Here is a 57671-nt window from a genome sequence, read left to right on the forward strand (position 1 = left end):
TTGTACCACTGGCGCACCTGGGCCATGTCGGCGCCTTGCAGGTGGGCGGCGAAGGTGGTTTCGAGGTCGTGCTGGGTGTAGCCGCACAGGGTGGCGTAGGTCGGATTGAGGCTGATGTCTTCCAGATTGTTCAGGCCGCTGAATACCGACACCTTGCTGAATTTGCTGACGCCGGTGAGAAAGGCGAATTTGACGTGTTCGTCGCTGTCCTTGATGGTGGTGTACAGATCGCGCAGCACCTCGCGGCCCTGGCTGGCAACACCGGGCTGATCAAGGTTGTCGACAATAAGCTTGTCGTATTCGTCGACTAAAATGACGACCTTCTGGCCGTATTTGCGGGCCGCATGGCGAATCAGATATTTGAAACAGCTGCCGGCGTCATCCTCTGGCGGGCATGAAATGCCGAGGCGTTCCTGATTCTCGCGCAGGATGGCGGCGACATCCTGCTTCATGTCGGCCAGGTCACGCGCCACGCCACCGAAGCTGATCTTGATGACGGGGTAGCGGCTAGTCCAGTCCCACGCGGGTTCGATGGCCAGGCCGCTGAACAGTTCCTTGCGGCCTTCAAACAGCGCCTGCAGGGTGGATACCAGCAGGCTCTTGCCGAAACGGCGCGGCCGGGCGAGAAAGTAGTATTTGCCCTGCTCGACCAGCTGGCGCACCTGGGGGGTTTTATCGACGTAGAGGTAGCCTTCCTGGCGGATCTCGCTGAAGGTCTGAATGCCGATGGGCAGTTTTTTCAGGGCGGTCATGGCGGTTCTCCTTGGGGCGGGTGCTCCGTTGTGCTGTCAGCGCGAGTCGCCATGATAGCAGATGTGCCGACGGCTTGCAGCCGCGATGGCTGATGCAAGGGAGGGGCGCGGTTGCACAGCGTTGCCACAAGGGGGTGGGCAGCGGGGGGTGCCCGATCTCTCTCAGGATTGCAAGTCCTGGGTCACGATGTTGAGTGACATGCAAGTTTCCTTATTGATCGGTCTTTATTTTTTTCAGTGATATCAACCAGTTGCTTGTTTGTTTCGGTCTGGTACGTTTTTAGCAAAAAAGATGACAGGCAGATTGACAGCCGGAGAACAATCTCCCGAAGAGACGGCTATCGGAGAGGTTTCTGCTCAACATTAATCCCCCATGGAAAAGGAAATGAATCGATGTTTGCTGATCTGAGTCTGGCAAAAAAACTCACCTGTGGTTTTGGTCTTGTGCTGCTTCTGGCCTGTGTTGTCGGCGCTATCTCCTACAGGACACTACATAAGAGCTCGGATGGTTTCGATGTCTACCGGGATATGGCGCGACAGACGAATCTGGTTGGTCGTGTCCAGGCAAACCTGCTGATGATGCGGATGCATGTAAAAGACTACATTCTCACTGGCAGCAGACAGCATCTGGAAACTTACCAGGACAGCCGGGAGAAAACCGAGTCTTTCATGGATGAGGCCCACCGGGAGATTCGTCAGCCGAAACAGGCGCGGTTGATTGAGGAAATAGACGAGCAACTGAAGCTTTACGATGCCGCATTCAGAGAAGTGGGGAATCTGATGGAGCAGCGTAATCGGCTGGTGCATGAGGTGCTTGACCGGGTTGGCCCCGAGACGGAAAAACAGTTGAGTGAGGTTCTGGATACGGCCCGTGAGGATGACGCCATGCTGGTGGCTTACTGGGCAGCCCTGGCGAACCGCCGATTGTTGCTGTTGCGGTTGTCGGCGGCGAAATTTCTCGATACCAATGACCCTGCTGCCGTGGAACAGGTAACAGCGCAGGGGAGTGCCCTGCGGGAGATCCTTGCAACCCTTGATCAGGAGGTGCGCAGTCCGGCCCGGCGGGCGCTGTTGTCGCACACGGTGCAGGGGGTTGCAACCTACCTGGACACCTTCGGAGAGCTGGCGCAGGTGATCGAAAAGCGTAACGCCATTGTTCATGGACAGCTCGATGCCATTGGTCCGCTGGTTGCCGGGAAAATCGAAGCCGTGAAACTGCAGATCAAGGAAGAGCAGGATACGCTGGGACCTGAGCTGCAGGCGCAAAATCACCGGGCTGTTGCCCTGATCCTGGGTCTGGTTGCCCTGTCGGTAGTGGGAGGGATTCTCGCGACCCTCGTTATCGTGCGGGGCATCACCCGCCCGATCAACGAAGGGCTGGCTCTGGCCCGCGAGATAGCTCTGGGAGATTTCAGCCATCGCCTGACCGCTCGTGGTCGCGATGAGGTCGGTCTTTTGACGCTGGCGCTTAATCGCATGGCGGAAAGCCTGGCCCGTAATGCGGCGGCGGCGCAGGAAATTGCCGAAGGGAATCTTGATGTCGAGGTAAGCCTTGCCTCGGAAAAAGATCAGCTTGGCAATGCTTTGCAACGGATGGTGGGTGGTCTTAATGACAGCCTGGGACAGGTGCAGATCGCCAGCCAGCAGATTGCTACTGCTGCCGATGAGATTTCCGATGCCAGCCAGGCGTTGTCCCAGGGGGCGACAGAATCGGCCAGTTCGCTGGAGCAGATTTCTTCGTCATTGGATCAATTGGCTTCGCAGACAGCGTTCAATGCGGAGAATGCGGTTCAGGCCAACGTGCTGGCCGGCAGAGCGGCGGAATTCGCCGTCAATGGGAACCGGCACATGCAAAACATGGTTGTGGCGATGGCGGAAATCAATGCTTCGAGTCAGAATATTTCAAAAATCATCAAGACAATTGATGAAATAGCCTTTCAGACCAATTTGCTGGCGCTCAATGCCGCCGTGGAGGCCGCGCGGGCCGGTCAGCATGGCAAAGGCTTTGCCGTGGTGGCCGAGGAGGTGCGCAATCTGGCGGCGCGCAGCGCCCGTGCCGCCGAGGAAACCTCGCAGCTGATCGAAGGTTCCGTGAAAAAAACCAGCAATGGCAGCCTGATAGCGACCCAAACGGCCGAAGCGCTGCAGGAAATCGTTACGGGTATTGGCAAGGTAACGGATCTGGTCGGTGAAATTTCCGTTGCAAGCAAGGAGCAGGCAGATGGTGTCAAACAGATCTCTGTCGGTGTCTCTCAGATCGATCAGGTGACCCAGCAGAACACCGCCAGCGCCGAGGAAACGGCTGCCGCCTCGGAAGAACTCTCCGGGCAGGCGCTTCAGCTGCAGGAAATGGTCGGACAATTCAAACTCAAAAAACGGCAGACGACGCAAGCCCTTCTGGTTTAACAGGCCGTTTGTTTCCGGTGGAATTGCATTTTGAGGCAATTGAAGGAGGGGGAAGTCATTCATGATTGAGACACCGGCGGCCGTGCGTGTTTCCCGGATTCTTTTTGTCGATGATGAACAGGCCGTGCTTTCGAGCCTGCGGCGGCTGCTGCGCAATGTTGCCGAACCCTGGTGCTGCCACTATGCCACCAGCGCCGACAGCGCGCTGGAAATGATCGCAAGTCAGCCGATGGACGTTGTTGTGTCCGACGTCAACATGCCGGGGAAAACAGGATTTGATCTGTTGTGTGAACTGCGGCAGTTGCCGGAAACGCAGGATACCCCGGTTCTGATTATTACCGGCGGGCAGGACGAAGACAACAAACGTCGCGCCCTTGATCTTGGCGCGACGGATTTGCTGGTGAAGCCCGTCAGCCTGAACACGCTGCTGGCGCGCATCCGCAATATGCTCAAGCTCAAAGAATACCAGGACGAGATCAAGAAGCGGAACCAGCACCTGGATACCCTGGTGAAAATCCGCACCAGAGAACTGGAGCTCTCCCGTCTTGACCTGATCTGGCGCCTTGGAAAAACCGCTGAAAAGCGTGACAGCAATACCGGCTATCATATTTTTCGGGTTGCACATTATTGCCGGATTCTGGCCGTCGCCTTGGGAATGAGCGAAAAGTTCTGCGACCAGATTTTTCAGACCAGCCCCCTGCATGACATTGGGAAGATCGGTATTCCCGATAAAATCCTGCTCAAACCAGGTGGTTTCGATGAGGGTGAACGTCGTGCCATGGAGGCCCACTGTTTGATCGGAGCCGAAATCCTGAGCCAGGAGATTGTGCCGCCGTTACTTGGTCAGCCGGGCGCTGTTGCCTCACCCGAGGTTGACTTGTCATCGGAAAACCATTTTCTCAACATGGCAGCTGACATTGCGCTCTGTCACCATGAACACTGGGATGGTAGCGGCTATCCGCGGGGCATTGCCGGTGAGGCGATTCCCCTGGCGGCGCGTATTTGCGCTCTGGCAGATGTTTTCGATGCTCTTGCATCCGCGCGGCCCTATAAGGAACCCCTGCCGTTGGAACAGGTTCTTGAGATGATGCGGGCCGGTCGTGGGACGCAGTTTGATCCTGTTGTATTTCAATGTTTTGAAGAGAACCTGACGCAGTTTGTAGCGGTGCGTAATCGCCTGGCGGATGGGGACAATTCGTTTCCACCGGCTTGATCATCGTGCGGTTCTGTAACGGTGGTCTCTCAAGGATGACAGATTCTTTCGTCGCTTCAGTCAATCTGTTGAGAGTGACGTCTTTGTAGCAGGGCCTTCCGTCTGTTGAATCAGAAATTATTCTTCTTTATTTTCGGCAGGATAGCCGCGTCTTATATCTTTCTGAAATTTTTGGTGTTTATCTTGCTGTTGTTCAGGGCCGAGAGCAGACCTCGGGCTGGGTCATGCATGGCGCTGTGTCATTGCCTGTGCTGAGATGGGTGTTTTTCAGGAAATGGAGGACTGGGATGGCAATTCTGATCGTTGATGATTCTGCCATTGCGCGGGAGATTCTCAAAAAGTGCCTGGTCATGATCGGATTCAGCGAAGATCGGATTCTGGAAGCGAAAAATGGTGTTGAAGCCCTTGCCATCGCAAGAACCACAGCGGTCAGATTTATTGTTACCGATCTGTACATGCCTCAGATGGATGGGGAGGGTCTGATCAAATGGATCAAGGCGAACCCGCGCCTGAATCATATTCCGATCTTTGTTGTCAGCAGCGCGGGGAACGACGCCAAGGCGTCCAGACTCTACGAGCTGGGGGTCGAAGGGACCACGGGTAAACCGATCCAGCCAAAGGTGCTCAAGGCATTGCTGGCAGATTATACGGAGTCTGACAACGGCTATGCTTCCTGAGATGAAATTCGATAAGGAGTTCAATCCGGTTGCATGAATCGAATGTTTATCGCGAGGGTTGCATGAGCCGATCTCTGTGACGCAAGACCGCCAAAGCGGGCTGTGGATAATGCCGTTAAGCGAACGGCCTGTAACGGGCGGTCAATAACGGGCATGAGCGACAAAAACGTTGGGGCTTTCTCTCTAAATAAAGGAGTCCGAGGATATGAAAAAAAATCATGTTTTGCTGTTTGCTTGCCTGGCCACTGTGCTGCTGTTTTCCCCCGGTCATTGCAGAACCCTCGATGAAATCCGGCAGGAGGGTGTTCTGCGGCACCTGGGAGTGCCGTATGCCAATTTTGTCACCGGTCAGGGCGATGGACTGAGCGTCGAGCTGATCCGGCGTTTTGCCTATTCTCTGGGAGTGCGTTATGAATTTGTGCCGACCAGCTGGAGCAATGTCATCAGCGATCTGACCGGTCAGCAGGTGAAGCCTGACGGGGATCAGGCGATTGTCGGTGCCGTGGTGCCGGTGCGGGGTGATTTGATCGCCAACGGATTGACCGTTCTGCCATGGCGGCAGCAGGTGCTCGACTTTTCCGATCCAATCTTCCCAACCCAGGTGTGGTTGGTTGCGGGTGCAAATTCCGCCCTGCAGCCGATCAGGCCGCAGAATGAGGGGGTCGATATCGCGGCGACTCGCCGGTTGCTCGCAGGTGTCAACCTGCTGGGCAAGCAGAATACCTGTCTTGACCCGGCGCTGTATCCGTTTGCGCGGGATAATTTCAGGACGGTCTATTTCGGTGGCAATCTCAACGAATTGTTCCCGGCGGTGCTGCAGGGGGAGGCGGATTGTACCCTGCTGGATGTCCCCGATGCCCTGGTGGCGATCAGTCGTTGGCCGGGGCAGGTCAAGATTCTGGGGCCGCTGTCACAGCAGCAGAATATGGCGGTCGGCTTTCGCAAGGACAATCCGCAGTTGCGCCAGGCTTTCAATGATTTTTATGCGGAGCTGCGCCGCAGCGGCGTCTATCGGGAACTGGTCCGGAAGTACTATCCCGCTGTTTTTGATTATTATCCCGATTTCTTTTGATTTCTGAACAGGTTCTGCGCTGATGCCGGTGAATCCGCATAAAAAACAACTCCCCGTTGTTATTGCCCTGCTTGTTCTCGTGGGGTTGATGGGAATCCTGCTGACCATGAACTATCGTGTCCAGATTGAGCTGCAGGAGCGTATCCGGCAGAGAATCCAGGATGAGGTGACGACCAGCGGGGAGCGGCTGAATTTTATTGTGCAGCGGTTTCTGGCGGAAACGGCGCAGCTGGCGGAAAGCCCTGAAGTCGATGCTTTTTTTAAAAATCGCGCACTGGGCATGTCAATGAAGTATGGTCTCAGCGCCAGTCTGAACATCGTCAGTAATCTGTTTGCTCATCGAGCTGCCAATCCAGGGTTCGAGGGCACGGGAACTCTGCCGGAAAAAAGTATTTACACGGCATTTTTTCTGCTCGATGAAAACCTGCAGGCGCTGACGGCCTGGCCTGCTGAAAATGCCGCACCGTTACCGCCGGCCGTGATTGACGAACTGGATGCCAGGCGCTCCCTCCTGTCACAGGACAACAGGCTCTACCTGGTCAACCCGATTGTGAATGAGCGAAACACGGTCGGCTTTGTGGTTGCGGTTATTCCGTATTCGGTTCTTTACCGTTACTTGCAACCCGGATTGGAGGAAAATCAGACCACCTATCTGATCCGCCATGAAAACCGGATCGTTTTTCCGGCTGTTGCGCCAGAGCAACAACGGGAATTGCTGGAATTGGAAGAGCGTTTGGGGCGGGCGCCGGATCGGGGCGCATTTCCGTTGGAGAAAGGCCTGCCTCTGGCCGGCCTGTTGCAGCGCAGGTTTTCGGATGACGTGGTTTTTTTTCAGACGACGCTGCCGAAATTTTCTTTAACCATCTATCAGGCGGAGGATGCCGCCAGCCTGTATGATCGGCGTCAGCCTCTGCTGTTGCTGGTGGTGATGCTGTTGTTCTCAACTTCTTTGATTCTTTTTTCTCTGCGGCTGGTCCGTTCCAGCAGCCGCAATCAGGCCTTGAGCGAGAATCTGGCGGAACTGCAACTGCGCGAGACGGCCCTGAGTGACAAAAACCGCGAGCTTGAGCTTATTATCAGCGGTGCTGCGCTGGGAACCTGGTTGTGGGATGCGCCTTCGGGCCGTATCGTCATCAACGATCAGTGGGCGCGGATGCTGGGATATGAACCGTCGGACATCGATCTGCATCTTGATAGCTGGATTCGTATGGTGCATCCGCAGGACTGGGAACAGGTCAAGACCAGGCTCGATGCCCATCTGGCGGGTGAAACGCCCATCTATTCGGCGGATCACCGGTTGCGCCACAAGTCCGGCAAATGGATCTGGGTGCGGGATATCGGTCAGGTGTTCAGTCGTGCTGCAGATGGCAGGCCGCTTCTTGTGCGCGGCATTCATATGGACATCACCGAGATCAAAGAGGCGCTTGAGCAGGCCGAAGCGTTTCGCCGGGAGGCGGATTCGGTTATCACCAACTTTCTGGATAGTCTGTTGGTGGTCGATCAGGAATTGCGGGTATCCCGCGCCAACAAGGAAACCTGTCAGCTGTTGGGTTATCGCAGCGAGCAGCTGCTGGATTTGCCGGTGAGTGAACTCTTTGTCGAACCTGCCGACGAGATCAACCGTATTTTCAACTTCCCTCGTGAAGATAAAACCTGTGATCTGGAAGAACTGCGCAACATCGAGCTGACGTTCAGGACAAGAGCGGGTGGTGAACTTCTGCCGGTGTCGGTCAACCTGGTCCGCTTGCGGGATGAAAAGGGTGCCACCATTGGCGTTGTCGCCGGTGCCAGGGATGTCAGCAAGCTGAATCAGGCTTTGCAGCGCACGGAAGAGCAGAAACGGGTTATTGAAAAAATTCTCAATGTTGTTCCTGGTGGGCTGCTGGTTGTCGGTCAGGATTGCCTTGTTCTGCAGCAGAATCAGACCTTTCAGCAGCTGCTGCAGGACTGGTGCCGCCAATATGGTTTCATGGATCGTGATCTTCAGCGGGAAATTCTGCGGGCACTGGCGGATGCGCTTGTCCAGGGACTTTCCGGAGAATTCAGTTTGGCGGGCGAACGGAGTGAGTTGAGCCTCGAATACCACGCTTCGGGAGACATCCTGGAGGATGCCGGTTTCAATCGTGTGATCTTTTTGCATGACGTGACCAGCCGGCGCAAGGCTGAATCCATTCGGAAACTGCACTCGACGGTATTGGAGCAGACGTCGGAAGGCGTTCTGATTACAGATACCGATGGCATGATTCTTTTCACCAACCTGGCGGCACAGAAACTGTCTGGTTACAGCGGTGATGAGATGCAGGGTAAAAAAACCTCGCTTTTTAAGAGTGGGGTACAGAATTCCGCGTTTTACAGCAACCTGTGGCACAGGATTCAGGCTGGGATGGTATGGAAGGGTTCCATTACCAATCGCAGCCGCAGCGGTGACCTGTTTGAGATCGAGGCGACCATCTCGCCGGTGCGGGCGCATAAGGACGGCCGTATCAGTCACTATGTTTCCTTGTGGCGCGATGTCAGCCAGGAGCGTGCCTTGCAGCAGCAGTTGCTGCAGGCGCAGAAGCTTGAGGCTGTTGGTCAGCTGGCGGCGGGGGTTGCCCATGAAATCAATACGCCGATACAGTACATCCAGAACAATCTGTCTTTTTTGCAGGGCGCCTTCGCCGATATCGACAAGCTGATATTGGAGGTGCAACGCTGCGGCGGGAGTTCGCAGGACAATGTTTCCGTCACGCCGTGCGTGGCGTTACCGGAAATGGTGGATCATAGCGAGCTGGAGTTCTTACGCGAAGAAATCCCCCAGGGCATCCGGGAGGCGCTTGATGGCGTTGACCATGTGGCGAAGATTGTCAGTGCAATGAAGGAATTCAGTCATCCGGGGAAAAATGATCATGTGATCAGCGATCTGAACCGCATTATCCAGAACGCTGTGCTCGTCACCCGCAACGAATGGAAGTACACCGCCGATCTCGTAACCGACCTTGCGCCGGATTTGCCGTTATTCTGCTGCGACCCGGGAGGCTGGAGCCAGGTTCTGCTCAATCTGATCGTCAACAGTTCCGATGCCATCAAGGAGCGGGGCGCACAGCCCTGGGGTCTGATCCGGATTGCCACCCGCAGCCTTGACAAGCAGATTGAGCTGACAGTGACAGACAATGGCGCCGGTATTCCGCAGGAGGTTCTCAGCCACATATTTGAGCCTTTTTTCACCACGAAGATGGTGGGCAAGGGCACCGGACAGGGCCTGGCGATTGTTTACGATATTGTTGTGAACAAGCATCATGGCACCATCCATTGCGATAGCCGGGTTGGCGATGGAACAACGATGCGGTTGTGTGTTCCGGCTGCGATGACGGAGGAAAGCGGATCATGAACAGCGTTCTGTTTGTCGATGACAATCTTCATTTGCTGCAGGGGCTCAAGCGCGGTTTGCGGTCCCTGCGCGCACAGTGGGAGATGCATTTTGTCGCCAGTGGGCAGGCGGCGCTGGATTTTCTGGCGCAGCGCCCTGTCGATGTGGTGATCACCGACTACCGGATGCCGGGCATGTCCGGTTTTGAGCTGCTGAGCAGGATTCAGAAAGACTATCCGGCGACAGTCCGTATTGTCCTGACCGGGCAACCGGATCGGGAGACCTATGGCGTGGCCATCGGCGTCTGCCATTATTTTCTCTGGAAACCCCTGGATATTGACAGGTTGAAACCCTTACTGGACCGACTGGCCGAATTGAATGGTCTGCTGGAAAACCCGGAATTGACACGCCATCTGCGCGGCTTGACAACCTTGCCGACCTTTCCGGAGGTGTACAACCAGCTTACGCAGCTGCTCGACAACCCCGAGGCCGACCGGCAGAAGCTCCTTCGGCTGATCAGTCATGATATCTCCCTCACGATGCAGATTCTGAAGATGGTCAATTCGGCATTTATCGGCCTTGTGCGCGAGATCAGCACGCTGGATGAAGCCATTCAGTACCTGGGGCTCAATACGATCCGCAGCCTGGTTCTGGCGCATCATGTTTTCAATGTCAGCGTGGTTGACGCTGTCGAAGATGAATTACGGCAACTGTGGGAGCACAGCTGCACCACGGCCTGGCTGGCGGAAGCGCTGGTTCGTGACAAGGGCGATGGCTGCCTGCAGGCCTATACCGCGTTTGCCGGCCTTCTACACGATCTTGGGAAACTGGTGCTGATTCATTGTCTGCCCGAGGTTCATCAGCAGGTCAACCGGCTGATGGCCGGGCAGGGCCTTTCCCGCACCCAGGCGGAACTGGAAATTCTTGGCTGCAGCCATGCGGCCATAGGTGCCTATCTTGCCCAGCTCTGGGGCTTGCCCCACTCTGTGGTTGAGGCGATTTACCTGCATCATCTGCCGGAAATCACCTCCGGCCAGAGCCTGTCAGAGATTGCCGAGGCAACCTGGCATGCCAACCGGATCAGCCGGGGAGATCACAGCCTGTCCCAGCGTGAATACCAGATGCTGCACCACTATCCCGAAGTGAAAAAACGGCTGGAGACTCTGAGCCGAGACTGAATCACCCGGCTGCCGCCCGTTGTCGGCGGATTCTGCCGTAAAACAACACAGGCGACATAAAGGAGCGTGAAGAATGAAAACAGCGATTGTAACCGACAAGGCGCCGGCCTGTGTCGAGGTGGTCGGTCTGCCGAAGGGTGCTCTGATTGAAATCGAGTGGCTTGCCTGTCTGAACTGATGGCCTGCGCTGACGGTTCTTTTGTGCGTGGCTCTGCCGCGGCCGCCGCAAACCGCTGTCAGGCTGTTGGAAAACATTTCTTTTGCAGCGGTTTTACCGGCCGGTCACCTGCCTGACAGGCCGTTTTTTTTCAGTTTGCGGTACAGGGTCGCCTCGCTGATGCCGAGCAGGGCGGCGGCGGCGCGGCGGTTGCCATTGGTGCGGCGCAGGGCGTCCTGCAGGGCGGCGCGTTCGTTGGCCAGCAGCAGATTGTCGGTCGCTGCTGGCGTTTCTTCGCCGTACTGCAGCGGTGGCAGGTCCTTGCAGCGGATCACACCGTCAGACTGCAGGGCCAGGGCGTGGCTGAGCACGTTTTCCAGTTCGCGCACGTTGCCGGGCCAGTTGTAGCGCTGCAGGCAGGGCAGCACCGCCGCATCCAGCCGCACCGGCAGGCCACCGGCCAGTCGTGGCAGGAGCGCCTGACAGAGTTGCGGCAGATCTTCCAGCCGTTGCCGCAGCGGCGGCACCTGCAGCACGATGGCCGACAGCCGATAGTACAGGTCGTCACGGAAGCGGCCGTGGCGCACCTCGGCGGCCAGATCCTTGTTGGTGGCGGCGATGAGGCGGATGTCCACCGCCTCGGCCTGGCTGCTGCCCACCGGCCGCACCTGCCGCTGCTGCAGGCTGCGTAGCAGCTTGGCCTGCAATTCCAGCGGAAACTCACCCACCTCGTCGAGGAACAGACTGCCACCATTGGCGGCGCGGAACAGTCCCTGCTGGGCGCGGATGGCGCCGGTGAAGGCGCCCTGACTGTGACCGAACAGCTCGCTTTCGATGATCTGGCTGCTCAGCGTGGCGCAGTCCACCGGCACGAACGGCCCCTGCCGGCGGCGGCTGTGGGCATGCAGCGCCTGGGCCACCAGCTCCTTGCCGCTGCCGGTTTCACCGTGAATCAGTATGGTGGCATCGCTTTGCGCCACCCGCGCGATGCGCTCCTTCAAGTCCTGCATGGCCGGCGCCTGGCCGATCAGGGGGGGGAAGTCGAAGCCCGGCGCGGCCGGCGCCTGGTCGGCCTGTGGTGGCCGGTCGCGATAGAAGGGTTGCAGCTTGGCCAGCAGCTGCTGGGGAGCACAGGGTTTTTCCAGGAAATCGCGCGCCCCGCGCTGCATGGCCGCCACCGCCTCGCTGACGCCGCCATGGCCGGTCAGCATGATGACGGGCAGCCCCGGATGAAAGGCCTGAATCTGTTCCAGCAGGCGCAGGCCATCGAGACCAGGCATGCACAGGTCGAGCAGCACCAGATCGACCTGCTGGCGCGCCAGCAGATCCAGCACCTGGGTAGGATCGGCACAGGTCAGCAGCTGCAACGGTTCCTTGCGCAGGATGCGTTCGAGAGATTTGAGCAGGACAGCGTCATCGTCGACGGCCAGCAGGCGAAAGGGGATGTGGGGCACAGCAGCTCCTTGATGAAACGATGAACGCATCTGGCAGGATGGTGAAAATGTGCCATCCGGGGCTTTTGCAACGACGCAAGCCGAAAATGCGCTTTTTCGTCTTGCTCATAAAATCAATCATCGCTCCGTAATGAATTGATTCTTGTTTCTCAGCCCTGGGCTCTGGCGGCTGTTTTTGAACCGCCTGCCAGCGGTGCTGGTCAGCGCTGTCGAAGCCGGCCGCCGCACCAGTCGCGCTGGCGGCAGTCGGGGCAGACACTGTGAATAACCTGCAATGGCGCTGCTGCCGGCGGGACCACGTCCGCCGGTTCCAGCCACTGATTGCTGCCGGGTGGCCGCAGCCGGTTGCAGACGCTGCAGCGCACAAAAGGCTTTGCCGTAGCAGCGGCCGCCGTAGTCTGAAGGCGCAATGGGTGGGGCAGGGGGCGCAGTTCGAGCAGGCGATGGCGCATTTCCACCCGCCGGCGGTCGAGCCGGCGCAGCCACATGCGCATGTGGCGTTCGCACTCGGGGGTGTCGCAGCGGTAATCGCGCTGCAAGGGCGTGTCGGTCAGGCGGCAGAGCTTGAGCAGGGCCTCGTGGTACATGCGGGTGGCGTCGCCGGAGATGAAGCGGGTCAGCGGCTGGCCGATGAGGCTGTCGGGCCGCAGAGCGGTTTCAGCGCCACCGGCGGCGGCCGCTTCCTGCCAGCTGCCGCCGATGGTTTCGATGCGGTCGAGAACATCGATGACGATCAGGATGTCGTTGGCTTGTTCAGATACCGAGGTCATGGGATTTGAGCTCCTTGAGCAGGGTCTGGCCATCGCAGGGGCGGTTGAACAGATAGCCCTGCAGGGCATCGACACCGGCAGCCCGCAGCCAGTCGGCCTGATGGGGCTGTTCCACCCCTTCGGCCACCACGCCCAGCTGCATGGCCCGGCTCATGGCCAGCATGGCCTCGATGACCACTTCGCTGGCGCGGTCTTTGCCGATGCCGGCGACAAAGGATTTGTCGAGCTTGATCAGATCAATGGGCAGATCGCGCAGCTGCAGCAGCGAGGCATAGCCGGTGCCGAAATCGTCGAGCAGAATCCGGCAGCCGCAATCGCGCAGCTGGCCCAGGCTGTCGCGCATGCGCGCCATGTTGTCCATGGCGGCGGTTTCGGTAATTTCAAAATAACAGCGCTCGAATTGGACGCCTTGCTGGCGGGCGATCTGCTGCAGGCGCTCGACCATCTGGGCGTTCTGTATTTGCTGGGCCGACAGGTTGACGCACAGGGGCAGATCGATGTCCGCATCGTCAAGTTGACGGGCAAAGAGGCAGATGGCGGCGAAGATGGCTTCACCCAAAGGCTCCATCAGGTGGTTTTTTTCCACCGCCAGAATGAAATCCTGCGTGTTGATGCCTTCCTGTTGCTGCTGGTGCAGGCGCAGCAGGGCTTCGAGGGCAAACAGCCGCTGTGCGTCGCGGCCACAGCGAATATGCTGAAAATGCATGTGGATGAAACGTTCCGGTTCTTCCAACACCCGCCAGACGAATTTCTTGTGATCATCGAGCAGCAGAAAGTGCGATTCCTCAGCCGGGTCGAACAGGCGCCAGCGGTTGCGGCCGGCTTCCTTGGCGCGGTACATGGCGGCATCGGCCCGGCGCAGCAAATCCTCCTGGGTCTGGCCGTGTTGCGGGTAGAAGGCGGCACCGATGGACGCCCCCAGATGGTGGCGGTGGTCATTGATCTCGAAGGGGTGCTGCAGTGTTTTGAGCAGCTGGCTGGTGACCTTGTTGAGGGGGTCGCGGTTGTGCAGCCGCGGCAGCAGCACGACGAACTCGTCGCCGCCGATACGCGCCACCAGATCGCTGTCACGCACGCAGGCGGTGATGCGCTGGGCCGCTTCCTTCAGCACCAGATCGCCCTCCTGATGACCAAAGCGGTCGTTGACCTCCTTGAACCGGTCCAGATCGATAAACAGCAGGCAGAAGCCGCTGGCGTCCTGGCTGCTGGCGCGGGCCAGCTGGTTACGCAGCGCCTGCTCCAGAAAACAGCGGTTCGGCAGCCCCGTCAGCGGATCATAGTACGCCAGCCGGTCAAGGGTTTGCTGCTGCTGCTTGCGGTCGCTGATGTCGCTGAAGGTGCCGACGTAGAACAGCTGCCGGGTCAGGGGTTCCTCAATCCGGCAGATCTGCAGCCATTGGGGATAGATTTCGCCGTTTTTGCGCCGGTTGTACAGCTCTCCGGCCCACCAGCCGTGGTGGCGCAGACTTTGCCACATCTTGTCGTAGAAGCTGCCGTCCTGCCGGCCGGAGTGCAGCAGGGTGGCGCTGTGGCCGCAGACCTCTTCAGCGCGATAGCCGGTGATTTCGCTGAAGGCGTGATTGATCCGCAGAATGATGCCGTTGCGGTCGGTGATCATCACCCCCTCGCGCAGCTGTTCCAGGGCGAATCGGGCCAGTTCGTCCGATTGCTCGGCAATGGCGGTCAGGCTCAGATCCTGAATCAGGGCCAGTAGCAGGTCGCTGTGCGGCAGATAGGCCAGCAGCAGCAGGAAGGGGGTGGCATCCTGTCGTTCCAGCAACAGCTTGATCACGGTGGCGGGGTTGTGGGGCGACTCGTTGAGTTGCCGGAGCACCGGCAGCAAGTGGTGCAGGGCCTTGCGCGACAGCAGGCTCTGCAATTTGGTACGCTCCAGCACCTCGGGCTGACGCTGAAAAAAGACGGCGGCTTTCTCGTTGCAGGCAACAATGTGGCCCTGCAGGTCCAGTTGCAGCTGCGCCAGCGGTGCCCGTTGAAAGGCTTCTTCCAGCAGGCGCAGGCGTTGCCGGTCGTTTTGCTGATCGTAGCGCAGGTCCACCAACTCGTCCTCGAGCTGGCCGATCTGACGGTTCTGGCGGGCCAGCTGCTGCTGCAGGGTTTCGATCAGCTGGTTGAGCTGGGCGATCTCGTCCTGTCGCTGGCGTCCTTCGGTTTCCGCCCCCGTCGGTTCCTGGGCCTCGGTGCTGAATTCAGGCATGGAAGCTGACCGTTGCCGGGTTGAACAGGGCGATAAAGCCTGCCTGGCGGATGGCCGATTCCAGCGGGTAGACGCAGACGGCGACCATGAAGCGGCGGTTGTCACGGTGCAGTGCCGTGACCGTGCGCCACTGGCCAATGACATTGCCCTGGCTTTCGCCGCGCAAAAAGGCCTTGAGATAGGTGTCATGCTGGCTGCGGTAGGGCTCGGGCATCAGCCGGTCGATGTTCTGGCCGAGCAGGTCGGGGCGTTCGTAGGCAAACATTTGGCAGAAGCTGTCGTTGACAAAACGGATCAGACCCTGGCTGTCGCAGCTGACCAGGGCATGGGGGCAGTGCTGATTGAAAATCTGCAGCCAGCTGCCCGGATCAGCACAGATGCAGGCGCCTTCCATGGTTTTGCCGGGCGGTTCGAAAAACATCATCACGCCCACCACCGGATCGCCATCGGCCTTGTAGGGCACCAGCCGCAGCTGCAGGGGGGTTGATTCCAGCTGCAGCGGCAGACAGGTCTCGCTCTCCTGTTCGATGACGGCCAGCAGTTCCTGGCGCAGATGGGGAATATCGACGGCATAACCCATGCTGGTGACCGTCTGGCGCAGATCCTCCGGACCAAGCCCGAACAGTTCGGCGGCCTTGCGGGTATAACGCTGCAGGCGCAGGCGGTTATCCAGAAACAGGATGGCGGCGTCAACACTCAGCAGCATTTTTTCCAGATCGTTGTTGACCTGTTCGAGCTCGAAGGACTTGATTTCGAGCTCCTGATTGACGGTGGAGATTTCCTCGTTGGTGGATTGCAGCTCTTCGTTGGCGGTCTGCAACTCCTCGTTGGCCGATTGCAACTCCTCGTTGGCTGACTGCAATTCTTCGTTGGTCGATTGCAACTCCTCGTTGGTGGTTTCCAGATCCTGAATCGAGCTTTGCAGCCGATCGCGGAACATGGCGACTTCCTGGGTCAGCTGTTCATGGCTGAGGGCGGCGCTGTCACCGGCCAGGCTTCCGGCAAGACGCTGCACCTGGCTATCGAGGTCCACATCGATAAACGCCAGCACGAACAGATCGTCATGTTGGGAGCTGTCCAGCTGTTGCACCCGCAGGAACAGCGAGCAGGGTCGTTCCGGCCGCTGATAGAACAGGGCCTGACTGGCGGCGCGGCCCTCGCGCTTGGCCCGTTGCAGCAGCGAGCGCACATCGATTTTCAGATCATCCCGCGCCAGATTGAAGACGCTGGTATCGATGCGGCCCTGGGGAAAGGTCAGATAGTCAGACACCTGACCGCGAATGTGCAGAATGTGGCCCTGGGAATCGACCACCAGCGCCGCCGGCACCATCTTGTCGAGCAGCAACTGCTCCAGCAGCAGTTCCAGCGAAGGCTCGCTTTCATCCGCCAGCAGGGCGGGTTCGGTGCTGTTGAGGCTCTGCATCAGGCGGTTGGCGCTGCTGATATGGTCGGCGCGCTGACTGGCGGCAATGGTGCGGCGGCGGAAGATCTGGCAGTGTTTATCGCGTTGTTCAAACAGTTCGGCCGCGATGTTGCTGGCCGATTCCGATTTGCCCAGAAACAGATGCGACTGGGGCTTGAGGGCAAAGTGAAAGGTTTGCAGAATCTTCTGCTGGGTTTCCAGGTTGAAATAGATCAGCACGTTGCGACAGCTGATCAGGTCGAGATGGGAGAATGGCGGGTCCATGATCAGGTTCTGGCGGGCGAAGACCACCTGGTCGCGGATGCGCTTGCTGATGTGGTACTGGCCATCCTTTTCCTGGAAATAATGTTTGAGAATCTCGCTGTCGACATCCTTGATCTGATTGGTGGAATAGATTCCGCGTCGCGCCAGGCTCAGGGCGTGTTCATCAATATCGGTGGCAAAAAGCTGCAGGTTCAGTTCCTTGCGCGTCCGTGCGGCAGCCTGCTGCAGCAGAATGCAGATGGAATAGGCCTCTTCGCCGTTGGCGCAGCCCGGCACCCAAACGCGCAGGCTGCCGTGGGCTTCGCAGCGATCGACCATTTCGTCGATGATTTCGGCCAGGGCGGCGAAGGCGTCCGGATCGCGGAAGAAGGCGGTTACCGAAATCAGCATGTCCTTGAACAGCTCTTCCACCTCGGTCGATGACGCCATCAGCAGGGTGACATAGTCATCCAGGGTAATCAGTTTGTGAACCGCCATGCGGCGCTGGATACGGCGCTGCACGGTCTTGAGCTTGTAACCGCTGAAGTCGTAGCCGGTCTGATCGAGCAGCCGCTGAAAAATTTTTTCCAGATTGGAACGCATCTTCGGGGTTGACAGGGTTTCCCTGTGCTTGCCGTTGAGGCGGATGAACTGGCGGATTTCACGGGCAATGTCGCGTGGTGACAGCACCAGGTCGACAAAACCGGTTTCACGCGCGGCGCGCGGCATGCCGCTGTATTTGGCGCTGGTTTCGTCCTGCGCCAGGGTGATGCCGCCAGCGGCCTTGATGGCGATCATGCCCTGGGCACCGTCACTGCCGGTACCCGACAGAATGACGCCGATGGCCTTTTCGGCCACGTCACTGGCCATGCTGGTGAACAGGTCGGTGATGGAAGGCTTGGGGCCGACCACGGCCGCCGGGGTCAGGCAGATGCTCTGGTCGCGCACACTGGCGTTATGGCCCGGCGCGATCAGATAGATATTGCCGGGCCGCGGCACGGTGTCCTGCTCCACCAGCGTGATGGGCAGATGGGTGATGCGCGACAGCAGATCCTGCAAAATGGTGGGATGCTTGGGGTCAAGATGCTGGGCGATGATATAGATGGCGTCGTTGGCATCGTTGAGTTCAGCCAGCAGTTCCTTGAGGGCATCGAGGCCGCCAGCCGAGGCGCCGATGCCAATCCAGTAAGGGTCCAGTTCCGCTGGGGAGGGAGAGGTCATCGAGTCAGGCTCCAGAGAGAAAACACCACGGGGGCGAGAAAGGCGGCCAGGGAGAAACGTTCGCCGTGAGTTTAGCCGATGAGGGATAAAAGCCAACGGAAAAGATGCTTTTTAATCCGGTTAAATTTCCGTCCCGGTCAGCGGCAGGCTGAAGAAGAAGCTGGTGCCCCGGCCCTCGTGGCTTTCGACCCAGATGCGGCCCTGATGGCCGGTGACATAACGGTTGACCTCCTGCGCCGCTGAAACAGGCGCAAGCGGCGGGTAACCATTGACCAGGGTTGTTTATTGCCTGCCATCATCCGGTGTTGCCGGCTACGCCTGCGGCTGTAGACCCCACCGGGCTGACAAACGGCGCCGCAGTAAAAAACGGTGCCGTTTGTCGGTTGGGTGATTACGGGCTGTTTTATTGACGTTGGAACAGCCCCCGCACGGCCTGGTCGAGCAGGTTGGCGGGTTGCTGTTCGGCTGGCGGTGGATTTTCTGCTGGCGGGGCTGTGGCATCGCTGGCCGTTGCGGTTGTGTCGCTGGGTTGGGGTGGCAGAAGTTTCTGCAGCAGCTGTTGTTGCAATTGCTGACCTGCCTGCTGGCCGAGGGCGCGGCTGTCCAAGGCAAAACGCGGTGCGCTGTAGCTGCCGGACAGTTTCAGCGGCAGCTGGCCCCAGCCGTCGGCACCGGTCAACAGGCGGCTGAAGCTGCCTTTGCGGTCGAGCTTTTGCATGAGCTCCGGTGCCAGGCTGGCGCCGAGGGTCAGATCGAGGCTGCCGTCCAGGCCGACTTGGCCCTGGGGTTTCATGCGCAGCCGGCTGCTGTCGAAAACACTGTCGATTTTGACCCGGCCACGGTCGAGCTGTATCCGGCCGTCAACCTGCCTGAAAACCAGTTCGCGCAGTTCGTCAAGCTGCAGGAAGGCTGCCAGGTCGCGGGTGAGCTGGTTGCCGCTCAGGCGACCGTCGGCCAGCTTGATGGAGCCGTTGCCTGAGAGATTCTGGCGTAGACTGTCGCTCAGGGTGCCCTGACCGTTGAGATCAAGGTTCAGATCGAGCTGGCCGAACAGGGTGCCGGCGGCAGCGGGCAGCAGGGCGCTCACCAGCGGGTCAGCCTGCAGGCCCTGCAATGTTGTTTTGGTCTGGTAAGCCAGCCCCTTGCGTCTGAGATCGACGCGGCCCTGCTGACTGAAGCTGCCGCCGAGGGTCTGGCCGGTGAGGTTTTCGATCGTCAGCTGGTTGTCGAGCAGGTGGTAGCGCAGTTCGAAATTGCGGATCGTCAGCCCCCTGTAACGGGCTTCGGTGATCTGAACCTGGCCATCAAGTTGCAGAGGAAGATCGAAGGGGCCGAGTTCTTCGGCGACCTTGGCGGGGGCTTTGCCGGTCGGCGTCGGCTGCTTGCCGGCGACTTGGGCCGGGGCGGCACTGGCAGCAAGCAGGGCATCGACATCAAAGCGCTCAGAGGTGATTTTCTGTTGCAGGCGGATGGGTTTGCCGAACAGGTTTTCTCCCTGCAGTTCAATGCGGGCCTGATTGGGGCCGGCCAGTAGGAGCAGTTCCGCTGCGTTGAGACGGTCCCCCTGGATTTGCACCGGACCGCTAAGGCTCGGACGCAGGCTGCCGACATTGGCCTGCACTTGCCGCAGTTCGATACGGGCCTGCTGTAGCAGGCGGGCGCCCTGATCGGCCGTGCCGCTGATTTGGGCCTGCAGGCTGAGGCTGCCGGCCGGATCGACGGTGGTCAGCTGCTGTGCCAGTTCCTGCGGCAGAGCCTTGAGGGCCTGGCGCAGGTCGAGCGGGGCCAGTTGCACCTGCAGATCCAGGCGGGGCTGGCGATTCAGGGCCTCAATCCGGCCAGTGGCGCTGGCGACAATGCCATTGAAATCGATTTCGGCCTGCTCCAGGTCCAGCTGCTGGCCCGGCCGGTTGAACTCAAGGGCGTAGCGCAGTGCCAGTGTGCTGTTGTTAAAGCTCAGTGCTGGCTCGGCGGCAAGACGCAGGCTCAGCGGATCGAGCCGCAGGCTGCCGCTGCTGCGCAGCTGGTCGGGGCTGCCTTCGGCCTGCAGGTCAAGGCTGAGCCGCAGCGCGTTGAGCTGGCCTGGCAACGGGTCTTGCAGGTAGGGCCGCAGCGGCAGCACATCGAATTGATCGAGCTGCAGCCGCAGGCTGATTTGCTGTCGTATCAGGTCGACTTGGCCGTCGAGCTGCAGGGGCGCGCCGCCAAGCCGGGCACGGAATTCGAACGGAAAGGGCCGGGTCAGGTCAATGTCGCTGGCGCCGAGCTGAACCTGGTCGATCCGGTACTGCAGGGGCGTTGTCGGATTGACGGCAGCGTCGAACCACAGCAGTTCGGCATCCTGCAGTTGCAGGCTGGCGATGTTGAGGTTGAGAGGAATGGCCGGTGTGGCGCCGCTGTCTGTGCCCAGGGTTTTTACCGGAGGCTCGGCTGCAGCCTGTTCTTTTGCCGTGGCGGGAGCGGCCAGCAGATCGGAAAAGTTAAACCGGCCGTCAGCCAGGCGCTGCAGGCGGATTTGGGGTTCGACCAGCCGGATTTCGTCGACCTCCAGGCGCAGCTGCAGCAGGGGCCACAACCGGTAACGCAGGCTCGCTTCCTTGGTGCGCACGAAGTCGGTCTGGCCATCCTGCTCCTTGATACGCAGATCCTGCAGCTGGATGCCGGAAAACAGGCGGATATCGATGGCGCCGAGTTCGACCTGCCGGCCGAGGGCCTGTTCGGCCAGCGGCAGCACCCGGGCGCGGATCTGTTCCGGGCTGATCAGCAGCTTGGCCAGCAGTGGCAGGGCGATGACCACGAGCAGCAGCAGGCCGGCGATAATCGCCACGATTTTCACAGAACGGATCATGGGGTTCTCCTTTGGCTCAAGGGCCGCGTTGCCTCCCCCCGAGACCCATCGGGGTTCGATCCCGCAGGGTACAACGGCGATCGGCTTCGCGAAGAGGCAGCAACGCAGCAGTTGGCAGTTTTGTGCGATGCCAGCAAGTATAACGCCCTTGACCCATATTCCCAGCATGCGCGGCCGGTGGTGCTGTTCATTCGTTGCTGGCTACCGTACACTGGCAGAAGGTCTTGATTGACCGCCCGGGATGGATGTCGTTAGCGAGGGAGATGGCCGATGGGAGAGCCGGTTGAGGTGTTGCTGGCTGAATTTGATACCTGGTTTGCCGCTCTGCCCCCGGCGCAACGGGGGCAGCTCAGCCGGTTGTTCTTTTTTCTGATCACCGATCAGGCCGAGGATTTTTTTATCGACGAAGCTCAGGCGCAGCGCCGTTTTGTTTTTTGGCGCCAACAGCCGGATTTCCCGGTGCGCCGACTGGCGCGACTGGCGCATCTGCGCGCGGTGTTTGACCTGATGCTGCAATCCACCACAAGCCTGCAGGGATTTCTTGCTGCCCTGCCGCAGAGCCCATTGCCGGCCGACTGTCTGTCGCTGGAAATGGCCCAGTGGCAGCGAACCCTGAGCGGTTGGCGGCGGCTATGCGACGAACGCTTGACGGCTGGTCGTTTGCAGGACTGCCTGTTGCCGCAATGATGGGAACGGCAACAGAGGCTTGTCGGCCGGACAAAAAAGAGTAAACTGCTGCCTTTGTTTTTTGTCTGTCCTGGCAGGCGTGTTTGTCTGGCCTGTTTTTTTCTGCTGCTGCGGAACTGGTGCATGGATTCTGTGAGCTGTTGCGCAAGCTGTCCCGCGCTTGGTGGCGTTGTCCTGCTGTTGCTGGTACTGCTTGCCGGTTTGTTGTGCTGGCTGGGTTGTCGTCTGCTGTGGTGGCTGGCGCCGCAACTGGGCTGGCTGGATGTGCCGGTGGCGCGCAGTTCCCACCGGTGGCCGACGGCCAAAGGGGCCGGGCTGGCCTTGTTGCTGGCGTTGCTGCTGTGTCAGGCTCTGCTGCAACTGCTGTTGCCGGAGCTGCGTCTTGATGCGCCACTGTTGCTGGCCCTGCTGGCCATGGCCGGTCTGGGTTTTCTGGCCGATCGTACCCGGCTGGCGGCTGGCTGGCGGCTGCTGGGGCATCTGCTGGTGGCGGCCGCTCTGCTCTGGGGCGAAGGCTTTCCCCCTGTTTCCGGCCTGGCGCTGCTGCTGTTTGTGGCTGGCAGCAGCAACTGCTATAACTTCATGGATGGCATCAATGGCCTGGCTGGCCTGACTGGCCTGACGGCCTTTGCTGCCCTGCTGCTGTATGGTCTGACCATCGCCGGCTTGCCGCCAGCGGCGCCGGAGCTGGTTCTGGCCGCCGTGCTGGTGGCGGCCTGTGGCGCTTTTCTGCCCTGGAATCTGCCGCAGGCGCGGCTGTTCCTGGGCGATGTCGGCAGCCTGTTGCTGGGTTTTGCCTTTGCCGCGCTGGTGGTTCGGCTGGCGGACGGTTGGGCCAGCTTTTTGTTGCTGGCGGGTTTTCTACTGCCCTTTTATGCCGATGAAGCCAGCTCCATGGTGCTGCGGCTGCGGCGCGGACAGAGCCTGCTGCGGCCTCATCGCAGCCATCTGTATCAGTTGCTGGCCAACGAGGTCGGTTGGTCGCATGGGCGTGTCAGCCTGCTCTATGTGTTGGTGCAATTGCTGCTGATAAGCCTGTTGCTGTGGCAGCGGCATCATCCGGTGGTTCTTTTGCTGCTTTGGCTGGTGACCTTTGCGGTGTTTGGCGCTCTGTCGGCCTGGTTGCAGCGACGTCTGCCTTTTGTCGGAAACGAGAATCCGTGAATCCTTTTTTACTGTATAACCGTCGCCTGCTGATTGCGCTGGTGCAGGCGTTGCTGATTGCCCTGGCGCTGTGGCTGGCGCTGGCGTTGCGCTACGATGTGCCCCTGCCACCGGCAGTGAACATTCAGTGGCAGCAGCTGGTGCCCGTGGCGCTGGTCCTGAAGATTGTCCTGTTCTATGTCTGCGGTTTGTTTCGCGGCTGGTGGCGCTACATTTCGCTGGATGATTTACTGGTGTTGTTGCGCGGCAACCTGCTGGCCTCGCTGGCCCTGGCGCTGGTGGTCAGGCTGGCGGGAACGCGTCTGGGGCTGTCACCGGCGCTGCCGCTGGCGGTGCTGCTGCTTGATGGTTTGCTGTGCTTTCTGTTGATGACCGCCGTGCGGGTGTTAACGCGCCTGTTTCGCGAGCGCTACTATCCTCACGCCGATGTGGCGTCCCAGCAGCCGGTTCGGTTGCTGTTGGCCGGCGCCGGTCGTGCCGGTCAGGCCATTGCCCGCGAATTGCGTTTCAGCCGTCAGCCCGGCTATCAGCTGGTCGGTTTTGTAGACGATGATGAGGCCAAGCAGAAAACCAGTTTCCAGGGGGTGGCAGTGCTGGGCCGTTGTGACGAATTGCCCCAGTTGTGCCAGCGGTACGACATCACCCAGGTGATCATCGCCATTCCCTCGGCCCAGCGCCAGCAGATCCGCCGGCTGGTGGAGCTGTGCCGCAGCGCGCGGGTTACCAGCAAGATTCTGCCCAGCGTCAGCGAGCTCATTGATGGCAGTGTCAGCGTCAATCTGGTGAAGGATGTGGCGTTGGAGGATCTGCTCGGTCGTCAACCGGTACGGCTCGATACTGCCGGCATCGCCGCCTGTTTGCGTGACCAGGTGGTGTTTGTCAGTGGCGCCGGCGGCAGCATTGGCAGTGAACTCTGTCGTCAGATCGCCCGTTTTGCTCCGGCCCGCCTGATTCTGTTCGAGAATGCTGAAACGCCGCTGTTTGCCATCGAACAGGAACTGGTGCAGCGGTTTCCCCGGGTGCCCATTGTGCCGGTGCTGGGCGATATTCGTTACCGGGCACGGGTTGAAGCCATCTTCGATGAGCAGATGCCGCAGGTGGTGTTTCACGCCGCGGCCTATAAACATGTGCCGATGGTGGAATGCAACCCGGCCGAGGCGGTCAACAACAACATCCGCGGTACCCAGGTGCTGGCGGAAACCTCCAGCCGGTTCGGGGTTGATCGTTTTGTGATGATCTCAACGGACAAGGCGGTCAATCCCACCAGCATCATGGGTGCCACCAAGCGGGTGGCGGAGCAGTTGGTGCAGGCGCTGGCACGGCGCAGCCGTACCTGCTTTGTCACGGTGCGTTTCGGCAATGTGCTGGGCAGCAACGGCAGCGTGGTGCCCATCTTCAAGGAACAGATCGCCCGGGGTGGACCGGTGACCGTGACCCATCCGGAGGTGACCCGTTTCTTCATGACCATTCCTGAGGCTACCCAACTGGTGTTGCAGGCGGCGGCCATGGGCCAGGGCGGCGAAATCTTTTTGCTCGACATGGGCGAACCGATGAAGGTGCTGCATCTGGCCGAGGAACTGATCCGGTTGTCGGGCAAGGTGCCTTACCGCGAGATCGCCATCCAGTATACCGGCCTGCGGCCGGGGGAGAAGCTCTACGAGGAACTGCTGCTGGCGGCCGAGGGGGTCAAGAGCACGCCGCACGAGAAGATCTGTATCGCTGCCGGGGTCTGCGCCCAGGATGAGAACCTGTTGCTGCTCCAGGTCGAACAGCTCTACAGTGCCGCCCGTCGGCTCGACTTGACGGCGGTGGTGGAGGGGCTGCGCCAGCTGGTGCCCGAATTCAAGTCGGAACGGATGGGGCCGTGCCGCCACCGACCACAGCCTGTTCGGCCGATTGACGCCGGCACGGCGGGCGGTGGCATTGAAGGCTGAACGCTGGGGCAGGGGGCGATGGTGATTCTGGTAACCGGCGGTGCCGGCTATATCGGTTCGCACTGCTGTGTCGAATTGCTGCAGGCGGGTCACGAAGTCGTGGTGGTCGATAACCTGAGCAACGCCTCGGCTGAATCCTTGCGCCGAGTCGAGCGGATCACGGGCCGCAGCCTGTGGTTCGAGCAGGCCGATGTGCGTGATGCCACGATCCTGCAGCGGCTGTTTGCCGCCCGGCGGATCGATGCGGTGATGCATTTCGCCGGTCTGAAGGCTGTGGGCGAGAGTGTCGCGCGGCCGCTGGATTATTATGACAACAATGTCCAGGGTACACTGGTGCTGTGCCGGGTGATGGCCGCCGCCGGTTGTCACCGGCTGGTGTTCAGTTCGTCGGCCACCGTCTATGGCGTGACGGCGCGTATGCCCCTTGACGAACAGGCGCCATTGCAGCCCGCCAATCCCTATGGCCGCAGCAAATGGATGGTGGAGCTGCTGCTGCGCGATCTGGCGGCGGCCGATAACCGCTGGCGGGTCGCGCTGCTGCGTTATTTCAATCCCGTCGGCGCCCATGTGTCGGGCCGGATCGGCGAAGATCCGCGCGGTGTGCCCAACAATCTGGTGCCCTACATTGCTCAGGTGGCCATCGGCCGGCGGCCACGGCTGCAGGTGTTCGGTGGCGACTATGCCACGCCTGACGGAACCGGCGTGCGGGATTACATTCATGTGGTCGATCTGGCGCGGGGGCACCTCAGTGCCTTGCAGGCGTTGGAAGGGCCTGCGGGGGTGTTGACGGTGAATCTGGGGACCGGCCGGGGTTATTCGGTGCTGGAGATGGTGCGCGCCTTCGAGCGGGCCAGCGGTCGGCCCGTGCCCTATGACATTGTTGCCCGCCGGCCCGGCGACACGGCCATCTGTTATGCCGATACCCGTCTGGCAGCCGAGCGGCTTGGCTGGCGGGCCGAACTTGACATCGACAGGCTCTGTGAAGATACTTGGCGCTGGCAAAAGCGCAATCCGTGCGGCTATGCCGATGAGATGACGAGCGAAGGTGACAACCAATGAACAGTATGACAGGCTATGGCAAGGGTCGCCAGGCAGGGCCGGACGCGCTTTATGTTGTTGAAATCAAGACAGTCAATCACCGTTATGGTGATATCACGGTCAAGCTGCCGCGTGCCCTGTTGTTTCTTGAAGGTTCGCTGCGTAGTCGGGTGTCGCAGCGGTTGGCGCGCGGCAAGATAGATGTCTACGTCAGCCGCGAACCTCTGGCCGAAGGCGCGGTGGAGCAGCCGGCGCTCAACGTGCCTCTGGCCGATGCCTACATGCGGCTTTATCGCGAGGTGGCGGCGCGTTACGACCTGAAGGCCGAGGTGCCGCTGTCTTTGCTTTGTGGCCAGCGCGATATTGTGCTGTTACAGGAGGCTGCCACCGACGAGGGGCAGGCGAGCGAGCAGCTGTTTGCCGCTCTGGATCAGGCGCTGCAGGCCTTGCAGGCCATGCGGGCGCGTGAGGGCGCGGCGCTGGCGCAGGATATCGGCCAACGGCTGGAGGGGTTGCAGCCGGCGCTGGCGGCCATTGAGGCGCGGGCCGCTCAGGTGGTGGCGGAATGGGGTGAGCGGCTGCGCGAGCGGATCGCGCGTCTGCTGACTGAGGTGCCGGTGGATGAACAGCGGCTGGCCCAGGAAATTGCCCTCTGTGCGGATCGTTGTGATATCAGCGAAGAGGTGGTGCGTTTCAAAAGCCATCTGGCCCAGTTCCGTGAGCTGCTGGCCAGCGACGAGCCGGTCGGCCGGCAGATGGATTTTCTGATTCAGGAACTCAACCGCGAGACCAATACCATGGGTTCGAAATCCAATGACGCCGAGCTGACCCGGCAGGTGGTGGCCATCAAGGCCGAACTGGAGAAGATGCGCGAGCAGGTGCAGAATGTCGAGTGAGAACGCGTCCTGCGCCGCCGGCACGCTCTATGTGGTGTCGGCACCATCCGGCGCCGGCAAGACCACCCTGTGCCGTGGTCTGTTGCAGCAGTTCCCCGATCTGTCCCTGTCGGTCTCCTATACCTCGCGGCCGTCCCGCCCCGGCGAGCGCGATGGGCACGACTACCATTTCGTCAGTGCGGCCTGTTTCGAGAGGATGATTGACGAGGGTGCCTTTGTCGAATGGGCGCGGGTACACGATAACTATTATGGCACCAGTCTGGCGGTGCTGCGTCAGGCCAGTGCCGCCGGCCAGGATCTGCTGCTGGAGATCGATGTGCAGGGCGCCGAGCAGCTGCGGCTGGCCGGTTTGCCGCTGGTGTCCATCTTTATCGCGCCCCCTTCGCTGGCGGAGCTGCGTCGCCGGTTGGAAGGTCGCGCCAGCGACAGCGCCACCGTGGTGGCCCTGCGGCTGGAGAACGCTCGTACGGAAATGGCGGCGGCCGAGCGCTACGATTATCTGATTGTCAACGATACGCTGGCCCAGGCCCAACTGCAGCTGCAGGCCATTGTGCTGGCCCAGCGCTGCCGCAGCCCGCGGGTGCTGGCCCAGTGGCGCAAGCGTTGGCTGCAGGAGTGAGAAGTCTTGCCGAAGTTGGCGCAACGCTGCTAGAATCGCCCGTTTGCTGTGCCGGTTGCCTGCGGCGGTCGGTGCACCACGGATTTTTTCATTCCCCGGGGATTGATGTGAGAATCCCGCGACAGGAGAACCCCAGATGGCACGTGTAACCGTCGAAGACTGTCTTGAACAGATTTCCAATCGTTTTCAGCTGGCCATGGTAGCCGCCAAACGGGCCAAGCAGCTCTATCGTGGCGCGCCGCCGCTGATCGAGAATATCTCCGGCAACAAGAAGGTGGTGCAGGCACTGCGCGAAATCGCCGCCGGCTGTGTGCCTTACGAGGCGCCTGAAAACCGCAATCGCTAGTCTGTCGCTGCCGTGCGAGATCCTCCGGATCTGGGCGCGGCAGTGGTTTTTCTGGCAGCGCCATTATTCATCGTTATTCTTCCCGTTTCCGTACTCTGGCGCGTTGGCGTTGGGTGCGGCCAGCCTTTTTGCGGATTGCCCCTGTGACCTCCCTGGATGATTTTCGTGACGCGGTCAGCGCCTATCTGCCGGACGCTGATCTCGACCTGCTCGGGCGTGCCTACAGTTTCAGTGAGAAGGTGCATCGGGGTTACCGTCGGCCCGGTGGTGAGCCGGCGTTCAGCCACCCCTGTGCCGTGGCGGCCATTCTGGTGCGTCTGCGCATGGATGTGCCGACCATTGCCGCAGCCCTGGTTCACGATGTGCTGGAACGGCAGATGGCGACGGTGGACGAGATCGAGCAGCAGCTCGGTGCGCCCATTGTCCGGCTGGTTGAAGGGCTGACCAAGATCAACAGCCTGATCTATCACAAGGCCGGCGAGCGTCAGAGCGAAAGTTTTCGCAAGATGCTGCTGGCTATCGCCCGCGATGTCCGCATCATTCTGCTGAAGCTGGCCGATCGCTTGCACAACATGCAGACCCTCAGCTGTCTGCCACCCCAGACCCAGCTGGCCCTGGCGCGCGAAACCATGGAGGTTTACGCGCCCATGGCCAACCGCATGGGGATCAGCTGGCTCAAGAGCCAGCTGGAGGATTTGTGCTTCAAGTATCTGTGGCCGCAGGAATACGACGCGCTGCAACGGCAGATTCGCGCATTGCGCAACGATGCCAGCGACCAGTATGTCCAGCATGTCAAAGAGCAGATTCAGCAAAAGCTGCAGGCTCAGGGTATCGAAGGACAGGTTTCCGGCCGCAGCAAGCACCTCTATTCCGTTTATCGCAAGCTGCAACGCCAGAAGGCCGAACTGGATCAGCTTTATGATCTGATCGCATTTCGCATCATCGTGCCGACGGTGCGGGAATGCTATGCCGCCCTGGGGATTGTCCATGCCGCCTGGAAGCCTATTTCCGGCCGCTTCAAGGACTACATCGCCATGCCCAAGGCCAACATGTACCAGTCGTTGCACACCTCGGTGATCGGGCCGTATGGCAAGCGCATGGAGGTGCAGATCCGCACCGAGGAGATGCATCGTATTGCCGAGGAGGGCATCGCCGCCCACTGGCTCTACAAGGAAGGTCGCAGCGGCGCCTCCAGTGAAGAGAAGCGCTTCAGCTGGCTGCGTCAGATGGTCGAATGGCAGCGCGAGTTGCAGGATTCCCAGCAGGTGGCGGCCGAGACCCATATCGACCTGTTTCCGGAAGAGGTTTACGTTTTCACGCCCAAGGGTCATGTACGCGAATTGCCCAAGAACGCCTGCCCCATCGATTTTGCCTACGCCATTCACGGTGATATCGGTCATCGCTGTGTCGGGGCCAAGGTTAATGGCAAGATGGTGTCGCTCAAAACCCCGTTGCGCAATGGCGATGTGGTGGAGGTGCTGACCTCACCGAACCAGACGCCGAGCAAGGACTGGCTGAATTACGTCAAGACCTCCAAGGCCCGCAACCGCATCCGTCACTGGGTCAAGAACCAGGAACGCCAGCAGAGCATTCAGCTGGGGCGCGAGATGCTGGACCGGGAACTGCGCAAATATCGGATCAGCCTTAATCGGGCGTTGACGGAAGCGCCCATGGCTCAAGCGGTTTCTGAGCTGGGTTTTAAGTCGGTCGAAGAATTGCTGGCGGCGGTGGGCTACGGTAAGCTGTCGGCCGGTCAGGTCAGTGGTCGTATTGTGCCGCCGGAACAGCTGCGGGCGGCGCGGCCGAAGTTGCCGGCTCTGGGGCGTGTGCTTGAAAAGGTCCGGCGCAAGCCATCGACCAGCGCCATTCGCCTGCAGGGAATCGACAACGTGCTGGTGCGTTATGCCAAGTGTTGCAACCCGCTGCCGGGTGATCCCATCGTCGGGTTTATCACCCGAGGTCACGGTATCACGGTGCACACGGCCGATTGCCCCCATCTGCTGGAGGCCGATCCGCAGCGGCGGGTCGATGTTGCCTGGGAGCAGGACAGCAAGAGCAGCCGTACGGTGCGCATCCAGGTGTTCTGCCACGATGGCAAGGGTGTGCTGGCCGAGATCACGGCCACCATCAGTCAGTGCGAGGCCGATATCGTCAGTGCACGGGTGCACGCCGAGGGCAATCGGGGCTTCAATGAATTCGAGATCGCCGTTGCCAATGTTGAGCACCTCAATCAGGTGATGCAGGCGCTGCGCAAGCTCAAGGGGGTCTATCGGGTTGAACGGCTGCGCGAGGGCCACGGCCACTGAAGCGGTTGTGCTGCGGCCACTGCCCGGCGGTTGATGCCGAGGGTTCAAACAAAAAGAGGAAGGTTCCGTTGGGAAACCTTCCTCTTTTTGTTTGGTTCGTGGTGCTGTCGCCGGCCGGGCCGGCCGCGAACGTCAGGCCTTGGTGATGGCGCCGGAACGGATGCAGCGGGTGCAGACCTTGACGGTTCTGACGCTGCCTTCCTGCAGGGCACGCACCTTCTGCAGGTTCGGATACCAGACCTTGCGGGTTTTATTATGGGCATGGCTGACGTTGTTGCCGGTGACAGGTTTCTTACCACAGATTTCACATGTTCTGGACATTGCCTTCAACCTCCTGGGAATTTGAAACACGTATAGCTAGCATGATTCGCCGCTGGTCGCAAGAAACTTTTGGCGGCTTTCTGTGTTTTGGCTGCTACTGGCCAGTAGATGCTGGCGCAGAGCGGGCAGTTCGTCTTCGCTGAACAGGGCAACTCCCTGTTGAGCCAGCAGGGCGGCCGTGACGCCCCGCCCGGCACTGCATTCCTGTCCCAGGTAGACCTGATGACTGCCGCACGAGGGGCTGCGCTCCTTGAGCAGGGCACAGCGGCAGCCAGCCAGCCGGGCGATTTCAAGGGCCTGATGGGCGCCGTGGACAAAGGCGGCACTGCGGTCAATGCCGCCACTGTCGCACAGGCGGGCTTCGCCGCGCAGCAGCGCCTCGCCGTCACCGGCGGTGAAGCAGCAGGGTAGCCGCGGCGTCGCCAGACCGCCAAGCTGCTCCGGGCAGATCGGTACCGGAATCAGCGCCAGTTGCTGCAGCAGGGCCTGCACAGACAGACTGCCCTTGCTGGCGCCATCGTAGCGGGTGGTCAGCCCCAGCAGACAGGCGCTGACCAGCAGGGGCCGGGGAGCGGTCATCGGGGCAGGGGCGGCTGGATCAGGGTAGGCTGGGGACCGGCGGCCAACTCGGCGCGGATGCGAACCCGGCGGCCGGCGATTTCCAGGGCGCCGCGGGCGAACAGGTCGATGGCGTAGGGATAGATACGGTGTTCCTGTTCGAGGATGCGGGCCGAGAGGCTCTCTTCCGTGTCGTTATCGAGTACCGGCACCACCGCCTGGACGATGATGGGGCCGGTATCGACGCCGCCATCGACAAAGTGGACGGTACAACCGGCAAAGCGTACCCCATAGTCGAGGGCTTTCTTCTGCACATGCAGGCCGGGAAAGGCCGGTAGCAGTGCCGGATGGATATTCAGAATGCGTTGGGGAAAGGCCTCGATGAAGGCCGGCCCGACGATGCGCATGAAGCCAGCCAGCACCACCAGATCAACCTGATGGTGCTGCAGCCGTGCCACCATGGCAGCATCGAAATCCTGCCGGCAGGAGAACTGCCGGTGATCAAGGCATTCATGGACCAGCCCGGCGCGGGCGGCTCGTTGCAGGGCGCCGGCGTCCGGGTTGTTGCTCAGCACGCAGGCGATGCGCGCAGCAATCTGGTTGGCGGCACAGGCATCAATGATGGACTGCAGGTTGGTGCCACCACCTGACGCGAGCACGCCCAGGCGGATCGGTTGCGGCGCCGGTTGCGACATCAGTCGAGCAGCTCCACGACCGGTTCACTGTTGTGTCCTCGGGCAATATCGCCAATTACCCAGGCGGTTTCGTTAAGGCCCTTCAGTCGCAGCAGCACCTCGTCGGTCTGTTCCTCGTCCACCACCAGCACCATGCCGAGACCGTTGTTGAAGGTACGGTGCATTTCGTTATCGGTAATGTTGCCTCCCTGCGCCAGGATGTCGAAGATGGCCGGGCGCTGCCAGCTGCCGCGCCGGATGCGGGCGACGCACTGGTGCGGCAGTACTCGTGGAATGTTCTCCAGTAAACCACCGCCGGTGATGTGGGCCATGGCCTTGATGGAAAAATCGCGGATCAGGTTGAGAATGGTGCGCACATAGATGCGCGTCGGCGTCAGCAGTTCCAGGCCGAGGGGCTGATCGAGACCATCGAGATGGGCATCGAGGTTCAGTCCCATGCGCTCGAACAGAACCTTGCGGGCCAGGGAGTAGCCGTTGGAGTGCAGGCCGCTGGAGGCGATGCCGATCAGGGTGTCGCCGACGGTGACGGTGGAACCGTCGATGATGCGGTCGTTGTCGACCGCGCCAACGGTGAAGCCGGCCAGATCGTATTCGCCATCGCCGTAGAAGCCCGGCATTTCGGCGGTTTCACCACCGATCAGGGCACAGCCGGCTTGGCGGCAGCCTTCGGCGATGCCGCCGATGATCGCCGCGGCTTTTTCCGGCGCCAGTTTGCCGGTGGCCAGGTAGTCGAGAAAAAACAGGGGCTCGGCGCCCTGCACGATGATGTCATTGACGCACATGGCGACCAGATCAATACCGACGCTGTCGTGCTTGTCGAGATCAAAGGCCAGCTTGAGCTTGGTGCCGACACCATCGGTCGACGAGACCAGAACCGGCTTTTTATATTTGTCGGCGTGAAAGGAAAACAGTCCGCCGAAACCGCCGATATCGGTCAGAACTTCGGGACGGGCGGTAGATTTGACCAGCGGTCGGATCATTTTGACCAGACGGTTGCCGGCATCGATATCCACGCCGGCGTCCTTGTAGGTCATCTGTTGTTTGTCCACGGTGACGGCTCCTTCATGCAAAGTGGCGACAAGTAATAAATCAGTGGCGCGCGCCTTGTCAATGTCAAACGCCTGAGCTGGCCGCTTTGCGGTTTACAGTGCGCCGGGCCTGACATACTATGGCGGGTCCATTGCCCCTTGGGCGCTGTTGGTGTGGCCCCGTTTGTTGGGTGCAGTTTGAGCAGGTTTTAGCGGCGTCTGTCTGCCGCTGCCGTCTTCCGAGTGTAGCCGATGGCCTGCTGTTTGCCAGCCAGGGTGGCTCGCTGAACGTCGTTTTTCGCTGAATTCCCGGAAATCTGTCGTTGCCGACCACAGGTGCTTGCTGGCCGGCCAGGCGCTCAGTTTTTCTGGTCTTTGCCCTGTCCGGGAGGCCCGATGTCTTCTCTGCTTGCCGCCGACTGGCTCGTGCGCCCGCTGGCAACGACGGATCTGCCGCTGGTGCTGGTGATTGAGCAGGCCAGTTATCGCCTGCCCTGGAGTGTCGATCTGTTCGCTACGCTGCTGCAGGCGCCCGATGCCCTGGCCTTGGGTTGTCTGCAACCAACGCCGGAAGGTGCCTTGCTGGCCGGTTATCTCTGCGGCCAGTGGCTGCCTGATGCGGTGGAGATTCACAATGTCGCCAGTCGGCCGGATCTGCGGCGCTGCGGCGTGGCCCGGCGCCTGTTTGCGGTGCTGGAGGCGCAGATGCGACAGCGGGGCTGTGATCAGATGCTGCTGGAGGTGCGGCGGGGCAATCTGGCGGCCCTGAATCTCTATCTTCAGCTTGGCTTCGTCGAGCAGGGCTGCCGCCGGGGCTATTACCGCGATGGCGAGGACGCTCTGCTGCTGGGACGATTGTTGGCGCCGGTGTAGACGGGAGTCCACAGTCGCCGGCTGCCTGGCCGCTACCGTCGTTGCTGCTGCATTTATTTCTTTTGGGTTTTCCGTATCTTCGCTTGCCGGGAGGTGCCATGCGCGATCTGGAAACAACCGTACTCTACAACCGGCCTTTGGCCGGCGAAACCTGGCAGCTGGGTCTGCTGGCGCCGGATTATGACCAGCTGGCCCGGCCGGGGCAGTTTGTCATGCTGCGGCTGACGGCCGGCAGTGATCCGCTGTTGCGCCGGCCCTTCGGTATTTTTCGCTGCCGCACCCTGCCGCCGCTGTGTACCGGCCAGGCGTCGCAACCGGCGGTGGAACTGCTTTACAAGGTGGTTGGCCGTGGCACCCGCCTGCTGAGTTCTTTGCACTCCGGTGACCGGGTGGCCCTGCTGGGGCCGCTGGGCCGCGGTTTTGATCTGACCGACTGCGCCCCGACCGCCCTGCTGGTGGCTGGCGGCATCGGTGTGGCGCCACTTTATCTGCTGGCCGAGCAACTGTTGCGACAGGGCCGGCAGGTGCGGCTGTTGCTGGGGGGGCGCCGCCGCGACGATATTCTGGCGGTTACCGAGTTCGAACGCCTGGGGGTGGAGACCTATGTGGCCACCGATGATGGCAGTCTGGGCGAACAGGGCCTGGTGACCCAGGTGCTGGAGCGCAAGCTGGGCCGTTTCCCCCAGGCCAGCGTGTTCGCCTGTGGGCCGATGGCGATGTTGCGGGCGGTGGAACGCCTGTGCCGCCAGGCCGCTGTGCCCCTGCAGGTTTCGCTCGAAGCCTTGATGGCCTGCGGCGTCGGGGCCTGCCTTGGCTGCGTGGTGCCGGGCCAGGCCCATCAGGAGGATCAGCCCGATTACCGCTGTACCTGCAAACAGGGGCCGGTGTTTGACGCGCAAGAGCTGTTGTGGCCGCAGGAGGATAGCCAATGAACCCGCCCGTATCCTGTCCGCTTGAGCAAACAGAAAACCCGCCCGTGCAGTTGGCTGTCGACCTGGCCGGTCTGCGCTTGCGCAATCCGGTTATGCCGGCATCTGGCACCTTCGGTTATGGTGAGGAATTTGCTCCCTATGTTGATCTGGAGACCCTGGGCGCCATTGTCACCAAGGGCATTTCCCTGCGCCCCAAGGCGGGCAATCCCACGCCGCGGTTGGCTGAAACGGCCTCCGGCATGCTCAATGCCATCGGTTTGCAGAACGTTGGTGTGGAGGCCTTCGCTCGCGACAAGGTGCCTTTTCTGCGCCAACTGCAGACGCCGGTGATCGTCAATTTCTTCGGCAACAGCCTCGACGAATACGAGCAGGTGGCGGCTCGTCTGGCCGAGATCGACCGGGTTGACGCGGTGGAGCTGAACATTTCCTGCCCCAATGTCAAGCAGGGAGGAATCGTTTTCGGGACCGATCCGGCCGCCGCCGCCGAGGTGGTGGGGCGGGTGCGCCGTCATCTGCGGGTGCCGCTGATTGTCAAGTTGACGCCCAACGTCACCGACATCGGTCTGATGGCGCGGGCGGCGGAAGATGCCGGTGCCGATGCCATCAGCTGTATCAATACCCTGACCGGCATGGCGGTCGATCTGCAACGGCGCCGTCTGCATCTGGCCAACAAGACCGGCGGTCTGTCAGGTCCGGCCATCAAGCCGGTGGCCCTGCGGCTGGTCTATCAGGCGGTGCGGGCCGTGTCCATTCCGGTGATCGGCATCGGCGGCATCGCCAGTGCCGAGGACGCGCTGGAATTTCTGCTGGTGGGGGCGCGGGCGGTGCAGGTGGGAACCGCCAATCTGGTCAATCCCGCTGTCATGGGGCAGATTGTCAGCGGAATGGAGGCGTTCTGCCGCGAACGGAACATTGGCGACATCAACGACTGGATTGGTTCCCTCCAGGAGGAATAGCGCGCCTTCGTGGCGCCAGAACGTCATGGATATCCTGACAACCCATGTCAATGCCGATTTCGATTGTCTTGGTTCGCTGGTGGCGGCCCAGCTGCTTTATCCGCAGGCGGTGACGGTCTTTGCCGGCGCCTGCGAACCGGCTGTGCAGGATTATCTGCGCCGTCACAATGACTGCGGTCTGCGTCTGAAACGCTGGCGCGAGATCGACCCGGCGGCGGTACGCCGACTGATTCTGGTCGATGTCAACAGCACCGAGCGTATCGGTCCGCTGGCGGCGCTGCTGCAGCAGCCACAGGTGCGGCTGCATCTGTATGACCATCATCCGCCGGAGGCCAATCTGCCGACGGCTGAACGGGCGCGGGTCGAGCGGGTCGGTGCCACGGTTACGCTGCTGAGTGACGAGTTGCGTCAACGTCAGCTGACGCCGAGTGCTGAACAGGCAACGGTGATGATGCTGGGGCTGTACGAGGATACCGGTAATCTGCTGTTTCCCTCGACTACCACGGCCGACTATGAGGCGGCCGCTTTTCTGCTCGACTGCGGAGCCAATCTTAACCAGGTGGCCGATGCTCTCAACCGGGAGCTGTCGGCCCTGCAGGTGGAGGTGCTGCACCAGTTGCTGCAGTCGCTGCAGCTGGTGTCCGTGGCCGGGGTCGAAATCAGCCTGGCGCAGGCGGCGGTGGAACGCTATGTCGGTGATCTTGCGGTGCTGGCGCACAAACTGCGCGACATGGAGAACCTTGATGCCCTGATCATCGCCGTGCGGCTGGAGGATCGCGTGTTTCTGGTCGGGCGCTCACGCCTGCCCGGCGTCGATGTTGGCCAGATTCTGGGCCATTTCGGTGGTGGTGGCCATCCGGCAGCGGCTTCGGCGACGGTGCGTGACCTGACCCTGGTCCAGGTGATGGAGACCCTGCCACAGGTGCTGGCCAGGCTGGTGCGTCCCAACTGGACTGCCGCCCAGTTGATGACAACACCGGTGCGGCATGTGGGTGCCGAACAGAGCCTGAACGAGGCGGCTGAGCTGTTGAGCCGCTATCATATCAATGCCCTGGTGGTGTGCGATGGTACCGGCGGCCTGGTTGGTCTGCTGACCCGTCAGACCGTCGAGCGGGCGGTGCATCATGGCTTGGCGTCGGTGGCGGTGGCCGAGTATATGAGCCGTGAATTTGGTCAGGTGACGCCACAAACACCGCTTGAGCAGGTGCAGCAGATCATTATTGACCAGCGTCAGCGTTTTGTGCCGGTTGTCGAGGCCGGTCGAGCGGTGGGCGTGGTGACCCGTACCGACCTGTTGCGCCATCTGGTGGCTCGCGGCCGTTCGCTGCGGCCTGATGCACCGATAGACGGCATTCAGCGCGATCGCCGTCATGTGTTGCGGTTGCTGGAGACGCGCCTGCCGCGTCGGATCCGTCAGTTGCTCGACGATCTGGCGCAGGTGGCCGAGGTCGAGGGGGTAAACATCTACGCTGTCGGTGGCTTCGTGCGCGACCTGCTGCTGGGGGTGGCCAACCTCGATGTCGATGTGGTGGTCGAGGGTAACGCCATTGCCTTTGCCGAAGCCCTCCAGCGTCAGTGCGACTGCCGGGTGCGACCGCATGAGAAATTCGTCACGGCGGTGGTGATTTTCCCCGATGGTTACAAGCTTGATCTGGCTTCGACCCGCACCGAATACTACCTGCAGCCCGGTGCCCTGCCGCTGGTGGAACAGGCATCCCTCAAGCTCGATCTCTACCGGCGTGATTTTACCATCAATACCCTGGCGCTGGCACTCAATGGTCCGCGCCAGGGCGAATTGACCGATTACTTCGGTGCCCAGCGTGACCTGCATGACAAGGCCCTGCGGGTGCTGCATAATCTCAGTTTCGTCGAAGATCCGACGCGCATGTTGCGGGCTGTGCGTTTTGAACAGCGGCTGGGTTTTACGTTGGGGCAGCATACGGCCCACCTGCTGCGCAGTGCGGTGCAGATGGGTTTTCTGCAGCGGGTCAGTGCCAGCCGGGTGCTGCATGAACTGGTGCTGCTGCTGGGCGAACCGCAGCCCGGCCGTGCCCTGGCGCGGCTGGTGGAGTTGGGGCTGCTCGACGCGATCAGCGAGGAGTTGCGTTTTGATGACAGCCTGCAGCAGCATTTTGTCCAGGCTGGCAGGGCCATCAATTGGTATGAGCTGCTGCCCGAGGTGGCGCCGCTGGAACACTGGCCGGTCTATTTCTTGTGTCTGTTGGCTGATCTGAAAACCACAGCGGTCGAGCGTCTCTGTCAGCGGCTCGGTATGCCGCAGCGCTACCGTCGGTTGTTTGTTGAGCAGCGTCACGAGGCCTGGCCGCAGTATCACCAGCTTGAACGGCTGGGGCAGCGGGTTGAACAGTTGTGTGGCAGCGAACTGGCCCGCCTGCTTGATGGTCTGCCGGTGGAGCTGCTGCTGCTGGGCATGGCGCGAACCCGTCATCAGCCGGTGCGGCTGGCGTTTTCCCGTTATGTCACCGGATTGCGCTGTCTGCGGCCAATGCTTGATGGCCGGGATCTGCAGCGACTGGGTTGCCCTGCGGGTCCGCTGCTGGGTACCCTGCTGCGGCAGCTGCGCGATGCCCGGCTTGACGGCCAGGTACATACCCGGGAAGAAGAGCTGGCCTGGGTGCGTGTTCAGCTGGCGACCCGGGAATTGACGAAAGAAGAGCGCTGAGCGCCCGTTGCAGGAGAATGCATGGAAGATATTCTGGTCAAATGTTCCATTATGCTGGTGCCGGCGCTGCTGGCGGTGACCGCGCACGAACTGGCCCACGGCTACGCCGCCGACCGGCTGGGCGATCCGACAGCCCGGCTGCTGGGACGGCTGACCTTCAATCCGTTGCGTCATCTTGACCTGTTCGGCACCCTGGCGCTGCTGTTGGTTGGTTTTGGCTGGGCCCGGCCGGTGCCGGTCAATCCCGGCAACCTGCGCAATCCCCATCGGCACATGCTGTGGGTGGCCCTGTCGGGACCGCTGGCCAATCTGTTGTTGGCACTGGCTTCGGCGCTGCTGCTGCGCCTGCTGGCGCTGGTGCCGGACACCGCCGTGGTGGAACTGCTCAGTCGCCCGCTGGCGCTGATGGCGGCCTTCAGTCTCTACATCAACCTGATTCTGGCGCTGCTCAACCTGATGCCGGTGCCGCCCCTTGATGGCGGCCGGATTCTGGCGGCACTGCTGCCGCCGGCCTGGGCCGCCCGCCTGCGCCAGATCGAGCCCTTTGGTCTGCTGCTGGTGATCGGGCTGATCTTTTTCACCGATCTGTGGTCGCTGCTGTTCGCGCCGGTGATTCTGGCGGCGGTGGCGCTTTTGGCCGGGCCGCAGGCGGCGGTGGTCGCCGAGGTGATGCGCTTTCTCTTCGGTGGCTGAAACCGCTGGCGCCGGGCACTATGCCGTGCGGTTGGAGCGGTTTGAAGGACCGCTGGACCTGCTGCTGCATCTGGTGCTGAAGAACGAGGTCGATATCTACGATATCCCCATCGCCACCATCACCGCCCAGTATCTGGACCATCTGGCTCTCATGAAGGCTCACCAGATCGATGTTGCCAGCGAGTTTCTGGTGATGGCGGCCACCCTGCTGCACATCAAGTCGCGTACCCTGTTGCCGCGTCCGCCGGCCGAGGAAATGGTCGAAGAGGTTGGTGAGGATCCGCGTGCCGAACTGGTGCAACGCTTGCTGGAATATCGCCGTTACAAAGAAAGCGCCGCCGCGCTGGAGCGTTATCCCCAGCTGGGACGGGATGTTTTTGCTCGCCCGGCGCTGCCACCTGAGGTGTCGGACCTGGCTGATGAGGTTGCCAGTCCGGCAGCCCTCGATGTCAGCCTGTTTGACCTGGTGGAGGCTTTGCGGCGGGTGCTGCGTGAAAAACCGCCTGAACCGGTGCATCTGTTGCCGATGGCCCGCTATAGCCTGGCGCAGGCGCTGCACCGCCTGCGCCAGGCCCTGCAGGGACGACAGCGGCTGAGTTTTGCCGAGCTGTTCGCGCCCTGTCCCGATAGGGGCTGGGTGGTGATGTGCTTTCTTGCCATGTTGGAACTGGTGCGGTTACGCTGGCTGCGACTTGTACAGCTGGAAAGCGGCGGGGCTCTTTATCTGCAGCCGGGAGCGGCCCTGCAGCAGGGCCGCTGGCCCGACGAGGGGCTGCTGGCGCCCTTGCTGCGGCCGTCGATGACGAAGGCGGAACCCTGATGGACCTGGCGGATATCAAGGCGCGACTTGAAGCGGTGCTGTTCAGCAGCGATGCTCCCTTACGTTTCGAACGGCTGGAACAGCTGCTGCAGATTGAGGGTGCTCCGCTGCGGCGGGCCCTGCAGCAGTTGCAACAGGACTGCCATCAGCCAGGACGCGGCCTGCTGTTGCAGGAGGTGGCCGGCGGCTTTCAGCTGCGGACGCGGCCGGAATATGCTCCCTATGTGGTGCGTTTGAGCCGTTCGCGGGCCCTGCGACTGTCGCCCGCAGCACTGGAAACCCTGGCGATAATCGCCTATCGCCAACCCATTACCCGTGCCGAGATCGAATCGTTGCGCGGGGTTGATTCCGGCGGCATTGTCCGCACCCTGCTGGAAAAACAGCTGGTGCGGCTGGCGGGCAAGAAGGATGTGCCGGGCCGGCCGCTTCTTTATGCCACCAGCGCCCGTTTTCTCGAACTGTTTGGTCTGAAGGATCTGTCCGACCTGCCCCGGCTGCAGGAACTGGCTGGCGATGAAGACCCTGGTGTTCACCCGCAACTGGATTTGTAGACCATGACCGCAAAACTGACACAGCGGCTGCAGAAACTTATCGCCCAGGCCGGATTGGCCTCCCGCCGGCAGGCCGAGGACTGGATTGTTCAGGGTCGGGTCACCCTTAATGGCCTGCCGGCGCAACTGGGCGATCAGGCCGATCCGGCGCGCGATCGGATCTGCATCGACGGCAAACCACTGAAGATGGCCGAGCCGCTTCATTATGTCTTGCTCAACAAGCCAGTAGGCTATGTCACCACGGCCCAGGACCCTGAAGGGCGGGCCACGGTGCTTGATCTGGTACGCGAAGTGCCCGTGCGGCTTTTCCCTGTCGGACGGCTTGATCTCAATACCGAGGGGTTGTTGCTGCTGACCAATGACGGGCTTTTGGCGGCGCGCCTGCAGCATCCGCGTCATGGTGTCACCAAGGTCTATCGTGTCAAGGTGCGCGGCCAACTTGACGAGCAGCGTCGTCGTCAGCTGGAAGAAGGGGTGCGCCTGGATGACGGCCTGACGGCGCCGGCCCGCATCCGCCGTATCCGCCGCTCGGCCCACAACAGCTGGTTTGATCTGGAACTGCACGAAGGCCGCAACCGCCAGGTGCGGCGCATGTGCGAGGCGGTCGGCCTGGCGGTCAGTCATCTGCAGCGTGTGCAATTGGCTTTTCTTGAACTGGCGGAGCTGCCCGTAGGTCATTGGCGCTATCTTCGTGCGACGGAGGTTGATCAGCTGCGGCGGCTTTGCGGCCTTTTTTCATGAAGTCAGGTAATTCTATGAACGCAGGTAGTGGTTTAGCTTGTTAAATAAATGTTTTTGTTGGGGAAAATCCCGACAATGTGCTTGACTCCGACCGTCGGACTGTTTTAAGTTAAAAAGAATTTTTATTTTCAGCTTCCATGCGTCTGCTGCACTGACGGCATTGTCCTGAATGCGACAACGAGGTAGAACGTGGCAACGAAAGAAAAACACCTGGCTGCGGCCCAGAAATTTCTGCAGAAAAACAACCTGACGCGGGCCATTCGGGAATACGAGCAAATCGTTGAACTCGATGGCAGGGATTTCCGCAGTCGCCAGAAACTGGCCGAACTCTACAGCCAGACTGGTGAAGCGGAAAAGGCGCTGGGACAATATGAACAGGTGGCCCGTTATTACGCCGATCATGCGTTTTATCTCAAGGCCATTGCGGTTTACAAACAGATGCAGAAACTCAGCCCTGCCAGTGGCGAATACACCCTGAAACTGGCACGGCTCAATGAGCAGCAGGGGCTGGTGGGCAACGCTCTGGCCGAATATCGCCTGCTGCTCAAGCAGCACGAACAGGCGCCGGATCTGGCTGCGGCGATTGAGGTGCTGCAGGCCATGCAGCGCCTTGATCCGGACAATTCCGCTATCGGTGTGCGTATCGCCAGCTACTGTGCTCAGCTTGGCCGTCAGCAAGAGGCTCACCAAGCCTTCTGGGCGGTGGAGCAGAAGGTCTCCGGTCAGGGCGATTTCAAGCAACTGCAGCGTCTTTACGAGTATTTCATGCAGCTGTGGCCGCAGGATCTTGCGATTCAGACGGGCTATGGCCGGGCTCTGCTGAATCATGGCGAACCCCTTGGTGGTGTGCAGTATCTGGCGGATCTGCATCGCCGCCATCCTGAAGCGGCCGAGGTGTTGTCGGCCCTGGCCGAGGGGCTGCGTCGCTGTGGCGAGTATCGTCAGGAGGCTGCCTGCCTGGCCAAGCTGCAGCAGTTGCAGCCTGGGGGACTGGACGTGTGCCGGCGTCAGGCCCAGGCGTTGATCGACGCTGAAGACTTTGAGGCCTGCTTTTTGTTGTTGGAACCGCAGCGTAAGGCTTTTTTTGCCGCCGGTGAGGCGGCCCGGATCAAGCCCTTTTATGAACGGCTGCGGCAGGAGGCGCCGGAAAATCGCGAGATTCTCGAAGCCTTGCGGGCGGTTTACGAAGAGCTGGGCGAGGGCGAGAAGCTGTTCGATGTGCTGTCCGAGGCGACCGCACCGCCGACTCTGGCGGCCGAAACGCCGGCCGATGTGCTTGATTTTAATAGTATCGATTTTGAAACCCAATCGGCAGTGGGTGACGACAGTTTTGAGGACTTGGCCTTCGATCTGGTGGATGAGTCCGCACCGTCGGCTGCGACCGAGTTCGAGGACCTGGCCTTTGATACCCTGGACGAGCCTGCTGAAACGGCACCGGCGCGGCCAGCGGCTCGCCTGGATTTGCGAGCTGAGCTGGAAGAGGTCGATTTCTACCTGCAACAGGGCCTGATTGACGAGGCTGCCCAGGCCTGTGACCGGCTGCAGCAGGCGGCACCGGACAATGACGCAGTTCGCCAGCGCCTGGAACAGATTGCCGGCCGGCGTCAACGGCCGGAAACAGCCACTGTACCAGGGCCTGTCACCACTTCTTCTGCGGCGCCCGCCGCCCTACCCACTTCTGCGGAGGTGCCGGAATCTCTGCCGCCGGCGGGTGGGACGGCTGAGGATTTGTTTGCCGACCTTGATCTGTCGTTGGGGGACGATTTTCAGCTGGAGGCAGCGACCGAGTTGGCCGATTCCCAACGGGGTGTTCAGACGGTGATCGCCGATGAGGATACTGATTCCGCCTACAATCTGGGCATTGCCTACAAGGAAATGGGTCTGTATGACGACGCTATCGCCGAATTCAACAAGGCGATGAGGGATTCGCGTCATCGGGTGGCCAGTCTTTGTCTCAAGTCGGCCTGCCTGGTCGAGCAGCAGCAATACGATGCCGCCGAGGAGGCGTTGACCCGTGGACTGTCCGACAGCGGCCTCACGCTGCAGGATCGTATTGTGCTTTATTATGAAACCGGCATGCTCTACGAGGCCTGCCAGCGCTATGCCGACGCACTGGCCAGTTATCAGGTGGTGGCAGATAAGGATGCGGATTTTCGCAATGTCCGTCTGAAGATTCGCGAGCTCAAGGCGTTGGTGGGAGACACGGAAACAGCGGCGGAGGAGCGGGTATCCTACCTGTAGCCTGCAGCCTGGCAGTGGACGGAGTTCATGAGTTATCTTGAGCACTTTGGTCTTGAGCGTGAGGCTTTTTCCAACGCTCCCGATGCCCGTTTCTATTTTGACAGTGTTCAGCACGGTCAGGCGCTGGTGCGGCTCAAGCGGGTGGTCGATGCCAACAAGGGCTTGGCGGTGCTGGTGGGCGGGATCGGCTCGGGCAAGACGACCCTGGCACGCCGCCTGCTTGATGGCCTCGATCCACAGCTGTATGAATCATCTCTGCTGGTGATGGTGCATTCGGGGGTCACCTCCGACTGGTTGCTGACCCGCATTGCCCTGCAACTGGGGGTTCGCCAGCCGGAAACCGAGCGGCTGGCGTTGATCCGCCAGCTCTATGACCGGCTGCTGGAGATTGATGATCAGGGCCGACGGGCGGTGGTGCTGATTGATGAAGCCCAGATGTTGCAGACACGGCCGCTGATGGAGGAGTTTCGCGGGCTGCTTAATCTGGAGATTCCCGGCAAGAAGCTGCTCAACCTGCTGTTTTTCGGTCTGCCAGAACTGGAGGACTGCCTGCGGCTGGACGAGCCGCTGGCCCAGAGGGTGGCGCTGCGCTATTATCTGCGGCCATTGAGCGAAGAAGAAACGCTGGCCTACATCAAGCACCGTTTGCGGGTTGCCGGGGCCGCCAGCATGGTGTTTTCCGCCGCGGCCGTGGCACAGATCTATCGCTACAGTACCGGTGTCCCCCGGTTGATCAACACCCTGTGTGACAACAGCCTGTTTGAGGCGTTTCTGCAGCATCAGACGGTTGTTTCCCCGACTCTGGTCGAGGCGGTTGCTGGTGATCTGGGGCTGACACCGCAGTTGTTGGCGGCCGGCCAGCAGGCGGTGGCGCAGCATCTGAGCAAGATTGAATCCTTGCTGGCCCGTCTTGAACAACGGCGCGGCAGCTGAGGCATTACCGGTTTCGCTCCGGTTTGCGCCGGCGCCGATTGTTGTTGTTCCCGTTTTTCCCGGCCTGACGGTTGACCGTCGGGCCGTTTCTGTCCCTTAGCGCTTGTCCCTTGTGACCGTTGACTCGACTGTTGGCAGACGATGTCTTGTCGCGGCCGGGACCAGAAGGCTTTCCATGTCCAATCGCATAGCGATTCTGCCGGAAAAACTGTGCAACCAGATTGCTGCCGGCGAGGTGGTTGAACGACCGGCCTCGGTGGTGAAGGAGCTGGTGGAAAATGCGCTGGATGCTGGCGCACAGCAGATCACGATCGAAATTGAGCTGGGTGGCCGCCGCCGTATCCGGGTGAGTGACGATGGTTGTGGCATGAACCGCCAGGACGTGTTTCTGTGCTTCGAACGTCACGCCACCAGCAAGATTCGCACGGAGGCCGATCTGTTCGCCCTGCATTCGCTGGGGTTTCGCGGTGAGGCGCTGCCGTCCATTGCTGCTGTGGCCCGCCTGACTCTTGCCAGCCGTCATGCCGATGAGGCTGTCGGCATGCAGCTTGAGCTCGAAGGCGGGGTGGTCAGACGGGTGCAGGAAATCGGCCGGCCGGCCGGCAGCTGTTTCGATGTGCGCGATCTTTTTTTCAATCTGCCGGCCCGGCGCAAGTTTTTGCGGCAGGCCGAAACCGAATTCGGTCATATCAGCGATGTGGTGACGCGCCTGGCCCTGGCCTATCCGGCTGTGCAGTTTCGCCTGCTGCACAATGGCCGTAAAATTCTCGACTGTTACCGTCACCAGTGTCTGCTTGATCGCATCGCGGCGGTGCTCGGGCAGGAGCTGGCTGGCGGATTGCTGGCCATCGGCGGGGGGCAGGGTGAACTGAGTCTCAGTGGTTTTATCGGCACCCCCGAACTCAGTCGCTCCACGAGCCAGCAGCTTTATACCTTTGTCAATGGCCGCTATCTGCGCGATCGTTTGCTGCACCATGCCCTGATGGACGCTTACCGGCAAGTGCTGCTGAAGGGGCGCTATCCGGTTTGCGTCCTGTTTCTGACGCTGCCGTCGGCCCAGGTGGATGTGAATGTGCATCCCACCAAGCACGAGGTGCGTTTCCAGCAGCAACAGCAGGTGCACGATTTTTTGAGTCAGCAGGTACGTGACCGTTTGCGTCAGGCACTTTCGCGCAGTCCCGAGCCGCCGCCGTTCCCTGTTCCTGCCGTTGCTGCTTATGTCCCCTGTATCCTTGAGCCTGAAACGGCGCCGACCGGGCAGGCCTGTGCGGTGGCCGAGCGGGTGGCGGAAACCGGCGCTGCCGTGGAGAACTACCGTACAACACCGCTGCCGGCGGTCAGTGTCCCCTCGGCTGTCAGACTGCCGCCGCCGCAGCAGACTGTTGTGCAGCAGGATGTTTTGCCTCTGCAGGAGGGTTTTTTCAGCCATCTGCGGCTGATCGGTCAGCTGGGGCGCAGTTATCTGCTGTGTGAAGACGATGGCCAGACCGGGGATCTGCTGCTGATTGATCAACATGCTGCCCATGAGCGGATCGGTTATGAACATCTGCGCCAGCAGTACGAGCAGCAGAATCCGGTGGTGCAGGAGTTGCTCTTTCCCGTCGTGCTTGAACTGAGCCTGGCGGAACAGAGTCTGATGCAGAATCATCAGACCGCTTTGACACGGCTGGGTTTTGTGCTGCATCCCTTTGGTGGCCGCAGTTGGTCGCTGACAGCGGTGCCGGCCCTGCTGGCCCAGGCCGATCTGCCACAGTTGGTGCGTGATATGCTGGCGGAACTGGAGCAGTGGGGCAGGGCGGCGGCCGAAAGGGATGCCCTTGACGCCTTGTTGATCCGTCTGGCCTGTCATACGGTAGTTCGAGCCAATGAAACGCTGACCATTCAGCAGATGCGCGGTCTGCTGCAACAACTTGACCAGGTTGATTTCAATCGCCACTGTCCCCACGGCCGGCCGGTCATGCAACGGCTGCAACGTCATACCATCGAAAAGCTGTTTCATCGCCAATGATTGGATCCGTGTTTACCCACTCTGCCACGGCGCGGCCGCCGCTGCTGGTCATTGTCGGCCCGACCGCTGTCGGCAAGACCGCCCTGGCCGTCGAACTGGCCCGTCATCTGCCCATGGAGGTCGTGTCGGCGGATTCGCGCCAGGTCTACCGGGGGATGGATATCGGCACCGCCAAGGCCAGTGCCTGGGAGCAACGGCAGGTGCGTCATCACCTGATCGATCTGGTCGATATCGATGAGGATTTTTCGGTGGCCGATTATCTTGAACGGGCCCGGCCGGCCATCGCAGCCATTCACCGGCGCGGTCAGCTGCCGGTGGTGGTGGGCGGCACCGGCCTTTACATTCAGGCCCTCACCCAGGGGTTGGTTGACCTGCCAGGGGCTGTCCCCGCCCTGCGTGCCGCCTGGCGCGAGCAGGAACTGACCGAGCCGGGCAGTCTGCACCGGCAGCTGACCGAGGTGGACCCGGCGCTGGCAAAAAGGTTGCATATTCACGATGTAACGCGTATTATCCGCGGACTCGAAATTCATGCCCAGACCGGCCGGCCGCTGTCGGCGTTCCAGCATGACCATGGTTTTCGTCAGCAGCCCTACCGGGTGCTGAAATTGGCTTTGCAAGCGGATCGTCAGCAGCTCTATGATCGTATTGACCGCCGGGTCGAGGTGATGCTGGAGCAAGGCCTGATCGAGGAAACCCGTGCGCTGCTGCAGCGGGGCTATAGCCCGCAGCTCAAGGCTCTGCGTACCATCGGCTACCGCCAGAGCATCGCCTTTCTGCTGGAGGGACTGGGGCTGGCCGAGGCGCGCAGCTGGATTCAGCGCGACACCCGGCGCTACGCCAAACAGCAGCTGACCTGGCTGCGGCGCGATCACGAAATAAAATGGGTTGAATACCCGCAACAGTCTGCTACCATCCTTGCATGGATTGATACTATTCTATGTAAATGCACATGAAGGAGTGAACCCAATGGCCAAGACCCCTTTCAATATCCAGGATCAGTATCTCAATCAGGCCCGCAAGGAACGTGTCAAGATCACGGTCGTGATGATGTCCGGCGAGCAGCTGCAGGGCTACATCAAATCCTTCGACAACTTCTGCGTTCTGATCGAGAGTGGCGGTGATTACCTGCTGTATAAGCACGCCATTTCCTCTATTACCTCGGCGGACGGCCAGTTTCGTCTGCATGGCGGCCGCGACTGATTTCGCGCGCTGTTTCATTGTCGCCTCACAGGTCCCCGCTTGCTGTGCTTTCGGGGGCCTGTGTTGTTTTGACGGTTTTTTTGCCGTGCTTGTGAAGGCTTTTTATCCATGTTGTGCATTACCGCCGTCGCCCCGGGCAGCATTGCCGCCGAGCTGGATCTGGCCGCCGGAGACCGCCTGCAGGCCGTCAATGGTACGGTTGTGGAGGATCTGGTCGATTATGTTCGCCTGACCGATGATCAGGCGGATCTGTTGCTGGAGGTCTGCAAGGCCGACGGCAGCCTGTGGGAGCTGGAGATCGAACGCGATCCCGATCAGGCCCTGGGGCTCGATTTCGCTGCCCTTGAGCCACGCCGCTGCCGCAACAACTGTCCGTTTTGTTTTGTCCGGCAACTGCCCGAAGCTGTGCGCCCCTCTTTGCGCTTGCGCGATGATGATTATCGTTTTTCCTATCTCTATGGCGCCTACATCAGTCTGACTAATCTGCAGCCGGCCGATTTTGAGCGCATCGCGCAGCAACAGCTTTCACCCCTGTATGTATCGGTCCATGCCACCGATGCCACTGTGCGTGCCCGGCTGCTGGGCTGGGCGGCCCCGCCGGTGCTGCCACAGCTGCAACGCCTGGCGGCGGCCGGAATCCAGCTCCACACCCAGGTGGTGCTCTGTCCGGGAATCAACGATGGCGCGGTGCTGGAGCAGACCCTGGAGGACCTGGTGACGTTGTATCCAGCGGTGGCCTCGCTGGCCGTGGTGCCCGTCGGCCTGACCCGTTATCGTGATCGGTTGCCACCGCTGGCCCCGGTGGATGCCGCTCTGGCGAGCGCGACTCTGACGCAGATCGAGCGCTGGCAGACCCATTGCCTGGCCCGCTGGGGCACCCGTTTTGTGTTTGCCGCCGATGAATTTTATTTGACGGCTGATCGCCCGTTGCCGGAGCTGGCCTGCTATGAGGAACTGGCCCAGATTGAAAACGGGGTCGGCTTGCTGGCCAGCTTTGCCGCCCAGATCCCGGCTGTGCTGGAGGAGGTTGATCCGGCCTGGTGTCGCGATCTGTGCTGTACGCTGGTCACTGGCCAGTCGGCCGCGCCGCTGCTGCGGCATTTCGTGCAGCTATTTAATGCCCGTGGTGCCGCCCGCTTGCAACTGGTGGTCATCGACAATCATTTCTGGGGGGAACAGGTGACCGTTGCCGGTCTGTTGACCGGCCAGGATATCGCCGCTCAGCTCTGTGGACGCTTGCTTGGTGACGCGCTGCTGCTGCCCGATGTGCTGCTGCGCGAGGGCAGCGACCAGCTGCTGGATGACTGGACCCTGGCCGATCTGGAACAGCAGCTGGGCTTGCCGGTGCATGTGGTGGCGCCGACGCCTTGGGCCGTGCTGGATCTGGTGGAAGAACTCCATTCTGACAAAGGAAATCCCTGATGACACTTGACGACATGCTCGAACAAGCGGTTACCGACCTTGATGAGGGCCGTCTGGCCGCCGCCTGGAGCCTGCTGCAGCAGGCACGGGAGCTGGCTCCGGACGATGACGAGGTTCTGGTGCTGTACTGCGAGGTTCTCGCCGCTCGGGGCGAGCAGCAACGGGCTGTGGAACTGCTGCGCCGGCGGGCGTCGGAACCCTCGGCTGCCGCTGAGGTTCTGTTTGCTTTGGGCGATGAACTGTTTTCCGCCGGCGCCGCCGAGGAGGCTTTGGCGGTTTACCAGCAGTTGCAAGGTCGTGGCGACAGTGCTGTTAGTGCGCTGGTGCGCCAGGGGCTGGTGCACATGGCCCAGCAGGCGCCGGAAAAGGCCGAAGCCTGTTTTCAGCAGGCACTGCGCTGTGACGAGAATGCGCTGGAGGCGGCCAGTGCTCTGGGCGCTCTTTATGCCGAACGGGGCCAGCTGCAGCAGGCGCGTAACTGGTACCAGCGCGCGCTTGAAATTGATCCTGACGATGTTGAAACGCTTACCAGCCTGGCCGAGCTGCTCTATGAGCAGGAAGAGCGGGGCGAGGCCCTCAAGCTTGTTCAGCGGGTCACGGAGCTGGATGCCCACTGGCCGGCGGCCTGGTTGCTGTCGGGTTATCTGGCCCTTGATGCCGACGATGAAGCCGAGGCCAGCCGCTGCTTCGAAACCTTTTTGCAGCTGGAGCACGATCCGGCGGCCGCAGATCTGATCACCGAGGTGCAGGCGGTGCTGTCGGCATTGCGCGAAGACTGATGGTCGCTCCACTCGCGTCGGCATCGCTGACCGTGGCGCAGTGGGAGGCGCTTTGCCGCCGTTGCGGCCGCTGCTGTTATGAAAAACTGCTGTATCGAGGCCGGGTGTACTATACCGACCGGGCCTGCCCCCAGCTTGACCCGGTCAGCCGTCGCTGCCGTGTCTACGAAAGCCGCCGCCAGCTTCAGCCCGATTGCGCCGTGCTTGACGAGGCGCTGGTGGCACAGGGGTTTCTGCCGCTTGACTGTCCTTATGTGGTGCGGCAGTTCGGTCCCGATCCCGTTGCCGGCGGATATCCGGCGCCGGTTGTGGCAGATCAGACCCGGCCTGTGCGGCCAGGCCGTTCTGCCCGTTCAGGTCGGCGGCGCGGGCAGGGGCCGGCAGGGCGTTGATTTGTTCTGCCGCCAAGAGCGCTGATGTGTTAAAACTCAGGGCGGGAGCCAGCCGGTGGCGCTGGCCATCGCCACCAAAGGATGCACAGGCGTATGGCCGATAAACGACGCAAACCCCGTATCCGTAAACGTTTGCGGGTGCTTTATGGCCCGCAGATTCCGTCGAAGATCGGTTTTACTTCCGATATCTCCGAAACCGGTCTGTGCGTACAGACCTTTCTCGTTTACCCGCCAGGTTCGATCTTGCTGCTGGAGCTGCATCTTGATGAGCGGCATGTGATGCGGTTGGAGGGACGGGTGCACTGGGCGCGCAAGGTACCGCCCAATCTGCTGCGCAAGGTTAAGTATGCGGGCATGGGAATCAAGATTCTCAACTTCCTGGGCAGCCCTCAACCCTATATCGATCTCTGTTCTCCCTCGGTCCCGACTGGTCAGCCCTGAACGGTGTATCGCAGCTCCTGCGTTTTGTTGGGAGGGCAACCAGAACCAGGAAACAGCAAGGGAACCTGTGATGAAGGAACGTCTCGACAAGGTGCTGGTTAGTCGCGGCCTGTGCGGTTCGCGCGAGCGGGCGCGGGCGCTGATCATGGCCGGCCAGGTGCTGGTCAACGAGACCGTTTGCGATAAGGCCGGCACGCGGATAGCGGACGACGCGGCCTTGCGCCTGCGTGGCGCTGATCTGCCCTATGTTTCGCGTGGCGGCCTCAAGCTGGCCGAGGCACTGCGTCGCTTCGAACTGGTCGTGAGCGGGCGTGTGGCCATCGATGTTGGCGCCTCGACGGGTGGGTTTACCGACTGCCTGTTGCAGCAGGGTGCCAGCCGGGTCTATGCCGTTGATGTCGGCTATGGCCAGCTGGCCTGGTCGCTGCGCAGCGATGACCGGGTGGTCAACCTCGAACGAACCCATATCTGCGCCCTGTCCGCTACCGAGTTGCAGCCCCGGCCCGATCTGGCGGTGATCGATGCTTCGTTTATTTCGCTCGAAAAGATTGTGCCGGCCACCTTGGCCCTGCTGCTGCGGCCCTGTGATCTGGTGGCGTTGATCAAGCCGCAGTTTGAGGTGGGGGCGGGTCGGGTCGGCAAGGGTGGTATTGTGCGGGATGGTTGCCTGCATGACGAGGTGATTGAGCGCATTCAGGCCTTTATTGTTGCCCAGGGCGGCAGTGTGGCCGGTCTGTGCGACAGTCCGGTTCTGGGCGCCAAGGGTAACCGTGAATTTTTGCTGCATGCCCGTTTTGCTACCGACAAGGCGGGTGCGCCTTGAGCCGAGTGTTGCACAGTGGTGAATTTCGCCTTGGCGCGGCCAGCCGGTTCTCGGCCGAGGTAAGCGAGAGCCTCAATCACCAGCGGGCCGAACGCTTCATGGAACTGGTCGCTCTGGCGGCCGAACGCTCGGTGGATTTGCTGCTGCTCAGTGGCAACCTGTTTGGCAGCAGTCAGCCGGCGCCCTGCTGGATTGATCTGGTTGAAACCCGGTTGCGCCAGTTGCAGCAGCAGGGTATTGCCGTGGCTCTGTTGCCGGGCTGGTGTGAGGAGCCTGTCGGGCCGGGGTCGGTCTATCAGCGGCCTTTTTTCCGGGCGCTGGTTGTTGAGCCGGTGACCTTTGCCGGTCGACCGCGCCAGTTCAGAGGGTGGACAGGCGATCTGTGGCTCTATGCTCTGCCGTGGACGACCCGCCTGGCGGGTCAACGGTTATTGCCCCGTGCACCGTCGGAGCAGGCCGGTAGCCACTGGGTGGTGTTGCCGGATGCCGGATGCCGGGAACAGGTGCCTGCGGAGGCCCTGCTGACAGCCTTGCTGCGGGCCGGTTTCGATCAGATTGCTCTGGGTGGTCGTCAGCGGGCCGTATGGACGACAGCCCAAGGGCGGCTGCATTCGCCGTCATTGCCGTCGATGGCGGTGGAACCCGTGTTGGCGGCCTGTCCCGGTACGCCCCAGGGGCAGGATTTCTGTGAAAGTGGCCCCTGCTACTGTGCCGAGCTGGAATGCACGGCTGAAGGCGTGCTGCTGTCTTGGCATCCTTTGGCCTGTGCCCGCTTCGCCAGCCGCCAGCTGAGCCTGCCCGCCGATCTGTATCCAACCGCTGGCGATGCGCCGGACGACAGCCCTTATCTGCAGTTGTGCCTGACCGGTATCCTTGACGCACCGTTGCCCCAGGCGTTGCGCGTGGCCTGGTCTGACGGCCGTACCCTGTTGGAATGGCTGGATCGGACGCAGCTGAGTGACAGCGCGACCGAGGAGCTGCTCAATAGCCATAGCGAAGCCTTGTCGCTGCATCTGCTGCGCCACTGGCAACGCTGGGCGCAGCAGTGCCCAGCAGAGCAGAACCAGTCGGTGCTGCGCGAGCTGCTGCAGCGTTTTGACCTCGCCGAAGGAGTCGCACCATGATGCTGCGTCAGCTCGAGCTGAAGGATTTCGGCTGTTTCAGCGAGCGCAGCCTGGAATTTCGGCGCGGTTTGAATCTGGTGCATGGCGCCAATGAGGCCGGCAAGTCGACCCTGCTGGCAGCTATTGGCGCCATTCTGTTCGGTTTGCGCGACAGCCAGCGCTATCGCAGTTGGGGCCGGCCGCAGGCTACGCCCTGGGGTCGGCTTTGTTTTGAGCATGACGACGGCCATTTGCGGGTCGAACGCGATTTTGGCCGGGATACGGTTGTGCTGGCGTATTGTGACCGGCTGTATCAGGAGATTGACCGTTTCCAGGCGCATTTGCCTTATGGCGCCTGTACCCGTAGCGGCCAGCAATATCGCCAGCAGCTGCGCGAACGTTTTGGTCTGGCTGATGAACAGCTGTTCCGGGCCGCCTTTTCCCTTGATCAGGGAGCGTTGGCTGTCAGCAATCAGGCACTGGCGGATCAGCTGCGGCTGCTGTTTGCCGGCTTGACCCAGTGCGACAGTCAGTTGGTATTGCGGGCGCTGCAGGAAGATTACGCCGCCTTGACCGGCATGGCCGAGACCGGCAGGCCGCCACGCGCCCTGGCTGTGGTGACCGAGGCGCTGGAACGGCTGCGGGCCCGGCAGCGTCATAATCAGGCCGTCAGCGCGCAACTGGCGCAGTTGCATGGCCGTATGGCCGAGGTGCAGCAGTGCTTACAGCAGGATCGGGCCGAATTGCGCGACGGCCAGAACTATCTGGCCTGGTTGCAGCACCGCTGGCAAACGGCGGAACCGGCCGAGACGGCCGGATCTTGCCTGGAGCCTTCTGAAGAGGTTGCCCTCACGGCGTCGGGCGCTGGGCCGGCACAGCCTGAACCTGTGGCTGACGACGAACAGGCGCAATTGGAGCAACAGCTGCGTGACGCCGGTCTGCCGGTCGATTTGCCGCCACGGCTGGTGGAATTGCTGACGACTTCGGATGAACTGCGCCAGCAACTGGTGCAACTGCAGCTGCGCTTGCAACCTGCGCGCCAGCAGTTATTGCGGTTGCGGCTGCCCCGCTGGCGGCCGACCGCGCTGTGCAGTCTGCTGTTTATTGTGGTTGGCGGCGGTGTTGCCTGGTGTTGGCCGGGTAGTGCCGGAGTTGCTCTGGCGCCGAGTGCCGGCACGGTTGGGCTGCTGTGGCTGTTGTACGGTCGCCGGCGTCTGGCGCTGTTGCGGCAGCGCAACCAGTTGCAGCAGCAGCTCGAGCCTCTGGAACTGCAGCGCGACGAGTTGCAGGCTCGACTGCAGGAGATGGACACGGATTTCGAGGCGTTGGGGCTGTCGGCCGCGCCGGTGGAACGGGTGCGGCTGCAGAAACAGTTACATCGTTGTGCCGCTTTGTATCAGCGTTTGGCTGAATTGCGCGACGGCGCCCCAGCGATTGCTCCGCTGGGGGATGAGGGCGTGGCTGAAGCGCTGGACCGACCGGACACCATCTCTGCCGCGGCTGTCGCAGCCATGCCGGCTGCACCGAAGACCGCCGTTAGCCATCTGACACCAGCCGATCTGCCAGCGGCCCAGCAGGCGCTGCAACAGCATGCCGACCGTATTGCCCGCTACGAAGCCGAATGGCTGGGACTGCTGCGTGAGGAGGCTCTTTGTCGCGATCAGCTGGATGCGCCGCTGGCGGTAGCCGTGGAGCTGGATCAGCTGGAGCGGGAGCGGGCCGATCTGGAACATCAGATCGCGGTTCTGGGCGCAACCCTGCAGTTGACGCAGCAGGCCATGGCCGATTTCCGCCAGCAGCACGTGCAGCGCTGTGAACAGGCGATCGGTAGCTATGTCCGGCTGGCGACACGCGGTGCCTATCGGGCGGTGCGGATCGATGACGCTGACGGTCTGACCCTGAGCAACCGTTCCGGCCGCTGGTTGCGTCTCGATCAACTCAGCCGCGCCACGGCCGATATTGTTGTGCTGGCGATCCGTCTGGCCCTTGGGCGTGAGGTCAGTCATGGTGTCTGCTTGCCTTTTTTATTCGATGATGCCTTAATCAACCTCGATGAGCAGCGTCTCGACCGTATGATGGATGCCCTTGAGCGGTTGGCGCAGGATCATCAGCTGATACTGTTTTCCCACGATACGCGTCTGCTGAAACGGGCTGTCCGGCGCAGCTGGCATTTGCTGGATCTCGACAGCCGGCGGCGTGGTGTGGCCCAGAACCGGGAAAGGAAGGATGGACATGAACAGCTGTCTCTTTTGTGAAATTGCTGCCGGCCGGATCGCGGCCCGCCGGTTGTACGAGGATGAGCAGGTGGTGGCCTTTGCCGATATTGATCCCAAGGCGCCGGTGCATTTTCTGGTGATTCCACGGCGCCATATCGCCAGCCTGGCTGATGTGCAGACGGAGGATGGCGCCCTGTTGGGGCATCTGTTGCGGGTTGTCGCCCAGCTGGCGCACGAACAGGATTTCTCCGACAGTGGCTACCGGGTGGTCACCAACTGTCATGCCGATGGCGGCCAGAGCGTCGATCATTTGCACTTTCATGTCTTGGCGGGTCGAGCGCTGCAGTGGCCGCCGGGCTAGACCTGTCTGCCGGGAGGGCTGTCATGAGTGACTCTGCCAAACAGGCCATTGACGCGCAGCATCAGGAACGCGAAATGCAGCGTCTGATGGCGGAAATCACCGAGCTGCTGGTGACCCATCATGGGGGCAGTCTGTCGGAACAGGAACTCGATCAGGGCATTGATCTGTTGCAGGCCGCCTATCAGTTGGCCCGCAGTTCCCATGCTGAACAACGGCGCAAATCGGGAGAGCCTTATTTTTTTCATCCTTTGCGAGTTGCCCATCTGGCGGCGCGCAACTGGATGGGGTTTCCTTCCATTCTGGCGGCCTTGTTGCACGATGTGGTGGAGGATACCCCGGTCACGCTGGAACAGGTGCGCCTGAATTTTGGCGACGAGGTGGCTTTGCTGGTCAATGGCCTGACCAAGGTCGAGGATCTCGAACTCAACCGTGGCGCTCTTAAGCAGGAAACCTATCGCAAGCAGATTCTGGTCGCCATTGAGGATTTTCGTGTCCTGTGCCTGAAGCTGTGGGATCGGGTCGACAATCTGCGCACCATCGCTGCCCTGCGACCGGAAAAACAGGTGCTGATAGCCGAGGAGACGCGCCAGATCTACATTCCACTGGCCAAGCATCTGGGGATGGGAAGGGTGGCCGATGAGCTCGAAGCCCTGGCCTTGACGGTGCTCTATCCTCGCCGCGCTGCCCGTTATCATCGGGTGCAGCGGGAGGTGTGCCGCCAGACCGAGGCCGGCCTGCGTAAAATCCGTAGTGAAATCCAGATGGAGTGCAATCGCCATCAGCTCAATGTGATGCTCAAGGATCACTGGCGGCCGTTTTCCCTGGAGGGCTCCGCCAATATGACGCGGGGGGTTTCGTCGCTTTACAGCCTCGATGTACTGGTTGATTCCACCATGGATGCCTATCTGGCTCTGGGTGTGATCCACCGCCTGTACAGTCCGATTACCGGCAAGCTGCGTGACCATCTGAGCACACCGTCACAGCATGGCTACCAGGCGATCAAGACCACGGTGCAATGTGGCGAATATCGCCTGCGGGTGCAGATCACCACCCGCAAGCTGGGTCGCTTCAACGAGTCAGGGGTGTTGGCGCCGGGCTTCGAGTTCCGCCACGAGAACTTCGCCGGGCTGATGCGCAGCCTGCTCGAGGGCGAGACGGTGTTCGACACCGAGCGGCTGCGCCTGGCTTCGGCTTCCATCCAGACCTACACACCGACGGGCCAGCCGCTGATTCTGCCGGAAGGCAGCAGTGCTCTCGATTTCGCTTTTGCTATTCATGAAGATCTGGGATTGCGGGCCCAGCGGGCGCGCATTAACGGTCAGACGCGACAGTTGCGCACCCGTCTGATGGATGGTGACCAGGTCAAGATCGAAACCCTGAGTGAACCGGCCGCCCTGCCCAAATGGCTTGATTGGGCTGTCACGCCGCGGGCCCGCAACAGTATTCGGCGCTATCTGCGCAGCCGGGTGCGGAGCGATAGCGGTTCAGACCCTGCGCCGGATCATGAATAAATCTAACATAACTATCTGTTTTTGCAGGATATTGCTGATACGTCTACTGCCTCTTGTTTGGTTCTTGTGTGGCGGGGGGCTGCCTGTCTGGGCGGAGGCGAGTCTGCCCGAAGTATCACCCGACGTTGAGCCGGGCTATGCCACGGTTCTGGTTTACCATCGTTTTGGCGAAAGTCGTTATCCCTCCACCAATATCGATTGTGACGTCTTCGAACGTCAGTTGGCCTGGTTGCGCCAGCAGGACGCCACTGTGCTGACTGCTGGCGAACTGGTCGGTTGTCTGCGCCGGGGTGAGCCCCTGCCGCCGAAAACCCTGGTGCTGACGGTTGATGATGCCTACCTGAGTTTCTATCAGCAGGCCCTGCCGTTGCTGCGCCGCTATGGCTATGCCGCGACCCTGTTTGTCAATACCGATTCCGTTGGTCAGCCGGGCTATATGAGCTGGGAACAGTTACGGCTGGCGGTGGCCCAAGGTATCGAAATTGGCAATCATTCGGCCAGCCATGCGGCCTTTGTCGAGCTGCTGGCGCAGGGAGGGGACGCGGGTCGGCAGCAGGTGGCGCAGGATCTGATGCGGGCGCAACAGCAGTTGCGCACCCATCTTGGCCGGGCAGCGAAGCTGTTTGCTTATCCTTATGGTGAGTACAGCCCGGAATATGCCGAGATGCTGGTCACTCTCGGATTTGATGCCGCCTTTGGCCAGCAGTCCGGTCCGGTGGCGGTTACCGCCGTCTTGTTCAGTCTGCCGCGCTTCCCTATGGGAGGCGTCTACGCCAGCCTGCAGGAGTTGCAGCGCAAGCAGCGCCTGCGTCCTTTACCCGTGGAGCTGACAGCCTCGGTCAGTCCACTGCGCCAGGATTGTCAGCCGCCGCTGTTGCGTTTCCGGCTGGCGCCAGCTGCGGCTATCGCTCCCGCCAGTTTGCGTTGTTATGTTCAGGGGCAGGATGTGCTGAAGGTGCAGGTGCTTGACGAGGAGGCCGGCCTGTTCCAGGTGCAGGCGACTCGACCCCTGCAGGGGCGCCGCAACAAGTACACATTGACGGCCCAGAGCCGTGATGGTCGTCATTGGTACTGGTTCAGCCAGCCGTGGATATTGCCCGGCCGGTGATGACACCTTTTTAACTGCAGTGAGCCGGCTAGTAGCTCATGCGGGCTGTCAGGCTGGGGCGTGAACCGAGCAGCCGTTGTGGAAACAGCTGTTGCGGCCCGAGGGCAAGCGGGCCAGGCCGGCGGCGCCAGCTGAGGTCGGCGAGAAGGTGCAGGCGATTGTGCTCGATCATGCGGCGAATTTCACGGATATAGTGCTCGCGCCGAGCAGAGTAGTTGAGTAGGCCGCTGGCCAGGACAAGGCCGCTGATGGGTTGGCCTGAGGCGCGCAGTTCGGCCCGTTTGTGGCGCAGATCGCGATAGGCCGGGTGGCTG

48 protein-coding genes (1 of these 48 running past the window's edge) are annotated in these 57671 nt (G+C 61.1%); 37 read left to right on the forward strand and 11 right to left on the reverse strand.

Annotated elements, in window-relative coordinates; genetic code table 11:
- On the reverse strand, positions 1–752 hold a 752-nt coding region (locus BLR80_RS09065), incomplete at its 3' end, for an ATP-binding protein (protein WP_216095199.1).
- 393 nt (positions 753–1145) lie between these two features.
- Here BLR80_RS09065 and BLR80_RS09070 point away from each other — a divergent pair.
- The 6 genes from BLR80_RS09070 to BLR80_RS09095 all read left to right on the forward strand — a co-directional run bounded on the left by BLR80_RS09070 (position 1146) and on the right by BLR80_RS09095 (position 10647).
- Positions 1146–3158 (forward strand): methyl-accepting chemotaxis protein, encoded by a 2013-nt coding sequence (locus tag BLR80_RS09070; protein WP_092078972.1) that lies wholly within the window; start codon positions 1146–1148, stop codon positions 3156–3158.
- Between the two features lie 61 nt (positions 3159–3219).
- Positions 3220–4371, forward strand: a complete 1152-nt coding sequence (locus BLR80_RS09075; RefSeq protein ID WP_092078975.1) for an HD domain-containing phosphohydrolase — start codon at positions 3220–3222, stop codon at positions 4369–4371.
- A gap of 287 nt (positions 4372–4658) precedes the next feature.
- Positions 4659–5048: a response regulator gene (locus BLR80_RS09080; RefSeq protein WP_092078978.1), complete on the forward strand. Its 390-nt coding sequence runs from the start codon at positions 4659–4661 to the stop codon at positions 5046–5048.
- Between the two features lie 205 nt (positions 5049–5253).
- Positions 5254–6120: a transporter substrate-binding domain-containing protein gene (locus BLR80_RS09085; protein WP_092078981.1), complete on the forward strand. Its 867-nt coding sequence runs from the start codon at positions 5254–5256 to the stop codon at positions 6118–6120.
- Between the two features lie 106 nt (positions 6121–6226).
- Positions 6227–9490: a PAS domain-containing sensor histidine kinase gene (locus BLR80_RS09090; RefSeq protein WP_171906396.1), complete on the forward strand. Its 3264-nt coding sequence runs from the start codon at positions 6227–6229 to the stop codon at positions 9488–9490.
- Positions 9487–10647: a response regulator gene (locus BLR80_RS09095; protein WP_092078987.1), complete on the forward strand. Its 1161-nt coding sequence runs from the start codon at positions 9487–9489 to the stop codon at positions 10645–10647. Before BLR80_RS09090 ends, BLR80_RS09095 begins: the two co-directional genes overlap by 4 nt.
- 282 nt (positions 10648–10929) lie before the next feature.
- On the opposite strand, the gene BLR80_RS09100 is transcribed toward BLR80_RS09095, so the two are convergent.
- The 5 genes from BLR80_RS09100 to BLR80_RS09120 form a co-directional block, all read right to left on the reverse strand.
- A complete protein-coding gene (locus BLR80_RS09100) occupies positions 10930–12258 on the reverse strand; it encodes a sigma-54-dependent transcriptional regulator (protein ID WP_171906397.1) in 1329 nt (442 codons plus the stop codon).
- Positions 12259–12458: 200 nt separating this feature from the next.
- Positions 12459–13028 carry a hypothetical protein gene (locus BLR80_RS09105; protein WP_092078993.1) on the reverse strand — a complete coding sequence of 190 codons (570 nt, stop codon included), beginning with the start codon at positions 13026–13028 and terminating at the stop codon, positions 12459–12461.
- The gene (locus BLR80_RS09110) at positions 13012–15243 is read right to left on the reverse strand and encodes a bifunctional diguanylate cyclase/phosphodiesterase (protein ID WP_092078996.1); all 2232 of its coding nucleotides are present in this window, start codon (positions 15241–15243) and stop codon (positions 13012–13014) included. The genes BLR80_RS09105 and BLR80_RS09110 overlap by 17 nt, the downstream gene beginning before the upstream one ends.
- Positions 15236–18130, reverse strand: a complete 2895-nt coding sequence (locus BLR80_RS09115) for a CheR family methyltransferase (RefSeq protein ID WP_092078999.1) — start codon at positions 18128–18130, stop codon at positions 15236–15238. Before BLR80_RS09115 ends, BLR80_RS09110 begins: the two co-directional genes overlap by 8 nt.
- A 403-nt stretch (positions 18131–18533) precedes the next feature.
- Positions 18534–20978 carry a DUF748 domain-containing protein gene (locus tag BLR80_RS09120; protein WP_171906398.1) on the reverse strand — a complete coding sequence of 815 codons (2445 nt, stop codon included), beginning with the start codon at positions 20976–20978 and terminating at the stop codon, positions 18534–18536.
- 270 nt (positions 20979–21248) lie between these two features.
- On the opposite strand from BLR80_RS09120, the gene BLR80_RS09125 reads away from it, so the two are divergent.
- The 8 genes from BLR80_RS09125 to BLR80_RS09160 all read left to right on the forward strand — a co-directional run bounded on the left by BLR80_RS09125 (position 21249) and on the right by BLR80_RS09160 (position 29968).
- The gene (locus tag BLR80_RS09125; RefSeq protein ID WP_092079005.1) at positions 21249–21665 is read left to right on the forward strand and encodes a hypothetical protein; all 417 of its coding nucleotides are present in this window, start codon (positions 21249–21251) and stop codon (positions 21663–21665) included.
- Positions 21666–21788: 123 nt separating this feature from the next.
- The gene (locus BLR80_RS09130; RefSeq protein ID WP_143012128.1) at positions 21789–22829 is read left to right on the forward strand and encodes an MraY family glycosyltransferase; all 1041 of its coding nucleotides are present in this window, start codon (positions 21789–21791) and stop codon (positions 22827–22829) included.
- Positions 22826–24763, forward strand: a complete 1938-nt coding sequence (locus BLR80_RS09135; RefSeq protein WP_092079010.1) for a polysaccharide biosynthesis protein — start codon at positions 22826–22828, stop codon at positions 24761–24763. The genes BLR80_RS09130 and BLR80_RS09135 overlap by 4 nt, the downstream gene beginning before the upstream one ends.
- 18 nt (positions 24764–24781) lie before the next feature.
- Positions 24782–25822, forward strand: coding sequence for a UDP-glucose 4-epimerase GalE (gene galE, locus BLR80_RS09140; RefSeq protein WP_092079013.1), 1041 nt, complete (start codon positions 24782–24784; stop codon positions 25820–25822).
- The gene (locus BLR80_RS09145) at positions 25819–26697 is read left to right on the forward strand and encodes a YicC/YloC family endoribonuclease (RefSeq protein ID WP_092079016.1); all 879 of its coding nucleotides are present in this window, start codon (positions 25819–25821) and stop codon (positions 26695–26697) included. The genes galE and BLR80_RS09145 overlap by 4 nt, the downstream gene beginning before the upstream one ends.
- Entirely contained in the window at positions 26687–27316 is a 630-nt protein-coding gene (gene gmk, locus BLR80_RS09150; RefSeq protein WP_092079019.1) for a guanylate kinase, read from the forward strand. Before BLR80_RS09145 ends, gmk begins: the two co-directional genes overlap by 11 nt.
- A gap of 136 nt (positions 27317–27452) precedes the next feature.
- Positions 27453–27662 carry a DNA-directed RNA polymerase subunit omega gene (gene rpoZ, locus BLR80_RS09155; RefSeq protein ID WP_092079022.1) on the forward strand — a complete coding sequence of 70 codons (210 nt, stop codon included), beginning with the start codon at positions 27453–27455 and terminating at the stop codon, positions 27660–27662.
- 143 nt (positions 27663–27805) lie between these two features.
- Entirely contained in the window at positions 27806–29968 is a 2163-nt protein-coding gene (locus BLR80_RS09160; RefSeq protein WP_092079025.1) for a RelA/SpoT family protein, read from the forward strand.
- A 132-nt stretch (positions 29969–30100) separates the two neighbouring features.
- Here BLR80_RS09160 and rpmB read toward each other — a convergent pair whose 3' ends face one another.
- Genes rpmB through purM form a run of 4 tightly spaced genes read right to left on the reverse strand, consistent with a single transcriptional unit; the run spans position 30101 to position 32591 of the window.
- Positions 30101–30289 carry a 50S ribosomal protein L28 gene (rpmB, locus tag BLR80_RS09165; protein WP_092079028.1) on the reverse strand — a complete coding sequence of 63 codons (189 nt, stop codon included), beginning with the start codon at positions 30287–30289 and terminating at the stop codon, positions 30101–30103.
- A gap of 36 nt (positions 30290–30325) precedes the next feature.
- Positions 30326–30868, reverse strand: coding sequence for a 2-thiouracil desulfurase family protein (locus BLR80_RS09170; protein ID WP_092079031.1), 543 nt, complete (start codon positions 30866–30868; stop codon positions 30326–30328).
- Positions 30865–31542: a phosphoribosylglycinamide formyltransferase gene (gene purN / locus BLR80_RS09175; protein WP_092079034.1), complete on the reverse strand. Its 678-nt coding sequence runs from the start codon at positions 31540–31542 to the stop codon at positions 30865–30867. Before purN ends, BLR80_RS09170 begins: the two co-directional genes overlap by 4 nt.
- On the reverse strand, positions 31542–32591 hold the full coding sequence (gene purM / locus BLR80_RS09180) for a phosphoribosylformylglycinamidine cyclo-ligase (RefSeq protein ID WP_092079037.1): 1050 nt from the start codon (positions 32589–32591) through the stop codon (positions 31542–31544). The genes purN and purM overlap by 1 nt, the downstream gene beginning before the upstream one ends.
- Before the next feature lie 375 nt (positions 32592–32966).
- Between purM and BLR80_RS09185 the strand changes: the two genes are divergently transcribed.
- From BLR80_RS09185 to BLR80_RS09295, 23 genes are all read left to right on the forward strand, one after another.
- Positions 32967–33443, forward strand: coding sequence for a GNAT family N-acetyltransferase (locus BLR80_RS09185; protein WP_092079040.1), 477 nt, complete (start codon positions 32967–32969; stop codon positions 33441–33443).
- A 98-nt stretch (positions 33444–33541) separates the two neighbouring features.
- Positions 33542–34375 carry a dihydroorotate dehydrogenase electron transfer subunit gene (locus BLR80_RS09190; protein WP_092079043.1) on the forward strand — a complete coding sequence of 278 codons (834 nt, stop codon included), beginning with the start codon at positions 33542–33544 and terminating at the stop codon, positions 34373–34375.
- Positions 34372–35331: a dihydroorotate dehydrogenase gene (locus BLR80_RS09195; protein WP_092079046.1), complete on the forward strand. Its 960-nt coding sequence runs from the start codon at positions 34372–34374 to the stop codon at positions 35329–35331. Before BLR80_RS09190 ends, BLR80_RS09195 begins: the two co-directional genes overlap by 4 nt.
- 25 nt (positions 35332–35356) lie before the next feature.
- Complete coding sequence (locus tag BLR80_RS09200) at positions 35357–38014, forward strand: CBS domain-containing protein (protein WP_092079049.1); 2658 nt, start codon at positions 35357–35359, stop codon at positions 38012–38014.
- 21 nt (positions 38015–38035) lie between these two features.
- On the forward strand, positions 38036–38707 hold the full coding sequence (locus tag BLR80_RS09205; protein ID WP_092079051.1) for a site-2 protease family protein: 672 nt from the start codon (positions 38036–38038) through the stop codon (positions 38705–38707).
- On the forward strand, positions 38700–39527 hold the full coding sequence (locus BLR80_RS09210; protein WP_092079054.1) for a segregation and condensation protein A: 828 nt from the start codon (positions 38700–38702) through the stop codon (positions 39525–39527). The genes BLR80_RS09205 and BLR80_RS09210 overlap by 8 nt, the downstream gene beginning before the upstream one ends.
- Positions 39527–40078: an SMC-Scp complex subunit ScpB gene (scpB, locus tag BLR80_RS09215; RefSeq protein WP_092079057.1), complete on the forward strand. Its 552-nt coding sequence runs from the start codon at positions 39527–39529 to the stop codon at positions 40076–40078. Before BLR80_RS09210 ends, scpB begins: the two co-directional genes overlap by 1 nt.
- Before the next feature lie 3 nt (positions 40079–40081).
- A complete protein-coding gene (locus BLR80_RS09220; RefSeq protein ID WP_245691447.1) occupies positions 40082–40819 on the forward strand; it encodes a pseudouridine synthase in 738 nt (245 codons plus the stop codon).
- A gap of 189 nt (positions 40820–41008) precedes the next feature.
- On the forward strand, positions 41009–43060 hold the full coding sequence (locus BLR80_RS09225; protein ID WP_092079060.1) for a tetratricopeptide repeat protein: 2052 nt from the start codon (positions 41009–41011) through the stop codon (positions 43058–43060).
- Positions 43061–43087: 27 nt separating this feature from the next.
- A complete protein-coding gene (locus BLR80_RS09230) occupies positions 43088–43993 on the forward strand; it encodes an ExeA family protein (RefSeq protein ID WP_092079063.1) in 906 nt (301 codons plus the stop codon).
- A gap of 175 nt (positions 43994–44168) precedes the next feature.
- Complete coding sequence (gene mutL / locus BLR80_RS09235) at positions 44169–46001, forward strand: DNA mismatch repair endonuclease MutL (protein ID WP_092079065.1); 1833 nt, start codon at positions 44169–44171, stop codon at positions 45999–46001.
- 8 nt (positions 46002–46009) lie between these two features.
- Positions 46010–46954, forward strand: coding sequence for a tRNA (adenosine(37)-N6)-dimethylallyltransferase MiaA (gene miaA, locus BLR80_RS09240; protein WP_245691449.1), 945 nt, complete (start codon positions 46010–46012; stop codon positions 46952–46954).
- 13 nt (positions 46955–46967) lie between these two features.
- Entirely contained in the window at positions 46968–47201 is a 234-nt protein-coding gene (gene hfq, locus BLR80_RS09245) for an RNA chaperone Hfq (RefSeq protein ID WP_092079071.1), read from the forward strand.
- Positions 47202–47309: 108 nt separating this feature from the next.
- Entirely contained in the window at positions 47310–48623 is a 1314-nt protein-coding gene (locus tag BLR80_RS09250) for a DUF512 domain-containing protein (protein WP_092079074.1), read from the forward strand.
- Positions 48623–49402: a tetratricopeptide repeat protein gene (locus BLR80_RS09255; protein ID WP_092079077.1), complete on the forward strand. Its 780-nt coding sequence runs from the start codon at positions 48623–48625 to the stop codon at positions 49400–49402. Before BLR80_RS09250 ends, BLR80_RS09255 begins: the two co-directional genes overlap by 1 nt.
- Positions 49402–49794 (forward strand): CxxCxxCC domain-containing protein, encoded by a 393-nt coding sequence (locus BLR80_RS09260; protein WP_216095200.1) that lies wholly within the window; start codon positions 49402–49404, stop codon positions 49792–49794. Before BLR80_RS09255 ends, BLR80_RS09260 begins: the two co-directional genes overlap by 1 nt.
- A 93-nt stretch (positions 49795–49887) precedes the next feature.
- Entirely contained in the window at positions 49888–50235 is a 348-nt protein-coding gene (locus BLR80_RS09265; protein WP_092079080.1) for a PilZ domain-containing protein, read from the forward strand.
- A 70-nt stretch (positions 50236–50305) separates the two neighbouring features.
- Positions 50306–51058: a TlyA family RNA methyltransferase gene (locus BLR80_RS09270; protein ID WP_092079083.1), complete on the forward strand. Its 753-nt coding sequence runs from the start codon at positions 50306–50308 to the stop codon at positions 51056–51058.
- On the forward strand, positions 51055–52182 hold the full coding sequence (locus BLR80_RS09275) for a metallophosphoesterase family protein (protein ID WP_092079086.1): 1128 nt from the start codon (positions 51055–51057) through the stop codon (positions 52180–52182). Before BLR80_RS09270 ends, BLR80_RS09275 begins: the two co-directional genes overlap by 4 nt.
- Complete coding sequence (locus BLR80_RS09280; RefSeq protein WP_092079089.1) at positions 52179–54416, forward strand: ATP-binding protein; 2238 nt, start codon at positions 52179–52181, stop codon at positions 54414–54416. Before BLR80_RS09275 ends, BLR80_RS09280 begins: the two co-directional genes overlap by 4 nt.
- Positions 54394–54738, forward strand: coding sequence for a histidine triad nucleotide-binding protein (locus BLR80_RS09285; RefSeq protein WP_092079092.1), 345 nt, complete (start codon positions 54394–54396; stop codon positions 54736–54738). Before BLR80_RS09280 ends, BLR80_RS09285 begins: the two co-directional genes overlap by 23 nt.
- Positions 54739–54761: 23 nt before the next feature.
- Positions 54762–56249, forward strand: a complete 1488-nt coding sequence (locus tag BLR80_RS09290) for an HD domain-containing protein (protein ID WP_092079095.1) — start codon at positions 54762–54764, stop codon at positions 56247–56249.
- A 31-nt stretch (positions 56250–56280) separates the two neighbouring features.
- Positions 56281–57357, forward strand: a complete 1077-nt coding sequence (locus BLR80_RS09295; RefSeq protein ID WP_171906399.1) for a polysaccharide deacetylase family protein — start codon at positions 56281–56283, stop codon at positions 57355–57357.
- A gap of 28 nt (positions 57358–57385) precedes the next feature.
- Here BLR80_RS09295 and BLR80_RS09300 read toward each other — a convergent pair whose 3' ends face one another.
- A protein-coding gene (locus BLR80_RS09300) for a glucosaminidase domain-containing protein (protein ID WP_092079100.1) crosses the window boundary here: on the reverse strand, positions 57386–57671 show its 3' portion. The gene runs 692 nt beyond the window's last position; 286 of the gene's 978 nt are visible here — the last part of the coding sequence; the start codon falls outside the window, past its right edge; the stop codon is at positions 57386–57388.

The organism is Desulfuromonas thiophila (assembly GCF_900101955.1).
Lineage (GTDB): Bacteria > Desulfobacterota > Desulfuromonadia > Desulfuromonadales > Desulfuromonadaceae > Pseudodesulfuromonas > Pseudodesulfuromonas thiophila.

What these genes read in the sequence shown, in the direction of transcription:
- BLR80_RS09070 (WP_092078972.1), top strand. Translation starts at nt 1,146, where the DNA reads ATGTTTGCTGATCTGAGTCTGGCAAAAAAACTCACCTGTGGTTTTGGT.
- BLR80_RS09075 (WP_092078975.1), top strand. Translation starts at nt 3,220, where the DNA reads ATGATTGAGACACCGGCGGCCGTGCGTGTTTCCCGGATTCTTTTTGTC.
- BLR80_RS09080 (WP_092078978.1), top strand. Translation starts at nt 4,659, where the DNA reads ATGGCAATTCTGATCGTTGATGATTCTGCCATTGCGCGGGAGATTCTC.
- BLR80_RS09085 (WP_092078981.1), top strand. Translation starts at nt 5,254, where the DNA reads ATGAAAAAAAATCATGTTTTGCTGTTTGCTTGCCTGGCCACTGTGCTG.
- BLR80_RS09090 (WP_171906396.1), top strand. Translation starts at nt 6,227, where the DNA reads ATGAACTATCGTGTCCAGATTGAGCTGCAGGAGCGTATCCGGCAGAGA.
- BLR80_RS09095 (WP_092078987.1), top strand. Translation starts at nt 9,487, where the DNA reads ATGAACAGCGTTCTGTTTGTCGATGACAATCTTCATTTGCTGCAGGGG.
- BLR80_RS09105 (WP_092078993.1), bottom strand. Translation starts at nt 13,028, where the DNA reads ATGACCTCGGTATCTGAACAAGCCAACGACATCCTGATCGTCATCGAT.
- BLR80_RS09110 (WP_092078996.1), bottom strand. Translation starts at nt 15,243, where the DNA reads ATGCCTGAATTCAGCACCGAGGCCCAGGAACCGACGGGGGCGGAAACC.
- BLR80_RS09115 (WP_092078999.1), bottom strand. Translation starts at nt 18,130, where the DNA reads ATGACCTCTCCCTCCCCAGCGGAACTGGACCCTTACTGGATTGGCATC.
- BLR80_RS09120 (WP_171906398.1), bottom strand. Translation starts at nt 20,978, where the DNA reads ATGATCCGTTCTGTGAAAATCGTGGCGATTATCGCCGGCCTGCTGCTG.
- BLR80_RS09125 (WP_092079005.1), top strand. Translation starts at nt 21,249, where the DNA reads ATGGGAGAGCCGGTTGAGGTGTTGCTGGCTGAATTTGATACCTGGTTT.
- BLR80_RS09130 (WP_143012128.1), top strand. Translation starts at nt 21,789, where the DNA reads ATGGATTCTGTGAGCTGTTGCGCAAGCTGTCCCGCGCTTGGTGGCGTT.
- galE (WP_092079013.1), top strand. Translation starts at nt 24,782, where the DNA reads ATGGTGATTCTGGTAACCGGCGGTGCCGGCTATATCGGTTCGCACTGC.
- BLR80_RS09145 (WP_092079016.1), top strand. Translation starts at nt 25,819, where the DNA reads ATGAACAGTATGACAGGCTATGGCAAGGGTCGCCAGGCAGGGCCGGAC.
- gmk (WP_092079019.1), top strand. Translation starts at nt 26,687, where the DNA reads ATGTCGAGTGAGAACGCGTCCTGCGCCGCCGGCACGCTCTATGTGGTG.
- rpoZ (WP_092079022.1), top strand. Translation starts at nt 27,453, where the DNA reads ATGGCACGTGTAACCGTCGAAGACTGTCTTGAACAGATTTCCAATCGT.
- rpmB (WP_092079028.1), bottom strand. Translation starts at nt 30,289, where the DNA reads ATGTCCAGAACATGTGAAATCTGTGGTAAGAAACCTGTCACCGGCAAC.
- BLR80_RS09170 (WP_092079031.1), bottom strand. Translation starts at nt 30,868, where the DNA reads ATGACCGCTCCCCGGCCCCTGCTGGTCAGCGCCTGTCTGCTGGGGCTG.
- purN (WP_092079034.1), bottom strand. Translation starts at nt 31,542, where the DNA reads ATGTCGCAACCGGCGCCGCAACCGATCCGCCTGGGCGTGCTCGCGTCA.
- BLR80_RS09185 (WP_092079040.1), top strand. Translation starts at nt 32,967, where the DNA reads ATGTCTTCTCTGCTTGCCGCCGACTGGCTCGTGCGCCCGCTGGCAACG.
- BLR80_RS09190 (WP_092079043.1), top strand. Translation starts at nt 33,542, where the DNA reads ATGCGCGATCTGGAAACAACCGTACTCTACAACCGGCCTTTGGCCGGC.
- BLR80_RS09195 (WP_092079046.1), top strand. Translation starts at nt 34,372, where the DNA reads ATGAACCCGCCCGTATCCTGTCCGCTTGAGCAAACAGAAAACCCGCCC.
- BLR80_RS09200 (WP_092079049.1), top strand. Translation starts at nt 35,357, where the DNA reads ATGGATATCCTGACAACCCATGTCAATGCCGATTTCGATTGTCTTGGT.
- BLR80_RS09205 (WP_092079051.1), top strand. Translation starts at nt 38,036, where the DNA reads ATGGAAGATATTCTGGTCAAATGTTCCATTATGCTGGTGCCGGCGCTG.
- scpB (WP_092079057.1), top strand. Translation starts at nt 39,527, where the DNA reads ATGGACCTGGCGGATATCAAGGCGCGACTTGAAGCGGTGCTGTTCAGC.
- BLR80_RS09220 (WP_245691447.1), top strand. Translation starts at nt 40,082, where the DNA reads ATGACCGCAAAACTGACACAGCGGCTGCAGAAACTTATCGCCCAGGCC.
- BLR80_RS09230 (WP_092079063.1), top strand. Translation starts at nt 43,088, where the DNA reads ATGAGTTATCTTGAGCACTTTGGTCTTGAGCGTGAGGCTTTTTCCAAC.
- mutL (WP_092079065.1), top strand. Translation starts at nt 44,169, where the DNA reads ATGTCCAATCGCATAGCGATTCTGCCGGAAAAACTGTGCAACCAGATT.
- hfq (WP_092079071.1), top strand. Translation starts at nt 46,968, where the DNA reads ATGGCCAAGACCCCTTTCAATATCCAGGATCAGTATCTCAATCAGGCC.
- BLR80_RS09250 (WP_092079074.1), top strand. Translation starts at nt 47,310, where the DNA reads ATGTTGTGCATTACCGCCGTCGCCCCGGGCAGCATTGCCGCCGAGCTG.
- BLR80_RS09255 (WP_092079077.1), top strand. Translation starts at nt 48,623, where the DNA reads ATGACACTTGACGACATGCTCGAACAAGCGGTTACCGACCTTGATGAG.
- BLR80_RS09260 (WP_216095200.1), top strand. Translation starts at nt 49,402, where the DNA reads ATGGTCGCTCCACTCGCGTCGGCATCGCTGACCGTGGCGCAGTGGGAG.
- BLR80_RS09265 (WP_092079080.1), top strand. Translation starts at nt 49,888, where the DNA reads ATGGCCGATAAACGACGCAAACCCCGTATCCGTAAACGTTTGCGGGTG.
- BLR80_RS09270 (WP_092079083.1), top strand. Translation starts at nt 50,306, where the DNA reads ATGAAGGAACGTCTCGACAAGGTGCTGGTTAGTCGCGGCCTGTGCGGT.
- BLR80_RS09280 (WP_092079089.1), top strand. Translation starts at nt 52,179, where the DNA reads ATGATGCTGCGTCAGCTCGAGCTGAAGGATTTCGGCTGTTTCAGCGAG.
- BLR80_RS09285 (WP_092079092.1), top strand. Translation starts at nt 54,394, where the DNA reads ATGAACAGCTGTCTCTTTTGTGAAATTGCTGCCGGCCGGATCGCGGCC.
- BLR80_RS09290 (WP_092079095.1), top strand. Translation starts at nt 54,762, where the DNA reads ATGAGTGACTCTGCCAAACAGGCCATTGACGCGCAGCATCAGGAACGC.